General features: G+C 70.1%; 37 protein-coding genes (1 of these 37 cut by a window edge). 26 read left to right on the forward strand and 11 right to left on the reverse strand.

All coding sequences use genetic code 11. The annotated features are described in order from the left end of the window. The 6 genes from infB to OO62_RS23220 all read left to right on the forward strand — a co-directional run. Positions 1-1,138, forward strand: the 3' portion of a protein-coding gene (infB, locus tag OO62_RS38275; protein WP_077193587.1) for a translation initiation factor IF-2. It extends 1,961 nt beyond the left edge of the window; the window shows 1,138 of its 3,099 coding nt (coding positions 1,962-3,099); the start codon falls outside the window, past its left edge; the stop codon is at positions 1,136-1,138. Between the two features lie 159 nt (positions 1,139-1,297). Beyond that, positions 1,298-1,591 (forward strand): DUF503 domain-containing protein, encoded by a 294-nt coding sequence (locus tag OO62_RS23200; protein WP_033269483.1) that lies wholly within the window; start codon positions 1,298-1,300, stop codon positions 1,589-1,591. 66 nt (positions 1,592-1,657) lie between these two features. Beyond that, positions 1,658-2,113 carry a 30S ribosome-binding factor RbfA gene (gene rbfA / locus OO62_RS23205; RefSeq protein WP_033269484.1) on the forward strand — a complete coding sequence of 152 codons (456 nt, stop codon included), beginning with the start codon at positions 1,658-1,660 and terminating at the stop codon, positions 2,111-2,113. After that, positions 2,110-3,039 (forward strand): tRNA pseudouridine(55) synthase TruB, encoded by a 930-nt coding sequence (gene truB, locus OO62_RS23210; RefSeq protein ID WP_033269485.1) that lies wholly within the window; start codon positions 2,110-2,112, stop codon positions 3,037-3,039. The genes rbfA and truB overlap by 4 nt, the downstream gene beginning before the upstream one ends. Before the next feature lie 242 nt (positions 3,040-3,281). Continuing rightward, positions 3,282-7,016: a S1 family serine peptidase gene (locus tag OO62_RS23215; RefSeq protein WP_033269486.1), complete on the forward strand. Its 3,735-nt coding sequence runs from the start codon at positions 3,282-3,284 to the stop codon at positions 7,014-7,016. 165 nt (positions 7,017-7,181) lie between these two features. Continuing rightward, a complete protein-coding gene (locus OO62_RS23220) occupies positions 7,182-8,126 on the forward strand; it encodes a bifunctional riboflavin kinase/FAD synthetase (RefSeq protein ID WP_033269487.1) in 945 nt (314 codons plus the stop codon). A 553-nt stretch (positions 8,127-8,679) separates the two neighbouring features. On the opposite strand, the gene OO62_RS23225 is transcribed toward OO62_RS23220, so the two are convergent. The 3 genes from OO62_RS23225 to eccE form a co-directional block, all read right to left on the reverse strand. Beyond that, the gene (locus OO62_RS23225; RefSeq protein WP_033269488.1) at positions 8,680-11,364 is read right to left on the reverse strand and encodes an SCO5717 family growth-regulating ATPase; all 2,685 of its coding nucleotides are present in this window, start codon (positions 11,362-11,364) and stop codon (positions 8,680-8,682) included. Between the two features lie 332 nt (positions 11,365-11,696). Continuing rightward, positions 11,697-12,548, reverse strand: coding sequence for a hypothetical protein (locus OO62_RS23230; protein WP_033269489.1), 852 nt, complete (start codon positions 12,546-12,548; stop codon positions 11,697-11,699). Next, positions 12,548-13,774: a type VII secretion protein EccE gene (eccE, locus tag OO62_RS23235; RefSeq protein ID WP_033269490.1), complete on the reverse strand. Its 1,227-nt coding sequence runs from the start codon at positions 13,772-13,774 to the stop codon at positions 12,548-12,550. Before eccE ends, OO62_RS23230 begins: the two co-directional genes overlap by 1 nt. Here eccE and OO62_RS39695 point away from each other — a divergent pair. From OO62_RS39695 to OO62_RS23270, 8 genes are all read left to right on the forward strand, one after another. After that, entirely contained in the window at positions 13,768-13,959 is a 192-nt protein-coding gene (locus OO62_RS39695) for a hypothetical protein (RefSeq protein WP_129322874.1), read from the forward strand. The two genes, eccE and OO62_RS39695, sit on opposite strands and share 7 nt — an antisense overlap. Before the next feature lie 161 nt (positions 13,960-14,120). Continuing rightward, positions 14,121-15,758, forward strand: coding sequence for a type VII secretion protein EccB (locus OO62_RS23240; RefSeq protein WP_033269491.1), 1,638 nt, complete (start codon positions 14,121-14,123; stop codon positions 15,756-15,758). Between the two features lie 366 nt (positions 15,759-16,124). Then, positions 16,125-16,448: a WXG100 family type VII secretion target gene (locus OO62_RS23245; RefSeq protein WP_033269492.1), complete on the forward strand. Its 324-nt coding sequence runs from the start codon at positions 16,125-16,127 to the stop codon at positions 16,446-16,448. Positions 16,449-16,564: 116 nt separating this feature from the next. Further along, positions 16,565-16,858 carry a WXG100 family type VII secretion target gene (locus OO62_RS23250; protein WP_030414182.1) on the forward strand — a complete coding sequence of 98 codons (294 nt, stop codon included), beginning with the start codon at positions 16,565-16,567 and terminating at the stop codon, positions 16,856-16,858. Between the two features lie 315 nt (positions 16,859-17,173). Beyond that, positions 17,174-18,289 carry a type VII secretion-associated serine protease mycosin gene (gene mycP / locus OO62_RS23255; protein ID WP_228332545.1) on the forward strand — a complete coding sequence of 372 codons (1,116 nt, stop codon included), beginning with the start codon at positions 17,174-17,176 and terminating at the stop codon, positions 18,287-18,289. Positions 18,290-18,310: 21 nt separating this feature from the next. Continuing rightward, positions 18,311-18,658: a hypothetical protein gene (locus tag OO62_RS23260; RefSeq protein ID WP_033269494.1), complete on the forward strand. Its 348-nt coding sequence runs from the start codon at positions 18,311-18,313 to the stop codon at positions 18,656-18,658. A 40-nt stretch (positions 18,659-18,698) separates the two neighbouring features. Further along, positions 18,699-20,231, forward strand: coding sequence for a hypothetical protein (locus tag OO62_RS23265; RefSeq protein ID WP_051733536.1), 1,533 nt, complete (start codon positions 18,699-18,701; stop codon positions 20,229-20,231). 90 nt (positions 20,232-20,321) lie between these two features. Then, positions 20,322-21,650, forward strand: a complete 1,329-nt coding sequence (locus tag OO62_RS23270; protein ID WP_033269495.1) for a S8 family serine peptidase — start codon at positions 20,322-20,324, stop codon at positions 21,648-21,650. Positions 21,651-21,815: 165 nt separating this feature from the next. Here OO62_RS23270 and OO62_RS23275 read toward each other — a convergent pair whose 3' ends face one another. Both OO62_RS23275 and OO62_RS23280 read right to left on the reverse strand, forming a co-directional pair. Next, positions 21,816-22,844 carry a WXG100-like domain-containing protein gene (locus tag OO62_RS23275; protein ID WP_033269496.1) on the reverse strand — a complete coding sequence of 343 codons (1,029 nt, stop codon included), beginning with the start codon at positions 22,842-22,844 and terminating at the stop codon, positions 21,816-21,818. 134 nt (positions 22,845-22,978) lie between these two features. After that, on the reverse strand, positions 22,979-23,308 hold the full coding sequence (locus OO62_RS23280; RefSeq protein WP_033269497.1) for a WXG100 family type VII secretion target: 330 nt from the start codon (positions 23,306-23,308) through the stop codon (positions 22,979-22,981). Positions 23,309-23,853: 545 nt separating this feature from the next. Between OO62_RS23280 and OO62_RS40845 the strand changes: the two genes are divergently transcribed. Next, on the forward strand, positions 23,854-24,429 hold the full coding sequence (locus OO62_RS40845; RefSeq protein ID WP_228332546.1) for a lysoplasmalogenase: 576 nt from the start codon (positions 23,854-23,856) through the stop codon (positions 24,427-24,429). A 150-nt stretch (positions 24,430-24,579) separates the two neighbouring features. Here OO62_RS40845 and OO62_RS23290 read toward each other — a convergent pair whose 3' ends face one another. The 3 genes from OO62_RS23290 to OO62_RS23300 form a co-directional block, all read right to left on the reverse strand. Continuing rightward, positions 24,580-25,911, reverse strand: a complete 1,332-nt coding sequence (locus OO62_RS23290) for an SUKH-4 family immunity protein (RefSeq protein ID WP_033269498.1) — start codon at positions 25,909-25,911, stop codon at positions 24,580-24,582. Next, the gene (locus OO62_RS23295; protein ID WP_228332547.1) at positions 25,908-28,085 is read right to left on the reverse strand and encodes an ATP-binding protein; all 2,178 of its coding nucleotides are present in this window, start codon (positions 28,083-28,085) and stop codon (positions 25,908-25,910) included. The genes OO62_RS23290 and OO62_RS23295 overlap by 4 nt, the downstream gene beginning before the upstream one ends. 625 nt (positions 28,086-28,710) lie before the next feature. Next, positions 28,711-29,112, reverse strand: coding sequence for a hypothetical protein (locus OO62_RS23300; RefSeq protein WP_033269500.1), 402 nt, complete (start codon positions 29,110-29,112; stop codon positions 28,711-28,713). Positions 29,113-29,350: 238 nt separating this feature from the next. On the opposite strand from OO62_RS23300, the gene OO62_RS23305 reads away from it, so the two are divergent. Together OO62_RS23305 and OO62_RS23310 are read left to right on the forward strand one after the other, a co-directional pair. Next, on the forward strand, positions 29,351-29,659 hold the full coding sequence (locus OO62_RS23305) for a hypothetical protein (protein WP_033269522.1): 309 nt from the start codon (positions 29,351-29,353) through the stop codon (positions 29,657-29,659). After that, on the forward strand, positions 29,656-30,384 hold the full coding sequence (locus OO62_RS23310; protein WP_033269501.1) for a WXG100 family type VII secretion target: 729 nt from the start codon (positions 29,656-29,658) through the stop codon (positions 30,382-30,384). The genes OO62_RS23305 and OO62_RS23310 overlap by 4 nt, the downstream gene beginning before the upstream one ends. A gap of 106 nt (positions 30,385-30,490) precedes the next feature. Here OO62_RS23310 and OO62_RS23315 read toward each other — a convergent pair whose 3' ends face one another. Next, positions 30,491-34,450 (reverse strand): type VII secretion protein EccC, encoded by a 3,960-nt coding sequence (locus OO62_RS23315; RefSeq protein ID WP_033269502.1) that lies wholly within the window; start codon positions 34,448-34,450, stop codon positions 30,491-30,493. Between the two features lie 255 nt (positions 34,451-34,705). Here OO62_RS23315 and eccD point away from each other — a divergent pair, with 255 nt between their 5' ends. The 6 genes from eccD (at position 34,706) to OO62_RS23345 (ending at position 41,769) form a co-directional block, all read left to right on the forward strand. Further along, entirely contained in the window at positions 34,706-36,169 is a 1,464-nt protein-coding gene (gene eccD / locus OO62_RS23320; protein ID WP_051733537.1) for a type VII secretion integral membrane protein EccD, read from the forward strand. A 151-nt stretch (positions 36,170-36,320) separates the two neighbouring features. Beyond that, positions 36,321-36,608 (forward strand): 30S ribosomal protein S15, encoded by a 288-nt coding sequence (gene rpsO / locus OO62_RS23325; RefSeq protein WP_006602744.1) that lies wholly within the window; start codon positions 36,321-36,323, stop codon positions 36,606-36,608. A gap of 292 nt (positions 36,609-36,900) precedes the next feature. After that, a complete protein-coding gene (locus OO62_RS23330) occupies positions 36,901-39,132 on the forward strand; it encodes a polyribonucleotide nucleotidyltransferase (protein WP_033269504.1) in 2,232 nt (743 codons plus the stop codon). Continuing rightward, entirely contained in the window at positions 39,129-40,508 is a 1,380-nt protein-coding gene (locus OO62_RS23335) for a M16 family metallopeptidase (protein WP_033269505.1), read from the forward strand. Before OO62_RS23330 ends, OO62_RS23335 begins: the two co-directional genes overlap by 4 nt. Positions 40,509-40,557: 49 nt before the next feature. Further along, complete coding sequence (gene dapB / locus OO62_RS23340) at positions 40,558-41,310, forward strand: 4-hydroxy-tetrahydrodipicolinate reductase (protein WP_033269506.1); 753 nt, start codon at positions 40,558-40,560, stop codon at positions 41,308-41,310. A 12-nt stretch (positions 41,311-41,322) separates the two neighbouring features. Then, positions 41,323-41,769, forward strand: coding sequence for a tetratricopeptide repeat protein (locus tag OO62_RS23345; RefSeq protein WP_033269507.1), 447 nt, complete (start codon positions 41,323-41,325; stop codon positions 41,767-41,769). 8 nt (positions 41,770-41,777) lie between these two features. On the opposite strand, the gene OO62_RS23350 is transcribed toward OO62_RS23345, so the two are convergent. Both OO62_RS23350 and OO62_RS40850 read right to left on the reverse strand, forming a co-directional pair. After that, positions 41,778-42,368 carry a phage holin family protein gene (locus OO62_RS23350; protein ID WP_033269508.1) on the reverse strand — a complete coding sequence of 197 codons (591 nt, stop codon included), beginning with the start codon at positions 42,366-42,368 and terminating at the stop codon, positions 41,778-41,780. Positions 42,369-42,500: 132 nt separating this feature from the next. Beyond that, the gene (locus OO62_RS40850; protein WP_033269509.1) at positions 42,501-42,740 is read right to left on the reverse strand and encodes a hypothetical protein; all 240 of its coding nucleotides are present in this window, start codon (positions 42,738-42,740) and stop codon (positions 42,501-42,503) included. A 232-nt stretch (positions 42,741-42,972) separates the two neighbouring features. Between OO62_RS40850 and thyX the strand changes: the two genes are divergently transcribed. The 3 genes from thyX to OO62_RS23370 all read left to right on the forward strand — a co-directional run bounded on the left by thyX (position 42,973) and on the right by OO62_RS23370 (position 46,626). Continuing rightward, positions 42,973-43,731: an FAD-dependent thymidylate synthase gene (gene thyX, locus OO62_RS23360; protein WP_033269510.1), complete on the forward strand. Its 759-nt coding sequence runs from the start codon at positions 42,973-42,975 to the stop codon at positions 43,729-43,731. Between the two features lie 196 nt (positions 43,732-43,927). After that, positions 43,928-44,827 carry a 4-hydroxy-tetrahydrodipicolinate synthase gene (gene dapA, locus OO62_RS23365; protein ID WP_033269511.1) on the forward strand — a complete coding sequence of 300 codons (900 nt, stop codon included), beginning with the start codon at positions 43,928-43,930 and terminating at the stop codon, positions 44,825-44,827. Positions 44,828-44,940: 113 nt separating this feature from the next. Further along, on the forward strand, positions 44,941-46,626 hold the full coding sequence (locus tag OO62_RS23370; protein ID WP_033269512.1) for a ribonuclease J: 1,686 nt from the start codon (positions 44,941-44,943) through the stop codon (positions 46,624-46,626). Positions 46,627-47,013: the final 387 nt, after the last annotated feature.

A 47,013-nucleotide genomic window follows, 5' to 3' on the forward strand; every position in this document is an offset into this window, starting at 1 on the left:
GACCGAGTACGGCCTGGTGGCCGAGGAGTACGGCGGCGACACCATGTTCGTCGACATCTCCGCCAAGCAGGGCGAGAACATCGACTCCCTGCTGGAGGCCGTGGTCCTCACCGCGGACGCCTCGCTCGACCTTCGCGCCAACGCGGAGATGGACGCGCAGGGTATTGCGATCGAGGCCCACCTCGACCGCGGTCGCGGCGCCGTCGCCACCGTCCTCGTCCAGCGCGGAACGCTCCGCGTCGGCGACACGATGGTCGCCGGTGACGCCTACGGCCGAGTCCGCGCGATGCTCGACGACAAGGGCAACAACGTCGAGGAAGCGGGTCCGTCGACCCCCGTCCTGGTCCTGGGTCTGACCAACGTCCCGGGTGCCGGCGACAACTTCCTGGTGGTCGACGAGGACCGTACGGCCCGTCAGATCGCCGAGAAGCGCGCGGCCCGCGAGCGCAACGCGGCCTTCGCCAAGCGCACCCGCCGGGTGTCGCTGGAGGACCTCGACAAGGTGCTCAAGGCCGGCCTGGTGCAGGACCTCAACATCATCATCAAGGGCGACGCGTCCGGTTCGGTGGAGGCTCTCGAGTCCTCGCTGCTCCAGCTCGACGTCGGCGAAGAGGTCGAGATCCGCATCCTGCACCGCGGTGTGGGTGCGGTCACCGAGTCGGACATCAACCTGGCGACCGGCTCCGACGCGATCGTCATCGGCTTCAACGTGCGCGCCGAAGGCCGTGCCACGCAGATGGCCGAGCGCGAGGGTGTCGACGTCCGGTACTACTCGGTCATCTACCAGGCGATCGAGGAGATCGAGGCGGCCCTCAAGGGCATGCTGAAGCCGGAGTACGAGGAGGTCGAGCTCGGTACCGCGGAGATCCGCGAGATCTTCCGCTCGTCCAAGCTCGGCAACATCGCCGGTGTGCTCATCCGCTCCGGCGAGGTCAAGCGCAACACCAAGGCGCGCCTCATCCGCGACGGCAAGGTGGTCGCGGAGGACCTCAACATCCAGGGTCTGCGCCGCTTCAAGGACGACGTCACCGAGATCCGCGAAGGCTTCGAGGGCGGTATCAACCTCGGAAACTTCAACGACATCAAGATCGACGACGTCATCGCGACGTACGAGATGCGCGAGAAGCCTCGCGGCTGATCACGCAGCGACGTACCGGGGCCGGTCGGCTGGGCCCCTCCTGCCGCCGCGAAGGCGGCGGCAGGAGGGAGAAACTCCGTCGATCGGCCCCGGCCGTTCCGTGTACGGTTCCCATGACACGGACACCTAAGGCCCCACGGGTGGCTTGACCCGTCTTGCATGTACGTAGGGACGCTGTCCTTCGACCTGCTTCTCGGCGACGTACGGTCGCTCAAGGAGAAGCGCTCCGTCGTCCGCCCGATCGTCGCCGAGCTGCACCGCAAATTCGCGGTGAGCGTCGCGGAGGTCGGGGACCAGGATCTGCACCGCAGGGCCACCATCGGTCTGGCGGTGGTCTCCGGGGACACGGGGCATCTGACCGATGTCATGGACCGTTGCGAGCGCCTGGTCGCCGCACGGCCCGAAGTGGAGCTGCTGTCGGTGCGCCGACGGCTGCACGGCGACGACGACTGACCTGGTCACGGGGCACGGCGCCGCCGGTGGAAGCACAATTGTGGAAGACAAGAAGGAGACGGACCAGTGGCCGACAATGCGCGGGCGAAGAAGCTGGCGGACCTCATCCGGGAGGTGGTCGCCCAGAAGCTGCAGCGCGGAATCAAGGACCCGCGGCTCGGTTCGCACGTGACCATCACGGACACCCGGGTCACCGGCGACCTGCGGGAGGCTACGGTCTTCTACACGGTCTACGGCGATGACGAGGAGCGGGCCAGCGCGGCCGCCGGACTGGAGAGCGCCAAGGGCATCCTGCGCTCCGCGGTCGGCGCCGCGGCCGGCACGAAGTTCACGCCGACCCTGACGTTCGTGGCGGACGCACTGCCGGAGAACGCCAAGACCATCGAGAACCTGCTCGACAAGGCACGGGCCTCGGACGCCAAGGTGCGCGAGGTCTCCTCGGGGGCCCAGTACGCCGGCGAGGCCGATCCGTACCGCAAGCCGGGCGACGACGAGGACGACGAGGGCACCGGCGCAGAATGAAGCGTGAGAGCAACAAGCCGGGCGGCCTGATCATCGTCGACAAGCCGTCCGGCTTCACTTCGCACGACGTGGTGGCGAAGATGCGCGGCATGGCCCGCACCCGCCGGGTCGGCCACGCCGGCACCCTCGACCCGATGGCCACGGGCGTCCTCGTCCTCGGCCTGGAGCGGGCCACCAAGCTCCTCGGCCACCTCGCACTGACCGAGAAGGAGTACGTCGGCACGATCCGGCTCGGGCAGACCACGATCACCGACGACGCCGAGGGCGACATCACCGCGTCCAAGGCGGCGCACGGCATCGCCCGCGAGGACATCGACGCCGGCGTCGCGCAGCTGTCCGGCGCGATCATGCAGGTCCCGTCGAAGGTCAGCGCGATCAAGATCGACGGCAAGCGGTCCTACTCCCGGGTCCGCGACGGCGAGGACGTGGAGATCCCGGCGCGTCCGGTGACCATCTCCTCGTTCGTCGTGCACTCCGCGCACGAGGCCGAGGCGGAGGACGGCACCCCGGTGACCGACCTGCTCGTCTCCGTCGAGTGCTCGTCCGGTACGTACATCCGCGCCCTCGCCCGTGACCTGGGCGCCGGGCTCGGCGTGGGCGGCCACCTGACCGCGCTGCGCCGCACCCGGGTCGGCCCGTACAAGCTGGACCGGGCGCGCACGCTGGAGCAGCTGCAGGCCGCGGTGGACGATCCCGAGGGTGGCGGCCTGCCGGTCATGCCGGTCGGGGAGGCCGCCGAGGCGGCCTTCACCCGCTGGGACGTCACCGAGCCCCAGGCCCGGCTGCTGCTGAACGGCGCGCGGATCGCCATGCCGCACTTCGAGGGCAACGGCCCGGTCGCCGCCTTCGGGCCGGACGGCCGTTTCCTGGCGCTGGTGGAGAACCAGGGCGGCAAGGCGAAGAGCCTGGCGGTCTTCGCCGTCTAGGCAGCAGAGCCAGGGCACGAAGGTGGTGGAACGCGGGCCGTCCGGACCGGCTCGGGAACCGGTCCGCGCTCCACCATCCCCCTCCGCCTGATCTCTCTCCAGCGCGTTACCGGCATTCACTCATTCGGTGAGGCGCTCGGAGTGAATCAAGGTGTGGACGGGGGCGCTTTCCCGCAGCAGCCCACCGCGACGATCACCGCCTGCTTACCGTCGGAGAACGGAACAGGCGGGGAGGATCGGCAATGGCGTTGCTGGATGCCGATGCGGACGTGGCACTGGTGCGCATCCGCGATCTGGCGGGTCGGACACGCGGCACGGGGTTCCTCGCGGACCACGACGGCACGGTCGTGACCAGCCACGAGGCGGTGGACGGGGCGGAGCGCCTCGTGTTGCAACCGATGGTGCAGTCCCCGGATGCGGGTGCCGGCGCCACCGCCTGGACGCGCCCCGTGGAGCCCGGGGCGATCACCCCGCTGCCCGAGACCGGGCTCGCCCTCGTACGGACCGACGCGTTGCGGCCGCACGGCCTGGTGCCGCTGCCGATCGCCGCGGGCCGCCCCGCCGCCGGCACCGCCGCGCGGCTGTGGGCGGGCGGCTGGCTGGACGGCACGGTCGTCGGACCGGGCCGCGACGTGACGTACACCGCGACGGACCGGGTCCACCTCCTCGACGAGACGCTCGAACTGGGCCTGTGCGCGGGCGGCCGGGAAGCGCTGCGGCTGGGCGGGCCGGCGGTCGGCGGGCCGGTGCTGGACGCGGGTACCGGCGTGGTGCTCGGCGTGCTCGGCACCGCCCTGCACAGCGGGCGCCGGTCCGGCGGCCACGCCATCGGGCTGCGCGCGGTCGCCGAGGCCGCGCCCCGGAGCCCGCTCGCCGCGCTGCTGGAACGCAACGCGGCCACTGTCCCCGCCTACGGCAGCGAACTCAACCCGGCCGGCGCGCTGCGGCTGACCCTGCTCACGGCGGAGGCCGCCGGGCGGCTGCCGCGGGACCCCGTACCCGTCGAACGACCCGAACTGACCGCGGAGTTCACCCGCTTCGCGGAGGACGAGGGCACGGCGCCGGTGCTGGGCCTGGTGGGGGACCCCGGGACGGGACGGAGCACGGAGCTGGCGCGGCTGACCGAGCGCCGCGCGACGGGCCCGCACCCGGCGCCGACCGTCCGGCTGTGCGGCGCCGAGCTGCGCGCCGACGACGACGGACTGCGCACCGCGGTCGGGCGGGTGCTGCGCTCGGCGGGCCTGACCCTCGCCGCGTCCGGCCGCACCGCCGGCGATCCCACGGACCTCACCCCCGACGCGGTGGCCCGGCTCGCCGCCGCGGCCGGCCGCCCCCTGCTGGTGCTCCTGGACGCCCCCGAGGAGATGCCGCCGGAGCTGGCCCGGCCGGAGCGGCTGGCCGCCTGGACCGCCGCGACGGGCGACTGGCTGCGGACGGCGGGGGTGCGACTCGTCCTCGCCTGCCGCCCGGAGTACTGGGAGCGGACCGGCGCGCTCTTCCCGTCCGGTCTGCTGCACCGGCCGCAGCGCCCGCTGCCCGGCCTGCCCCCCTGCCTCGGGATCGGGGACCTCGCCCCGGAGGCGGCGGAGCGCGCCCGCGGACGCTACGGGCTCCCGCCCCGCGCGACCGCCCCCCAGGACGCCGGCCACCCGCTGGCGCTGCGGCTGCTCGCGGAGGTCCGGGAGGCGCTCGGCCAGGGCGACGCGGGCGGGCACGGCCCCCACGGGCCGGCCGCGGCCCCCGACCGCCACCAGATCTTCGACGCCTACCTGAGCCTGGCCTGTCTGCGCATCGCCCGGCGGATCGCGGACGGGCACCGGCCCGCGCCGCGCGGCACCGCCGTGCGCCGCCTGGCCGCCCAGGTCGCCGGCCAGGTGCACGAGGCGGCCCGCCGCTGTCTGGGGACCGGCCCGGGCACGCTGGACCGCACCTCCTTCGAGGAGGTCTTCCCGCCCGGCGCCGGCTGGGCCGCCGCGGTGCTCGCCGAGGGGCTGCTGGTGCCGGCCGGCCCCGGATACCGCTTCGCGCACGAGGAGTTGGCGGAGTGGCTGCAGGGCGCACACGTCGACCTCGAGCTGCTGCCCGTCCCCGGAGGCCACCGCATCGGGCCGGCCGTCCAGGGGCTGCTGCTGCTCGCCCGGCGCGAGGGGAAGGTGCAACTGACCTTCCGGCTGGCCGAGTTGGTGCCGATGGTCACCGCGCCCGCCGCCGGGCCGCCGGTCGCGCAGGCCGAGGACGGCCGCCGGTGGGCCGCCCAGCTGCTGGCCGGTGTGCTGCTGCGGGTCCCCGACGCCGCGCCGTACACCGGCGTGCTGCGGCTGCTCGCCGACCGGATCACCGAACGGTCACTGCGGGCGGGTGGCTTCGCGCACACCGGGCTGGAGATGTTCGGGCCGTGGTTCTGGGAGCGGCTGGCGCTGGCCGACGAGGACCGGATGGACCTGTTGCGCCGCCTGCTGCCGTCCGACGGCCCGCCCGCCGCGGCGCGGCAGCCGGACCGCGCCGCACCGCCCCCCGGCCACCGCACCTTCGCCCAGCCGCCCCGGGTCCGCGTCCACCCGGCCCCGGGGGAGGGCACCCACGCGGCGGACCCCCACGACGAGCCCACCGGGGAGGAGCCCGCCCACGGAGGAACCCCGGCCCGCCGCGACGGCACCGCGCCGCCCCCGGAACGCTTCCTGGACACCGCGGCCGGGCTGCTGCGGGCGGCTCCCGAGCGGATCCAGCCGCTGCTGTGCTCCTGGTTCGACGACATCCGTCCGCTGCAACGCCCCGCCGCCCCGACCACTGATCCCGACCGGGCGGTACCTGCCGCTCCCCGTGAACTCACCGTCGCGTCCGCCGCACAGGCGCTGCTGCACACCCACCGCCGGCGGGCCCCCGACGCCCTCCTCGACGCCCTGGTGGCCGCCGTCCACCCCAAGGGCGACGAACTGCTGGAGGCCCTCGCGGAGGACGAGCCGGCGGCGGTCTGCCGCGCCGTCGACCGCTGGGCGCACGACGAGGACCCCCGTCGCCGCCTCGCCGCCGTCTCCTACGGGCTGCGGGTGGCCCCGTACGCCACCGGAGCGACCGACCGCGCGCTGGTGCGCCAAGCGGCCCTGCGTCTGCTCTCCCGGGCCGAGGACGAGGCCCACCACGGCTCCGCGCTCGCCCTGCTGATCGGCGATCCGGCCGCCCGTCCGCGCTTCCTGGACCGGGCGCTGGCACGCTTCGTCGCCGGAGACCCGCAGCTGCCGCCGACGGCCTTCGAGGGTGCCCTCACCGACGACCCGGGCCGGGTGCTGGCCGCCTTCCGCGCCCGGCTCGTCGGCGACGAGGGGCCGCCCGTGGCGGGCCCGCTGCTGCGGATGCTCGCCCGCCTGGACGCGCCGGAGATCGCCGCCCGCACCGCCGGGCTCGTCCGTGCCTACGCCGGCCACTGCCCTGACCGCGCCGCGCACCCGGTGGCCGCGTTCGTCGGCCACCGCCTGGAGCGCGGGCCGGCCGCCCGCGCCGCGCTCCGCCCGCTCGCGCTGGAGCTGCTGACGGGCTACCCCGTGCCGGTGCGGTGCGCCCTCGCCGCCGTACTCGCCGAGCCGGGCTCCGGCGACTCGGCCCCGCTGCGCCGCGAACTGCTGGAGGTGCTGCTCGCACGGGAGGCGTGGTACGCGGAGACGGCGACGCACGGCGCGTACACGGACCCGGGCACCGGCCGGGACACGCGCGTCCTGGAGGCACTGCTGCGGGTCGCCGCCGAGGGCGCCGGAGGGCGGCCCGAGGAGCGCACCCGGGAGCTGGTGCACCGGGCCGGGACGCTGCTGGCCCGCACCCCTGAGGGCGCGGCCTGCTTCGACCGGCAGCTGGCGGAGCTGGGACGCCGGGTGCCCGGCTTCGCCCGGCGCGTCCAGGGCTGGGTCGCGGCCGAGCCGGGGGAGTGGGCGGCGGTGGTGGGGCCCGGCGCCCGAGCCACGCTCGCCGGCTGCCCGGGAGGCTGAGGAACGGCCGGGCACCGGGCCCCGGCCACGGCCGGCGGCGGTCCACCGGAGGCCCCCCGGGGCCCCCTTCGCACAAAGCACCACCCGGGGCATGGCAGTCTTAGACCTGCGCCATGCCGACGTGGCGCAGTGGACTGACGAGAGTTCGGGCGAGGAGCGGGCACAGTGCAGCGCTGGCGTGGCTTGGAGGACATCCCCGAGGGTTGGGGACGCAGCGTCGTCACCATCGGCTCGTACGACGGAGTGCACCGCGGCCACCAATTGATCATCGGGAAGGCCGTCGAGCGCGCCCGGGAGCAGGGTCTCCCGGTGGTCGTCGTCACCTTCGACCCGCACCCGAGCGAGGTCGTACGCCCGGGCACTCACCCGCCGCTGCTGGCGCCGCACCACCGGCGTGCGGAGCTGATGGCCGAGCTGGGCGTGGACGCGGTGCTGGTCCTGCCGTTCACCAAGGAGTTCTCGAAGCTGTCGCCGGCCGACTTCGTGGTCAAGGTGCTGGTCGACAAGCTGCACGCGCAGGTCGTCGTGGAGGGCCCCAACTTCCGCTTCGGGCACAAGGCGACCGGCAACGTCGACACCCTCGCCGAGCTGGGCAAGACCTACGACTACACCGTGGAGGTCATCGACCTCTACGAGCGCGGCGAGGCGGGCGGCGGCGAGCCGTTCTCCTCCACGCTCGCCCGGCGGCTGATCGCCGAGGGCGACGTGGCCGGTGCGAAGGAGGTCCTGGGGCGGCCGCACCGCGTCGAGGGCGTCGTCGTACGGGGTGCCCAGCGCGGCCGTGAACTGGGCTTCCCGACGGCCAACGTGGAGACCCTGCCGCACACCGCGATCCCGGCCGACGGGGTCTACGCGGGCCTGCTGCACGTCGAGGGCGAGGCGATGCCGGCGGCCGTCTCGGTCGGCACCAACCCGCAGTTCGACGGCAAGGTGCGCACGGTCGAGGCGTACGCGATCGACCGCGTCGGGCTGGACCTGTACGGCCTGCACGTCGGGGTGGACTTCCTCGCGTACATCCGCGGCCAGGAGAAGTTCGACACCCTCGACGCGCTGCTGGAGCGGATGGCGGTCGACGTGAAGCTGGCCCGGGGGCTGATCGCGGCGGGCTGAGGTGCCGGCTGGGCGGTTGGCCTTTTCGGCCGGCCTGTTTTCCGGCCGACGAGGCTGCTGTTGTTTTTTTCTGCGCCGCTTGGTTTTCCCGGCTGCTTGGTCTTTCCCGGCCGCTCGGGCTTTTTCCCCACTGCTTGGTTTTCCCACCGCTTGGTTTTTCCCCGCCGCCCACCCCCCTTCGGGGGGTGGGCGGGTGTAGTGGTGCGGTTCGCGTGCGCAAGTGGTGCGGTGCGCTGATGTGTTGCGGCGGTTTGTGAGCCGGAGTGCCGCGGTTCGCGGGTGTGGTGGTGCACTCAGGTGGCGCGGTGCGCGAGCTGGAGTGCTGCGTTTTTCTGGCGGGCTCCGGTGCCGTGATCGCGTGGTTGCGACGCCGCTCGCCGTTCCGCCTCGGGCGCCTCAACTCGGCTTGTTCCAGGGGTGGTTCGGCCGGGAGTCGTTCACTCGTCCGGGGTACGCAGTGCTTTGGCGGCAGGCAAAAGGCGGGGCCCGGCACTGATCAGTGCCGGGCCCCGCCTCTGTTGCGCCGTGCGACGCGTCGTGCGCGCCGCGTGCCTCACTGCGGAGGCGGTTGCTGCTGCCAGCCCGGTGCGAGACCCGGCTGCTCCTGCTGCGGTGCGTCCGGAGCGGGCTGCTGCTGCCAGTGAGCCGGCGGCTGGGCGGGCTGCTGGGTCCAGCCCCCCTGCTGCGGCGGGTAACCGGCCGGCGGCTGCCCCTGCTGCGGCTGCTGCTGCCCCTGCTGGGGGTGGCCGCCCTGCTGGGGGTGCCCCTGCTGCGGCTGGCCCTGCTGGGCGTACTGCTGCTGGGCGTACGGGTCGCCGCCCATCTGCTGCTGCGGATACATCCCCTGCGCCTGCTGGGCGCGCGCGAAGTCCTCGGCCACCAGGGCGGAGAGGTTGAAGTACGCCTCGCGGGTCTTGGGGCGCATCATGTCGAGGTCGACCTCGGCGCCGGCGGCGAGATGCTCGTCGAAGGGCACCACGACGACACCGCGGCAGCGGGTCTCGAAGTGCGACACGATGTCCTCGATCTTGATCATCTTGCCGGTCTCGCGGACACCCGAGATGACCGTGATGCCGCGCTGCACCAGGTCGGCGTAGCCGTGCGCGGACAGCCAGTCCAGCGTGGTGCTGGCGCTGCTCGCACCGTCCACGGACGGCGTGGAGATGATGATCAACTGGTCGGCGAGGTCGAGCACTCCGCGCATCGCGCTGTAGAGCAGACCGGTGCCCGAGTCGGTGAGGATGATCGGGTACTGCCGACCGAGGATGTCGATCGCCCGCCGGTAGTCGTCGTCGTTGAAGGTCGTCGAGACGGCCGGGTCGACGTCGTTGGCGAGGATCTCCAGACCCGAGGGGGCCTGCGAGGTGAACCGCCGGATGTCCATGTAGCTGTGCAGGTGCGGGATGGCCTGCACCAGGTCACGGATGGTCGCACCGGTCTCGCGGCGCACCCGTCGGCCGAGCGTGCCGGCGTCCGGGTTGGCGTCGATCGCCAGGATCTTGTCCTGCCGCTCGGACGCGAGCGTGGCACCCAGTGCGGTGGTCGTCGTGGTCTTGCCGACACCGCCCTTGAGGCTGATCACCGCGATCCGGTAGCAGGACATCACCGGCGTACGGATCAGCTCCAGCTTGCGCTGCCGCTCGGCCTCCTCCTTCTTCGCGCCCAGCTTGAACTTGGACGGCTGGGCGTTGGCGCCCGGCTTCCGCTTCTTGGGCTGGTTGCGCAGCAGTCGGTCGGAGGTCAGCTCGACGGCTGCGCTGTAGCCGAGCGGAGCTCCCGGCGCGGCCCGCTGGGGCTGCTGGCCGGGCTGCGAGTACGAGGCGTAGTTCGCCGCCGCGTTGGGGTCGGCGGCCTGCTGCCCCGGGAGCGGCTGGTACTGCTGCGCCTGCTGGGCCTGCTGCGCCTGCTGGGCCTGCTGGGCCTGCTGCGCCTGCTGGGCCTGTGCTGCCGCCGCCTGTTGGGCCGCCTGCTGGTCGTACCCGGGCTGCGCCTGCTGGCCGCCCTGCTGCGGGTAGTGCTGGGCCGCCGTCTGCGGGTAGCCGTACGCGGGTTGCTGAGCGGCCGCGTTGGGGTTCTGCGGCTGCTGCTGGGCCTGCTGGGGGTAGCCGTACCCGGACTGCGGATAGCCGTACGCCGGCTGCTGCTGCGCGGGCGCACCCTGCTGCTGTTGCGGATAGCCGGCCTGCTGCGGGTGCTGGGCCTGCGGGTAGCCGGCCTGCGGCTGGGCCTGCTGAGGGTGCGGCTGCTGGGCCGGAACCTGCTGCTGAGCGGCCTGGTGGTGCTGTGCCTGCGCCGCCTGCTGCGCCTGAGCGGCCTGCTGAGCCTGCGCCATCCGCGGGTCGGCGGGCTGGAACTCCGGCGGCAGCGGCGGCAGTCCGCCCTGGCCCGGGACGCCCTGCGGCTGACCGTCCGCGGGCGCGCCCCACGGAGCGCCCTGCTGCGGGTAACCCTGCTGCGGGACGGCCTGTTGGGGCGCCGCCTGCTGCGGAAGAGGCTGCTGCGGGACGGCCTGCTGCGGCTGTGGCTGGCCCTGAGCGGTCTGAACGGGCTGCCCGGGCTGTGCGCCGTGCTGAGCGGCCTCGGGGGCCGGCTGGACGGGCGCAGCGGCCTCAGGGGCCGGAGCGGCGCCCTCGGCAGGCGCGTCGGACACGACGGCCTCCGGCTGCGGTGCCGACAGCGGTGCCGAAGCCTCCGTAGCCGTCGGTGCGGCCTCCGGCTCCGAGGCCGTTGCCGTCGCCGGCTCCGCGTCGTCCTCGTCGTCGTCCCAGAGGGAGGCCGACGGGTCGACACCCGTACCGGAGCGCTGATTGCCGGAACCGGCAGCGCTGTTCGCGGCCGGAGCGGTCGCCTCCGCGGCAGCCTCCGGCGTGGCCGGTGCGGCACCGGTGTCCTGGGGGCGCAGCGTCGGGAAACCGGGCGGTGCGGCCTCGACCGGAGACGGCGCCGTCGGCGCGCCCGACTGCGGAACGCCGGGCACCTGCGCGCCCTGAGAAGAGCCGGTCACCGGCTGGCCCATGGGCGGCCCGGGGGGCTGCGCCACGGCCGGCGGAGTGGTGGGCGAAGTCGCAGGAGGAGCCGCAGGAGTGGCTGCGGCACCCGCGCCGCCACCACTGGTGTCGGTGCTCGCGTACCAGGCCGGCGCGGCAAAATCGATCTTGAACTCGCCGGTCAGGTCGAACTCCGACTGGTCGTCGTCAGGATCGTTTCCGTCCGGACGGAAAGCCTCCTGCTCGTTCACTGTGCCTCCTGGTGTACTGCAACGCACCTGAACGGCAGGACCGGATACAGGCGGATTGTTCGGGTGTAGCGGAAGTCGGAACACACCACCCGGGGTTGCGCCAACACTAACTGTCTCCATCCCCGTGTCGACTGCCGTAGTGCCGTGCTCCCGCGGCTCTCCCACACAGCCTAATCAAGAGTCGGCCCATAACGGCAGTCGATGTCATGTCGTCTTCAAGCCCTTCGGCACGCCTACGGGCGCACCCGAGGATGCGCCCGTGGGGGGTGTGCCGGCGGCCGGTTGCCCACGAGAGCGGTCGCACTCCGCGAACAACTGGCCGCAGTACCAGGTCAGTCCATACGACGCGGCCCACCGAGCAGGTTGGTCTCCGCCTCCGTGGGCTGGGTCATGACGAACTGGTGGCCGCCGTCACGACGGCACCACAGCATGGCGTTGTCGCTGAGCGTCGGCAGCACCGCGCCGACCTGCTCGGGCAGCCGCATGATTCGCGTCACAACCTCCGCCTCCTCGGGCGAAAGCCGCTGCAGTCCGACGAGGTCGGCCCGGCTGAGCATCTGCGGCGACCGCGGCCCGAGGAACGGCAGCACGGTCAGCACCGACTGCCAGGGGCTCGGGGCGAGCTGATTGCGCGGCGGCCGCGCGCCCATGTCCCGTACGACCAGCACCGGGCTGGAAACCGACGGTCCCTGGGGCGCGATCTGGCGCACCTCGTGCACCGACACGCACTGCTGCCCGCCGCCCGCGTTCTGCGCCATCTGGGCCCAGGCCGGCGGACGGGCGGTCTCGACCGCCACCCGGGCACCGGTGGCGACCGTACGCAGCGCCAGCACCTGCGCCATCCACATGCTGCCGACCAGCGCGATCTCCAGCGGAGCGGGCCGCAGCACGCTCAGCACAGCGGGCTTGTTCTGCGGATCGATCCCGATGATCACGCCGTCGTCGCCGACCGGCAGGGTCAGCGAGGCGAGCGACTCGGCCGTCAGCACGTGCGGGCTGCGCCGCGGGCCGCGCAGGCCGAAACCGGGCCTGGGCCTGGGACCGGTCGGGCCCGACTGCTCCTGCTCCGGGCGCGGCTGGTGCGAGAGCCGGCGCCCGCCGCCACCGCCGGGGGTGGCCAGCGGGGGGTTGCGCCAGCCGTCGCCGCTGGTGTTGACGCGGGGCTGATAGGTGGGAGAGGCCATCAGCGGGTACCTCCGAGGGGAAGCGTGGCCAGCAGGCCGGGCAGCTGTTCGCGGTCGAGCCGTACGAGGCCGACCTTCACCGAACCGGAACGGCGCTCCAACTCGCTCTGGGCGGAGGAGAGTTCGTTCTCGCTGCGGGTGGAGAGACGGACGTAGCCCGTGATGGCCGGGGCGCGGCCGCCGCCGTGCGTGGCGGTCAGCGCGAAGGTGCTGGCCATCGCCCTGGTGCTGGTCAGCAGCTGGGTGACGGCCGCCAACGGCGCACCGCCCTGGCCCAGTTGGGGCCACCGGCCGATCCAGTAGGTGGAATGCCAGCGGTCGTCGCAACGCATCGCCCGGGTGGTCTCCTGGGTGCGCCGGGCCGCCCGGCCGTCGCGCCCCATCGCGCCGTTGGCGGCCCGCGGGCTGACGCAGACCGCGGTGCCGATGGCGGCCACGACCTCGCGCTCGGCGAGCACCCTGGCCCGTACGCCGTGTGCGGTCAGCCGGCTGACGAGCTGATCGGCGGCGCGCAGCAGGGAGCGCTGGGCACCGTCCATGCCGCCGCCGCGGGCCTCGATGGCCTCCGAGCACAGCTCCGGATCGAGCTTGAGCGCGATCCAGGTCAGCTGGATGGCCGGCGTCTGCTCCTGGGCCTGCAGCGGCGCGTACGAGCGGGCCGCGACGGCCTGTTCGGGCAGGTGCGGCGCCGGCGCGGGCTGGGTGTACTGCACGAACTGGACCGACTCGAGGTGGATGTCCTCGATGTCGAGGGCGGTGTGCAGCACGTCGAGGGGCAGCATGTGGCTGCCGCGCTGCGGTCGCAGCGGTTCGTCGCGGGCGTCCACCTGAACAATGGCCGTCAGGAACGTGCCGTCGCCGACAAAGCCAATGGCACGCTGATCTGATTCGGTGGTGTATTCGTAAGTCCGCAGTGCCGGCTCGCACTCCACGACGGGCGCGAAGGCCGGGTCGACACCCTGCGTGGCGGCGAGTGCGGTGGTGCTGTCCTTGCCGCGGCGCTTCATCGCGCGCACGGTCGTGATCCATTCCGGAAGCGGAATCCGGCGCCGGCGACCGAGTGCGAAGACGACCAGCACGGCCGCCACGACGATCGCCGCGGTCAATGCGGCGGGGTGGATGGACCAGCCCACCAGCACCAGCGCGGCGGCGAGTTCGATGATGGCCAGCTGCTGGACGCGCACCCCGCCGATCGTTCCCGCCTGTTGGCGCAGCCGCGGTGCCACCGGACCGGCCGGACGACCCGAAGAACTCCGGCCGCCATTTCCTCTATTGCCCGGAGCTGTACCGTTTTGGTCAGCGTTTCCCGCATATTGCGGTGCAGCAGAAGGCTGTTGCTGCTGTTGCCGCCCATTGCGGCGTCGAGCCCTGGTGGCGCTGGACATCCCCCGGCCTGCTCCTCTACTGGTGATGTGGGCCTCTAGGCGTATCGGCCGCCGCTGAGACTGGTGCGTTGGAAGGTGGCACCCGTACCGTACGGGTCGATCGACACACGGCATAGTAGAGGGCGCTACGGCGTGAGTGCCGGGGGCGGTTCGATGTGGATCCAACAGGCGGGGAGAGAAAGCAACAATGGCATCACGTCGGGACGAGCTGAATGCGTATTCGTTCGCTCGAAAGCGTACGAATGCGGCATTTCTGAAGCCGCTGCCGAACGGTTCGATCGAGAGCGCCCCCAAGCCGCTCAAGGCGGTGGTGCCGAGCATCGTCGTGGGCGTGCTGATCCTCGTCGGATTCGGCGCCTGCGGCATTATCAAGCCCGTTGCGCCGCAGGGGTGGGACACGGTCGGGGCGAATGTTCTCGTCGGCGATGAATCCACCACGCGTTATGTCGTTCTGCCCAACACCGACTCGGACGGCCACAAGCAAAAGCTGCTGCACCCCGTCCTGAATCTCGCCTCGGCCCGGCTCCTCCTCGACCCGGACAAGTTCAACGTCCTCAAGGTCAAGGAATCCGAACTGGACGGAAAGCTTCCGCACGGCCCGGCCGTCGGCATTCCGTACGCGCCCGACCGGCTGCCCAACGCGAAGACCGCGGACAAGCCCAAGGTCTGGGCGGTCTGCAACCGCCCCGGCAGCGGCACCAACAGCAAGCCCCAGCAGTCCGTGTTCGTCCTGGACGGCAAGGACAAGCAGCTCGTCAACGACACCACCAAGGGCAAGCTCGACTTCCACCACGCGCTGTACGTCGAGGACGAGCAGGGCAAGCGGTGGCTGGTCGACCACAACGGCATGGCCTTCGCCTTCGACTCCTCGTTCGGTGGCTGGAAGTCGTCACAGGGCAAGCAGACCGGCGACGACACACTGCGGCGCATCATCTTCGGCTCGGCCGAGCCGCAGAAGGTGACCGACCAGTTCATGAACACCCTCATCAAGAGCCCCGTCCCGCTCACCATGCCGGTGGTGCCCGGCGTCGGCTCCACGACCACGAGCACCGAGGTCCCGGACGCGGCAAAGAAGGTCGGCTCGCTGCTCCAGGACAGCGACGGCCAGAAGTACGTCGTGATGAAGGACGGCGTCGAGCAGGTCTCCAACTTCGTCGCCAACCTGCTCGCCCAGGGCCCGCCCAACGCGGGAGTGCTGCAGCCCGACGGCAAGGAACTGAAGCCCGAGATGATCGCCACGGGCCGGGTCCACCCCAAGCCGGACGAGGCCAACCACCCGATCACGTTCTGGGGGAAGTTCCAGGGCATCGACCTGCCCTGGCCCACCGAGGACATCAGCGCCTCGAACGACTTCAAGAGCGGCTCCCAGACCGGCGGGCTGACCACCCCCACGGACAACGGCGTCTCCTGCAGCGTCTACAACGGCACCAGCACCAAGTACCCGGGCGCCGACAAGCTCGGCTTCCCGAACGGCGTGCCGGACATGGGCACCTGGGTCGGCAAGGACTACCCGGCCAAGATCGCCCCGGGTGCGACCGCGTACGTCACCCCCGGCAGCGGTCTGCTCTACCGGCAGGTGAGCACGCCCTCCGCGACCTCCGGCAGCCTCTTCCTGGTCACCGACACCGGTCTGCGCTACTCGATCCCCGAGAACAACGACGGTGCCGACAAGGCGGGCAAGGCGGACCAGGACCAGGGGCAGTCGCAGCTGCGTCTCGGCTACAAGGGCGCGCACCCGCCCCTGGTGCTGAAGGCATGGTCCGAACTGCTCTCCGCGGGGCCCTCGCTGGACGCCCAGAGCGCCAAGAAGCCGCAGGCTTCCTGAGCCGACGGGGCCGCGCCGGCAGCCTTTGAGCGACGAGGCCGCGCCGATCGTCTCCGGGACGATCGGCGCGGCCTCCTGCGCTATCCCGCCGGTGATCTCGCGGCTGATCGCGGAGGCATATTCACGACGCGGTCACTTTTCTAATTCTGACCGATAGCGCCACATCTGCCCGAATTCCCTGAACGACGTTTCCCCAACGGGGAGTTGACAATGTTGTGATCCCGTCACAACAGTCCACCCCCTGTTGGGAACAGGCGTGTGGAGTGGTTAAAGTGGGCGAAGGCGTCAGCAGGAGATGCCGACCACGCAAGCCGGCTAGCCGGCGCAGCGCGGGACAACGTACAAGTCTCATGGGGGACGTTGACTATGGCTGGTCAGCAGTACACAACCACCGAGGAGGAGATGGTCGCGTTCAGCGGCAAGATCTCCTCGGTCAACCAGTCGATCCAGGGTGAGATCTCCCGCCTGAACACGGTCGTCGACACCATCACCTCCGGGTGGAAGGGTGCTGCGGCCTCCTCGTACAACCAGCTGCAGTCGCAGGTGAACGAGGACGCCAACCGTCTCAACCAGCTCCTGGGTGAGATCAAGGAAGCGATCGACGAGACCACGAAGAACTACTCCGCCTCCGAAGAGGAGCAGGCGCAGTCGATCTCGCACATCTCCGCCTCGGCTTCCCCGTTCGGATGATGGGGCCGCGTCGCTGACCGCGACGCACGGCCATTCGCCGCACGAGAGCCGGCCCTCTGCGCCGGCCCGTCGCGGTATGCGATTCGACCAGCAGCATCAACTCCTGAGGAGACACCATGTCAGGCCAGATCCTCGTTAATTTTGCGACGATCCAGCAGGCCAGCTCCGACGTGCGCGGTACGGCCAACAACATCCGCCAGCAGCTCGACGACCTCGAGGCCGGCGTGAAGAAGATCGCCGCCAGCTGGGAAGGTGCGGCGCAGGAGGGCTACCAGGCCCGCCAGCGCGAGTGGGACCAGCGCGCCGCCTCCCTGCACTCCACGCTGGAGGCCATCGCCAAGGCTCTGGACACCGCCGCTCAGAACTACCAGTCCACCGAGCACAAGAACGCCGGTATCTGGGGCGGCTGACCAGCCTCAGTACAGCACGGATGGCGATCGGCTGAGCAGCCCCCACGGCTCGCACAGTGGTCAATGAGGGCGAGCGCGCTGCATCAGTGCGCTCGCCCTTCTGCCGTCCGCACCCCCTCAGACCTGAACCCCCTGGACTTCTCACCCCTCGCTTCGTCCCTTCCGCCACACATGGAGAGCAGACAACCCGTGGGATCTCGCGCCATTGGTCTTCGAACCGGGCACCGTCGCCGAGCGGCGGGCGCGCTGGTTACGACGGCGTGCATTGTCGGCCTGTCGGGCGTCGCGGCCGCACCGGCGGTCGCGGACGAGAACGTGCCGCTCCAGAGCGGCGAGTGCAAATTCGGCACCGACAACATCAAAGAGACCCCCTGGTCGCTGCAGCGCCTCCTGACCAGTCAGCTCTGGGCCAACAAGAAGATGGGCCAGGGCATCAAGGTCGCCGTCATCGACACCGGTATCGACGCGGGCAACAAGCAGCTCACGGACGCGATCGGCAGCGGGGGCGCCACCCTCGTCAAGGACGGAAAGGCCACCGACGACAAGGTCGGCCACGGCACCAAAGTGGCGGGCATCATCGCCGCGCGGCCGATAGCCGGCTCGGGTTTCTACGGACTCGCGCCCAAGGCCACGGTCATTCCGTTCCAGCAGACCTCGCAGGAAAAGGCCGGCGATTCCAAGACGCTGGCGACGGCGATCAACAAGGCCGTTTCCCTGGGCGTCGACATCATCAACATCTCCCAGGGCACGGCCGCCCCCCGAGCTCTTCTCGGCCCCCTCGAAGCAGCGATCCAGAACGCCGAGCACAGGAACGTCCTCATCGTCGCCTCCGCCGGCAACGGCGGCGCCGACGGCGGCGAGAAGAACATGTTCCCCGCCGCGTATTCCGAGGACTACCCCAACGTCCTGGCGGTGGCGGCCTCGGACCGCAACAACGAGCGCGCACCCTTCTCGCAGTCCGGCAAGTTCGTGAACATCGCCGCCCCCGGCGTCGAGATGGTCTCCACGGTCCCCGACGGCGGCAACTGCGTCGACCAGGGCACCAGCTTCGCCGCGCCGTACGCGGCCGGCGCCGCGGCCCTCCTGAAGGCCAAGCACCCGAACTGGAAGCCGCAGCAGCTGATCTGGCACCTGGAGCAGACGGCGGAACGCGTGAAGCGCGGCCGGGACGACTTCATCGGCTGGGGCGTCGTCGACCCGGTGGCCGCCCTCAACGACGACACCACGCCCACCGGCCCGCCCAAGCCGGACCGGCCCTCGAGCGTGGCCGACGGCTCCAACATCCACCCGGTCGCCGTCAGTTTCGGTGAAAGCGCCGAGGACCGACGTGCCCGGATCTCCATCTACATCGTCGCCGGCGGCCTTCTCGCCGTCGGCACGGTAGTCGGCTGTTCCGTCGCACTCCGTGACTGGCGACGGAAGAACGCATAGCAAAACACGGGGAGACCAACCATGGCTAACGATTCCTACCGCGTCGATCTCGACAGACTCGACGAGGTCGTCAAGAAGCTCAACAACGTCCTCAAGGACATGCAGAGCGCTTCCGGCAAGGCCAAGAGCGGGACGCACCTGCCGGAGGGGGCCTTGGGGAAGGGCTTCGAGGAAGAGGGCGAACTCCGGAAGACTCATGATGAGTTGAAGGGCTTCATCGAGCAGAAGGTGCTCAACAAGCTTGAGCGTCTGATCGATGATCTGCAGAAGAAGACTTCGAAGACTCATGGCGCCTATCAGGACCAGGAGCAGAACACGAGCAATGCGATGAACAAGGGCCACACTTCGTCGCAGAACAAGTACTCCTGAACGACGGTCATGAGCTCGCAGAGGAAGAGGGGGCAGGGGCGTGGGTAGCTACGCGGACAATAAGTACGCACCACAGGACAAGTGCTATGCCATCGAGAACACCACGAAGTTCTACAAGATCGACTTCACGTCGCTGAAGGCCATGGTGGCCGATGCGAAGCCGGAGACGGTCGCCGGCGTTGCCCACGCCTGGGAACAGGTGCACAACTCGATGGTGGTCGACAACGGCGGTGGCATCCGCGCGTATTTCGACAAGGCCATCGACGAGGTCTTGCAGCACTGGGAGGGCGACGCAGCGAAGGCATTTCGCGAGCGCGCCAAGAAGATCAGCGAGAGTATTGGGAACGGAGCTCTCTACGCCAAGCACGTGAGCGAAGGCATGGGCCGCGCGCACGAGGCCCTGAGCGCTTACAAGCAGCACCTCGACGGCATGGAGATGCCTGACTGGGGCGACCGTGCCTGGGACTGGGCCACGGACCACATCGACCGCCAGGACAAAAACGCTGACGCCCAGCTTGCCAGCGGCAAGAGTGCGACGCAGGTCGTCGAGGACAACGAAGACGACCTGTCAGCGCAGAAGGAGACGCAGCTGAAGGCTGCGGCCACCATGGAGTACCTGGGGGCTGCCTACCGGACGAACGCGGCCGCTATTGGTCAGCTGAAAACCAGTGGTGTTGACGACCCGAATGAAGTCTCGCCGCCGGACACTCCGAGTATCCCGCCGGTTCACTACCCTCTGCCGGCAAGCGTCACCAGGCCCAAGGGGACGTCGAAGGGCTCGCTGAAGCCCATGGGCCAGGGGCCGGGCTTCTCGAACGACGGCCTCAAGACTCCGGGGATCAGCGGCGGCATCGGCAACACGATGCCGGGCAAGGCGGGGCCCTTCTCGCCCAGCGTGGGTACGGGGCTTGACAGCTTCACCCCGCCGCAGGGTGTTGGTGGCGGCGGTGGCACCGGCGGCGGTGTCGGTGTCCCTGGCGGCATCGGTGGCGGCGGCGGTGGCGGCGGCTTGAGCGGCGGCGGTGGCGGCGGTCTCGGCGGTGGCGTCGGCGTGCCGGGCGGCATCGGAACCGGTGGTATGTCCGGTGGCCGCGGCGGCGGGTCTGTTGGTGGTCGAGCCGGTGGGGCCGTTGGCGGTCGCGCTGGTGGTACCACTGCTGGTGCCGGTGCTGGTGCAGCCGGTCGTGGTGCCGGCCGGCCTGGCATGCCCGGTATGGGTGGTGCCGGTGCGGCTGGCGCCAAGGGCGGAGCCAAGGGCGCGGGCGGTGCAGCGGGTCGCGGTGGTGCCCTCGCTCGCCAGAAAGGTGGCGTCATCGGTGGCGCTGCCGGAGGCAAGGGAGCCGGTGGCTCACAAGGCGGATCGGGTCTGCATCGGAGCCGTGGTGGCGCTCAGTCGGGTGCCGCGGCGTCCGGGAACAGCCGTCGTCCGGCTGGGATGCCCGGTGCGCACGGTGCACACGGCGCCAAGGCCAAGGACAACAAGGGCCAGAACGGCGAGCGGCCGGACTACCTCGTTGAGGACGAGGAGACCTGGACTCCTGAGCGCAATGTGGCCCCGAAGGTGATTGAGTAGCTAGCCTGCGGGTGTGACAGCGGCGGAAACGAGTTGGGCCCGCAGCCTTCGGGCTGCGGGCCGCAACCTGTTGAGGAGAGGTCTTACAGCATGAGCTTCACGCGGACGCTGCGTGCGGTAGGTGGCGTAGCGGTGGCAGGAGCGCTGCTCTTCACCGCCGCGCCGACTGCTTCGGCGGACTACATCAGGGACGGACAGTGGGCGCTTGACGCGTTCAATCCGCAAAAGGTGTGGAAAGAATCGACCGGTAAAAACGTCACCGTGGCGGTCATCGACTCTGGTGTCAACGGGCAGCACGTAGACCTTAAGGGCAATGTGCTCCCGGGCAAGAATTTCGATACCGGCGGCGGCACGGCAGATCACGAATCCGGTGACGATCATGGTACCGCCATGGCGGCCTTGATCGCTGCTCATGGGCATGGACCCAACCATGCGGACGGGATTATGGGCTTGGCCCCCGACGCGAAGATCCTCCCGATCAAGCTCAGCAATGTAGTCGGTGGGACAGAGAACGGTTTCGGCGACCCCATCCGATATGCCGTTGATCATGGCGCAAAGGTCATCAACATGTCTTTTGTGCGTTCTTCGATGAGTGATCAGGAGAAGGAGGCCATCAACTATGCAGTCAAGAAGGACGTGCTGCTCGTTGGTGGCTCCGGCAACGACGGCAGTGACCAGCCTGAATACCCGGCTGCAGCGCCCGGCGTATTGGCGGTCGGAGCAGTCGCTGAGAATGGCAAGGTCCTAGGGGAGTCGAACTACGGACCGCACATTCGCCTGATTGCGCCCGGCGAGAAGATCTACTCTGCCGGTACCTCCATGAAGTACCGGCAGGCCACCGGCACTTCCGACGCCACCGCCTACGTCTCCGCGGCCGCGGCCCTCGTGCGTTCGAAGTTTCCGAACCTCACCGCCGGTCAGGTCGCGAACCGTCTGACGAAGACCGCGATCACCCCGGACGGCAAGACGGGCATCAAGTCTCCCGACCCCAAGTACGGTTACGGCGTGATTCGTCCGTACCGGGCCCTGTCGGAGAACATTCCCGCCGGCCCGAAGAACGGTCCGCTCACCATGCCGAAGGATTCCGAGCCTTCGGCCGGTGCGGGCGCGAATGCGCCGGGGGAGAACCCTTCGGCGAGCAGCGGGGATGAGAAGAGTGGTCTGAGCCCGCTGATGATTGCCGGTATTGGTCTCGGCGTGATCGTCGTGCTGGGGATCGTCATCGCTGTGATTGTTGCCAGCAAGAAGCGCCGTAACGGTCCGCCTCCGGGAGGTCCTGGCTACGGCGGTGGTCCTGGCTACGGTGGCCCGGGTGGCGGCGGTGCGGTTCCCGCGCAGCAGCAGTTCGGCACCTACCCGCAGTCGGGGGGACCGGGCGCGTACCCGCCGGCTCCGCCCACTCAGCCTCCGGGGCGCTGAGGACTTCTCAGTCGTCAGCGAGGCGCGGGGTCACAGTTCATGACTGTGGCCCCGCGCTTTGTTCTTGTCGCCATGGGGCCCCAAAACAGCCCTATGCCCTTGGTCTTCGTGGAAGTCGTCCACGAAGACCAAGGGCATCACGGGGTGCGGGCGTACGAGGCCGGGTCAGCCGAAGACCGAGCGGACCTCGTCGGTGACGTCCTGGTGGCGGGTGGCGGCGCCGCCGGTGCGGCGGTCGACGTGGCGTTGGGCTGCGTCGAGGCCGCGGTTCTTGAGGTCGTCCTTGGCATGGTCGACGTAGGTGCTGGGGTCGGCGAGGCTGGTGACGCCGTCCTTGTAGTCCTGGGCGCCTTCCTTGATGCCGTCCACGTATTCGCCGGCCTTGTCCTTGGCGATGTCGGCGGTTTCGCCCCAGTCAATTCCGTCGCGGGCGCCGAAGTGGCTTTCGATGCCCTGCTGGGCGACGTTCTGGCCCATCTCCGTGGCGGCCTCTTTGGCCTTGTTCTTGCCCTCTTCGATGATCTTGTCTTTGGCGATTTCCTTCGCCTGGTCGACGACCTTGTCCTTGACGGTTTCCTTCACCGTCTTCTTGACGTAGTCGGCGGCCAGCTTGCGGGCTTCCTTGGAAACGGCCTTCTTCGCCATCTTCTTGATGGCGTCCATGGTGGCGTGCTCCATGGCCTTGGTGGCCGCCTCCATGACCTCGCGTTTGATCTTGTCGAGGATCTGGCGGACGAGCAGACGGGTCGCCTGCGTGGCCCCGGCGGCGCCGAGTTCGGAGAGGCCCAGGGTGAACGGCGCGGCGGCCTGTGCGGCGATGAGTTCTGCGGCCAGCATCACGAGCTGGACGATGACCGCGATCTTGCCGGCAAGAACGGCGATGGCGGCTGCGTCGAATGCGACGGCGATGACTTCGGCCGCGGCCGCGGCGTCGCGGAGGTAGTTGTCCCCGCTGTCCCCGCCGCCGGAGAAAGTACCCCACTCATTCGTGAAGCCCTCGATCGCTTCGCCGGAGTTGGCGGAGACAACTTCATTGGCTGCCGAGGAGCCGGAGGACGACGCCTGATTCACCGACTCGGCGAAATTCCGCCAGACCTGGGCACATTCGTGGAGCTTGTCCTCGTCGGCGTCCGGCCAGTTGTAGCCGAGCAGGTCGAGGACCCAGGCTACCTCGCTTGGCAGCGTCAATGACACAGTGATCGTCCCCCGTGCAGTTGTAGCCGAATGCTGAGTGAAATGGAGAGGTGCGGGCCAGAATCCGGGCGCAGAATGCGGCGGGGTGGGGCTCAGGCCACCGGGCCGGCGGGGAGGGGCAGCGGGCCGCGGCGTCAGATGACCGGACGGCCGACCGCGCTGATGGTGTGAATGCCCTGCTCATCCGAGTCGGCGTACGTGCTGGCCATGGTCTGGAGCTTGTCGCCAATGCCTTCGAGACGCTCGCCCAGGGAGTCCATCGACTCGAACATTCCATCCCTGATGGGCGTGTAGATCGTTTCGAAGATGTCGCCGAAGTCGCAGTTTTCCCAGGGGCTGCCGAGACCTTCGAGGTCGTCCTTCAGCTTCTTCGAAGCCTTGGAGAAATCGCTGCCGATGTGGACGAACGCGTTGCCCTGCGTGCGCAGCACATCCGGATCGACGTCAAATGCCTTGCCTGCCACCGTTGCCCCCGTTTTCAGCCGTGCCGCGTTGATTCCTGGCGCGATTCTAACGGTCCCAGGTTAGGCGATCTGAACACAGGCATGTCAAGGAGAGTGTGTGGAGGATACGTGGGTATCCGGGGGCTTCAATGCCGTTGCGGTTCTGGGGAATTGACCAGCCTGTGGCTTTGGCGGCATTGGTGAAACTTGTGGCGGACGGGGTGGATCCCTGAGCGGTGTCGACACCCTCGGCTGCTTCCGAAAGTGCAGGTTAAATATTGGTTCGCTGCAGGTCAATGAATGGGTGCGGGGGCGGAGCCGGGTGTGGGGTGGGGGCAGGGCTTTGGGGCGGCGTTTCGGTGGTTGGCGGTCTGCGCTCGGTGGGGGCGGCGTCAACCTGGACGTTGCCGGAAAAGGTCGTACGGGTGGGCGTGATCTGTTGACGGGGGAGGGAAGTGCGGTGGGCAAGGGGGGAATTGCCGCTGGTGAGCCCGGTGGGCGGGTTTACGTCTCCGGGAGGGAAGCCGGGCGCGTGGACGATCATCCGTCCCGTAGCATTCGCGCTCATGGGTGAACCCGGCAATGAAGAGCGTGACCTGCACGAGGATCGTGACGTGCACGAGGATCGTGAAGAGCGCGACGATCGCGCACCGCACGATGAGCAGGACGAGCGTGACGAGCACGGCGAGCGTGCGGCACACAAAGAGCGCGGCGAGCGCGCAGAGCACGACGGACGTGAAGGCCACAACGAACCCGTGGAACGCGACGAACCCGTGAAGCACGACGAACGCGTGGAGCGCGATGGTCGTGTGGGGGCCGAAGAGGACGATGCGTCAGGCGAGTTCGAGGAGCTTGACGAGTCCGAGGAGGAATCTGCGAACCGGGTGGGGCTGACTCCTCGCCAGGCCCGGCGGATACGCATCGTCCTGGCCTCGGTTCTGATGGCCGCGATGGCGGTGGTGCTGGTGGTGCGCCTGGCGTCGCGTACGTCGGTGCTGGTGGTCGGGGTGTACGGGGCGGCGCTGGTGCTCTGTGGTGTGGTGATCGAACTCAGCCGGCACGGGCGCACCCGGCTCGGCACCTGGTTGCTCGGCATCGGTCTCGTGGCCGCGCTGGCCTCGGACTGGCTGCTGTTGCCCTGAGGCCCGGGGCCCGCCCTCAAAAAACGGGCCAGGCCCCCCAAGCCCCGAAAGCTCAAGTCCCCAGGCCCTGAAGGCCCAGGCCCCGAATGCACACGCCCCCGAGCGGCCCTCTCCTCCGACGAGGGCCGCCCGCGGCACGCGGCAGAACAATCAGAACAAGCCGTGCCACATCTGCTCGATCACCAGGGACCACCAGTTGCCGGGGTCGTCCAGTGCCCAGGAGTCGATCGCGGCGATCTCTTCCTGGAAGGCGGCGACCGCGGTTCCGGCGGCGTACGGGTCCATGCCCTCCATCTGCCGGCGCGTGGTGACCAGCAGGACGAGCGAGCGCAGGTAGGCGGACACGGTGCGGTTGACGAAGCGGCCGCCGCCCGAGGAGGGCTGCACCGCCCAGACGGTGCCGACCAGGTTCTGGTTGTTCTCCGGCGCGGTGCACTGGACGGCGATGGCATAGAGGCCGTCCGTGCCCAGGCGGACGTAGCCGGCGAGGGTCTCCAGGGTCTGCTCCTGGGCCCGGGTGCCGGTCTCGCGCAGATGGGTCGCCATGTCCGTGAACAGCCCCCCGGGCGGCGGGCTGTCGGGACCGTCCGAGGTGAAGAAATACGGGACGGTGGCCGGCAGTCCGCCCCAGACCAGGGTGTTCCTGGTGGCCTCGGGCAGCTGGGTGGCGGCCAGGTCGTCGGCGTCGGGACGGCGTACGCCCTGCGGGCCGAAGACCTCGACGAGGTGCTTGCCGAGCGCCACGTCGCGCATCTGCGGCGCGGCCTCGACGCGGTCCGGCACCGGCAGCCGGTGCGGCTGCGGCGGCGGCTGCTGACCCGCCATCCGGTGCATCATCTCGACGTGCCGCAGCAGCCCGGCGATGCCCTCGGCGCGCTCCTCGGGCCGCATGCCGTAACCCTCGGTGCAGGAGAAGGCGGCGTTGGGGAACGCGCGGAGGACGAAGTCGCCGGGGTAGCCGCCGGGCAGCAGGGACGGCCGCAGGTCGGTGTGGAACGCGCGGACGGCCGCCGGGTCGACACCCAGCCGCCGCAGCTCGTCGAGGAGTTGGAACTCGACGGGCGGAAGGCCGGGGGCGGAGACCTTGACGAGGTTGGTCTCCTCACCGGTCGCCGGGTCGTCGTAGGTCGCCACGGCCGTGTTGCCGGGGCCGGTGACCGGCGGCAGGGAGGGCTCAGCCGGAGCCGCGGGCGCCCCGCCGCCGTGCTTCTGCTGGTACATCCGCACGACCTCGTCGACGGGTACGGACGGCCAGACCGTCAGTTCGCCCGAGGCCCGGTCGACGACACCGCACGCGGTGCCGATCTCGGCGGGCGGGCGGCGCTGCCCGGTCTCCGGGTCGACCTCCGGGGGCGGCGGTACGGCCCACACCACCCAGCCGAGGTCGAACTCCTGCATGGCCACCTCACGCGGCGGGCCCTGATGCCCTTCCGGGTTGAGCCAGCGGGCGGCGGTGGCGTGTGCCTGCGCCTGGGTGATCACGAGTGGTCTCCTTCGAGGCCGTGGGAAGCGTCGGCGTCAGTGGTGCCGGTGCGCTGGGCCGGCACGGAGGGGGCGGCGGGGGGCGCGGCCACCAGGATCTGGCGGGCGGTCACACCGCGTTCGGTGGCGACGACCAGCACCCCGTCCGGCGAGAGATCGGCGTCGGTGACCGGGGAGTCGGAGACCAGCGCAGCCACCATCCTCCGGTCGGCGCGCGCCCAGACCCGCAGATAGTCGGCGCCGCGGCTGAAGCCGAGCGGCGCCGCCGCCCGGTCCTCCTCCGACGGCTGCACGACCTGGGAGGGGTCGGCGTCCACGTACTCGGGGGCGCGCAGGTCGTGGAGGAGGAGGGCCGTACGGCCGCCCGCGGCCGCCGCGCCGTCCCCGCTCACGGCACCGACATCCTCCCCGGCGGCCGTCCCGTCCGCGGCGCCGGTCCCGTCCTGCGGCGCCACCGCGCCGTCCGCGGCGTCCGGCAGCGTACGGGAACCAGGAGTGCCCTCCGGGACGAGGAGCGCGGCGACGGAACGGGACACGGCCGTGCCGTCCTCGCCGGCTGCGGCCACCGATCCCGTCGTCACCGCGCGGACACCGGCCAGCGGCACGCTCCACAGCGTCCGCCAGGGAAGGCGGAAGCCGCGCGTGTGCAGCGCCTCCGCGTACGGCGCCAGCCCGTCCTCGACGAACGCGGACTCCAGGAACGCCGCCCGCAGGGTGGCCGATGCCTGGGAACGGGTGAGCAGGGGAGCGGTGCGCAGATAGGTACGGGCCGGTGCGCCCAGCTGCTCCAGGGGTACGGCCTCGATCGCGGCCCGCAGCGTCACCGGGTCGGCATGGGCGAACAGGCCCGGATCGGTGAGGAGTTGGGGCAGCAGACCGGCTTCGAGGGTGTGTGCCGCGAGGTGGTCGCGGATGTAGGGATCGGCCTGCGCCCAGTCCTGCTGGGGCACCTCCTCCAGCAGCGCCATGGCGATCCTGGTCTGGGTGTCCCGGACGTCGGGCAGGCCGGAACGGATCTCCTCGGCGAGGGCGGGGTGCATCAGGCGCAGCAGCGTACGGCCGGCACCGGCACCGGCCTCCGCGTCCTCCCCGGTCCCGTCCTCCCTGGTCCCCTCCTCGTCGTCCTCGGACGAGGGCTCCACCGGCTGGATGAACGGCGCCGCCAGCAGCATGCCGTCGGCGAGGTCCTGGCTCATGTCGCGCCCGGCGACGGCGTTCGCCAGCGTCCCCAGCAGCTGGACCGGCAGCCCGTCGCCCTCGGCGAACGCGAGCGGTGCCAGCATCAGGCGGAGGGTCTGCGGATCGGCGCCCAGCCGGCGGGCGTGCAGGTCGAGTGCCTCGCCGACGCTCGTGGGCAGCTGTGAGGCGTCCGCCGGGTCGAAGCCCTCGGGCTGCATGAGCAGCGACTGCACGGCGAGTTGGACGGTCAGCCGGCTGCCCGCGGCGCGCGCGGCCAATGCCTCGGCGAGCGCCCGGCGGGCCGCCGGATCGGTGGTGTACGGGAGCTCCGGCGCCCCGGAGCCGGCGTCGAGCGCGGTCTCGGCGTGCAGCACCAGGCCCTTGGGGTCGGCCCACTCGGGCGCGTCCAGATCGATGACCTGGACCTGGCTGGCGGGCAGCGCCCCGGCCAGTTCCGTGGCCAGCTCGCGCGGCACGTCGGCGAGCAGCTGAACCGTTTCGGTGGCCGCGAGCGGCGTGAGCACCTCCCGTACGACGCGGGTTGCCTCCTCGGCGGCGCGTACCGGACCGGCCTGGTCGACGTCGGGCACCACGATCGTCACCGGCTCATCACGAGCGGCGAGTTCGGCGAAGACGTCCTCGGTGCGGCCGGCCGCCAGCTCGAAGTGATCGGCGAGGAGCCACAGCACCTGCGCCGCGGTCCGCCCGGCCGCGCTCGGCACCGCGGGTGCCGGCAGATCCGGGGGCACGGTCGCCGGGTCCAGGTCGTCGATCGGCAGCTGCTTGCGGTACTCGGGATCGCACATCATCAGGAAGCCGGTGAGCAGGCGCGAGCGTCCGCTGCCCGGGTTTCCGGTGAGCACGATGACCCGCGGGGCACCCGGCCACCGCATGCGCCAGGCCGCCAGTGCGCGCAGTGCGGCGGTGCGGCCGCCGACGTACGGATGCGGTGTGTATCCGGCCGCTCGGGCGTTTCCTTCAGTTGAGGCGCTCATGGCTTCCTCGTCCCCCATCAATCCCGCCCTCCACCTTCGTGGATTCCTGCGTGTACCGGCTCGATCCTATGATCCGGGCCGCATGCCGGAGACGGCACGGGGTCGGCTGTACCGGAACTGGAACACGCAGGCCGGGGCGGGTGTGGGGGTGGAGCGCCGGTGTCTCGTGGGACGAGCGTGGCGCCGGTGGTCCCGGTGCGTGCTGCTGTTGTGCCTGTTCCTGTGGCCCGTTGTGGAGAAATCGAGATCACTTGTGTGGAAAGGAAGCGGATGTGTCCGCATTCTCCGAATGCCGGACTGCTCTTCTTCCTTATCGACCGAATTGACCCTCACTCGTATCGACTGCGTGATCGTATCGCCCCTGTGGTCCGTATCGATCTCCGGCAGGTGCCGTTCGATCTCCGGCAGGTGCCGTGCGGCTGACGGCTACGGGAGCCGGCAGCCGCACGGGGGCCGCCGGCGGACGTCAGGAGAAATCCGCGGAAGCCGAGTGGCCCGGAAAATCAAGCAACCCCGAGCAACCCGATATATCCGGGGAAACCGGGGAAACCGGAAAACCACGGCACGCCGAAGAGCGGTGCGCGACGCGGAAGGGCAGTGGGGCGGCAGAGGTGCGAAGGGCGGGTCAGCCGCGGTGTCCGCGACCGCCGCGGCGCGGCGCGGTGACGATGTTGCCGGTCGGGCCGTCGCGCTCGGCGCGCTCCTCGTCCTCCTTGGCCTCCTGCTCCTTCTGCCAGGCCGCGAACTTCGCGCGGGACTCCTCGCGCTCGGCCATGGTCTGGTCCTCGGCGGCCCGCCGCATCTCGTTGAGCCGGTCGCCCATGGCGTCCATGTAGCCGGGCGTCTGGATGGCGTCCTTCATGCCGATGCGGCCGGAGAGCACCTCCTGGGCCATCTCCTGGAGCTTGCCGCCGACCTTGGGGTTGTCCGCCAGGACCTTCAGCGCCTTGCGCAGCCGGTGCGCCTGCTCCGGATCCTGGGCGACGTCCATCAGGTCCTCGTCCTGGATCTCTCGCTCGTTGCTCATCCCTGCCCCCTAGAACGTCATGGCACAGCAACCGCGTGTGCGGCACCGGCGTCCTGAGTGTAATGACGGGTGTGAACGGGTCGTCAAGGCGGGGGTTGTCGGTAATGCCGCAAATTGCTCCGTATGCATTCCGTGCTCCGTCCGCCGGCCGCTCGACGGAGGGCATCGGGCCTATTGCGGGTGTGCTAGACCTGAGGCGATGTTGGCAGGTAGCTGTCATTCAATTCGGGGAGAAATGATGTCCGACGAAGTCCGGCTCAGTACGGAGGAGTTGCACAAGCTCGGTGCGACCTTCGAGATACGCGCGGAAGAACTGAGCCGGCAGCTGGCCGCATTCAGACGGCGGGCGGATGCCGAGGCGCTGCGGGACGGTTTCGGCAGCCAGGAGGCCGCCCGGCCGTTCCGTGAGCTGTACGAGCAGGCCGAGCACGCCCTCGTCCAGCTGCAGCAGCGGCTCGCCGAGGTCGGCAGCGGCCTGAAGGAGACCGCCGGCACCACGCAGGCGGCCGAGGACGAGCTGGTCGAGATGATGCGGAGCGTCAAGTGAGCGAGCGACGCAACCCCGAGGCACTGCACGAAGCGGCGGCCGGCTGGCGGGAGATGGGCAAGCACCTGGACGGCATGGTCCGCGATCTGGACCGGCACGTCGGTACCGCCGCGGCGGCCAACTGGCAGGGCCCGGCGGGCGAGGCGTTCGCCGCGGACTGGCACCGCCTCAAGCGGTCCGTCGACGACTCGCTGCCCGCGTTCGAACTGGCCGCCGCGGATCTGGAGACCGCCGCGGCCGCACCCCCCGACGACCACAAGGACGAGGACCACGGTGCCCCGCCGGTGAACAACTCGGCGAACGGCGGGCAGTCGTCCGGCGCCGAGGCCGCCTACGGCTTCATGGCGCTCGGTCAGCTCGCCAACGGCCTGGGCGGCGCGTTCGGCAAGCGCGGCGGGCGGGGCGGCGGCCAGAGCTCCGTGCCGGTCGTGCGGCACACGTGGGAGACCTCGACGGCCGCGCAGGGTCCGGACCCCTTCGGGCCGGGGCAGAGCGGCGCCGCCGCGACGCGCGGCGGGGAGGGCCTCGCCAAGGGCGTACGGACCCAGCCGGCCGGTCCGGACGCGGGACCGGGCGACGAGCGGGCCCCGAAGGCCGCGGCGGAGAAGCCCGCGAAGGCGGGGAAGCGGGAAGAGGCGGGGAAGCCGGAAGAGCCGGCGAAGCCGGAGGAGAAGGCCACGGACGCGGCCACCCCCGACACCCGCCGGCACGGCGCCTTCGGCTGACCGGCTGACCGGCCGGCCGCGCCGCCGGCCCCGATGCCCACGGCGAAACGGCGGTGGGGCGCCCCTCCTGAGAGGGACGCCCCACCGCCGTTTCCTGTGTGGCCCGTTACTGGCCGTGCGCCGGCAGCCAGCCCGTCTGGACCAGCTGCGCACCGCGCTTGCGGGTGATGAACGTGGCCCGGCCGGGCGTGAGGGGCTGTCCCTTGATGTTGCCCATCAGCGGGCCCTCCGCCGGGTCGGCGGAGAGGATCAGACCCTGGGCGCCGAGCTCCTTCGTACGCTGCATCACGGGCTCGAAGGACGACCGTCCGGCGCCCGAGGAGCTGCGCGCGATGATCAGGCGCAGACCCAGGTCACGGGCGAACGGCAGGTACTCCAGCAGCGGCTGCAGCGGGTTGCCGCTGCTGGTCGCCACCAGGTCGTAGTCGTCCACGATCACGAACGCGTCCGGCAGGTCGTACCAGCTGCGGTTGCGCAGCTGCTCCGGCGTGACGTCCGGCCCGGGCATCCGGCGGCCCAGCGAACCGGCCAGCCCGCTGATGACCTCCTGCAGCTGCGGCCCCGCGGCGCAGTACTTGTACAGATGGCTCTCCGGGACCTCGCCGAGCAGCGCGCGACGGTAGTCGGAGACCACCATCAGCGCCTTGTCGGACGGGTACCGCTCGGCGATCTGCTTGGTCAGCAGGCGCAGCAGCGACGACTTGCCCGACTCGCTCTCGCCGTAGATGACCAGCAGCGGGTCGGTCTCGAAGTCGATGAACGCCGGGGACAGCGTGGTCTCGTCGACACCGATCGCGATGCCGTGCTCCGGGTAGTCGTTGCCCTTGGGCAGCTCGTTGACGTGCAGCATCGTCGGCAGCATCCGCACCTTGGGGGCGGGCTCGCCCTGCCAGTGCTCCTTGACCGTCGACACCAGGTTCGCGATGCCGTCGCTGATCGTCTCCGGGTCGCTCATCCCGTCCAGGCGCGGCAGCGCCGAGAGGAAGTCGAGCTTGTCGGGGGACAGACCACGGCCCGGCTTGCCCATCGGGACGTTCTCCGCGCGCTTGCGGTCGAACTCCGACTCCATCGGGTCACCCAGGCGCAGCTCGACGCGGTTGAGGAGCTGGTCGCGCAGCGCGGGCCGGACCTCGGTGTAGCGGGCCGCACCGAGGATCAGGTGGACACCGAAACCGAGACCCCGCGCGGCGATGTCCAGGATCACCGGGTCGAGCTGCTCGTAGTCGGTCTTGAAGGTTCCCCAGCCATCGATGATCAGGAAGACGTCGCCCCACTTCTCGTCGGGGAAGGCGCCCGCGGCCCGCCGCTGGCGGTAGGTCGCGATCGAGTCGATGCTGTTGGCCCGGAAGAACTCCTCGCGCTGGTTGAGGATGCCGACGACCTCGGCGACCGTACGGCGGACCTTCTCCGCGTCCAGACGCGAGGCGACACCGCCGACGTGCGGCAGGTCCTCCATCGTCAGCATGCCGCCGCCGCCGAAGTCGAGGCAGTAGAACTGCACCTCGGCCGGGGTGTGGGTGAGCGAGAACGCCGCGATGGCGGAGCGGATCAGGGTGGACTTGCCGGACTGCGGACCACCGACGACCAGGCCGTGACCGGCACCGGCGGAGAAGTCCAGGTACATCACGTCACGCCGCTGCTCGAACGGCTTGTCCACCAGCGCGACCGGCACCACGAGCTTGCCGAGTGCGGTGTACTCCGGCGCGTGCACGCCCCGCTCGGGCGTGACCGCCAGCGTCGGCAGCAGCTGGTTGACGGTCGGCGCCTCCTCCAGCGGGGGCAGCCACACCTGGTGGGCCGGCGGGCCCTGGCCCTGCATGCGCTGGACCATCACGTCCAGCACGGTGTCGGCGAGCGCGTCGTCGACCTCGGGCTCGGTCGCCTCGACGGCGACCGGCTCCTCGATGATCTGCTCGACGACCGGGGCCGCGGTGAACGGCACCGGCATCCGCATCGACCGGCCGCCGCTGCCGCCCCGGCCGCCGCCGCCCGGACCGCGATAGGTACCGGACACGTACGCGGCCTTGAACTGCACCATCGTCTCGGTGTCGTACTTGAGGATGCCGGAACCGGGAACGTTCGGCAGGTGGTAGGCGTCCGGCACACCGATCGCCGTGCGCGACTCGGCCGCCGAGAACGTCCGCAGACCGAGCCGGTAGGACAGGAAGGTGTCCAGACCGCGCAGCTTGCCCTCTTCCAGACGCTGCGAGGCGAGCAGCATGTGCACACCCATCGAACGGCCGATGCGGCCGATCTGGATGAACATCTCGATGAAGTCGGGCTTGGCGGCGAGCAGCTCGGAGAACTCGTCGATGATCATCACCAGCGACGGCAGCGGGTCCAGCGGGGCACCCGCGGCACGCGCCTTCTCGTAGTCGGTGATGTTCGCGTAGTTGCCCGCGGAGCGCAGCAGCTCCTGACGGCGCTGGAGCTCACCGGTGATCGAGTCGCGCATGCGGTCGATCAGCGTGACGTCCTCACCGAGGTTGGTGATGACCGCCGCGACGTGCGGCATCTCCGACATGCCGGTGAAGGTGGCGCCACCCTTGAAGTCCGCGAGGATGAAGTTGAGCGTCTCGGAGGAGTGGGTGACCGCGAGCGCGAGGACCAGGGTGCGCAGCACCTCGGACTTACCGGAACCGGTCGCACCCACGCACAGGCCGTGCGGACCCATGCCCTGCTGCGAGGCTTCCTTGATGTCCAGCATGACGGGCTGGCCGTCGCGGTCGACGCCGATCGGGACGCGCAGCCGCTCGGACAGCGTCCGGGGCCGCCAGGTGCGGGCCACGTCCAGGGCACCGGCGTCGCCGATGTTGAGCAGGTCGGTGAAGTCCAGGGCGGACAGCAGCGGTTCCTCGCCGTCCGCGCCGGTGCCCGCGCGCAGCGGAGCGAGCTGACGGGCCAGCGACTCCGACTCGGCGATCGACAGGGTGTCGCACACACCGTGGTAGACCGCGCCGTTGGCCGACTCCAGCACCAGCTTGCCCGGCCACACCTGGACGGCGAGACCGCCGCGGATCTCGTCCAGATCGCCCGGTACGACCTCCAGGATGGTGACGCCCTGCAGGCCCTCGGCCCCGGCGATCACCGAGTCCATCGGTACCTCGCCGCCGTCGAGCACGATCACCACGTGCGGGGCGTCGGTCACCGGGGTGCCCTGCGGGTTGAACCGCCCGCGACCGTCCAGGTCGTCGGCCAGCAGTTCCTCGACCTCGCCGAGGTCACCGACGACCAGCCGGCGGCTGCCCGCGCCGTCCGTCGTCTTGTCCTGCACGTGCGGCAGCCACTTCGTCCACTCCCACTCCGCCTGCGCGCCCGGCGCGGCGACGACCGCCACGACCAGGTCCTCGGGGGAGTGCAGGGTGCACAGCTGGGCCAGGATGGCGCGCGAGGCGCCGTAGACGGTGTCCGGGTCACCGGAGACGGTCAGGTGGTAGAAGGCGCGCAGCGACACCGCGAGCGGCAGGTTGTCCAACTGGCCGTGCTTGTCGAGGAATTCCTTCATCGCATGCGCGGTGAGCGGCTCCAGCTCGTCGACCGGAGCGGTCTCCGGGGCCCGCAGCGGGGTGGCCAGCTGCTGCGGCCCGAGCCCGAGACGCACCTGCCCGAAGTCGGGGTCGGACGCCCGGCGTTCCCATACGCGTTTGCCCTCGGCCACGATCGACCACAACTGGCTCGGATCGGGGTGGGTGTAAAGCTGGGCATCGCGCTGTTTCCGTGCGGTGCGCCGTACCTCTTTTCGCTTCTGCGTAAGGTACTTGAGGTAATCCTGGCGCTCCTGAACCATTTGTCCGGAAGGGCCTTGGCGCGCCTTGACGATCTGCACGATCGCCATTGCCAGGGTGGACGCCACCATAAAGCCGCCCATGATTTTCATGAACGGCTGATTGCCCATGAACAGGAATCCGGCAGAAGACGCCATACCCATCATGGGCATCAGCGTCATCAGCATGTTCTCTGATTCGCCTTCACGCGGCAGCTCCGGCGGTGCCTCGAGTGTCACCTCCTCCGAGGGAACTTCGGGTGGCAGCGCGCGGGGCGGGCGCTTGACGATGACAACGCTCACCGAGGCATCAGTCCTTCATGCATCTCGCAGTCTCGGACCGCCCCCGTTGGATTCGACGGTCCCCCCGAGCCAAGTCCTTGGCCCGAACCAGGCGTTGATCCTACTGTTAAGCGTCAAGTCTCGGGGTGGGTGGGGCCGTCGCTGAATTGGACGGTACGCTGACGCCTCGCGAGCGTGCCGTGGCCCCGCAGAGACGGCTCTATATATACGGCGCGCGACGCGACAAAACGCCCAACGGATAGGGGGAACCGCCAGGTGAGCACGAGCACTGGCACCGGCTTTTGCCGGGTCACAGTCGCCGCGCCGGACGCACGGATCGACGTGGCTCTGCCGGAGGACGTCGCGCTGGTCGACATTTACCCGGAGATCCTGCGGCTCTCCGGGCAGTCCCAGGCGGAGGGCGCACCGACCGGCTATCACCTCGTACGCCGCGACGGCACGGTTCTCGACGCCGGACAGTCACTCGCCCAGCAGCAGATCCTCGACGGCGACCTGCTTCTGCTGAAGCCGTTCGCCGAGTCGCTGCCGCTCCCGGTCTTCGACGACGTCTCCGACGCCGTCGCCTCCGCGGTCAAGCGCAACCGCAGCCGCTGGAGCGACGACCTCATGCATCTCGTCGGCCTCACCGCCGGTGTGCTGCTGCTCGTCATGATGGCGTTCGCCCTGTGGTTCTCGAACCCCGTCAACCGCGACATGCACCGCCTGCCCGGCATCATCGCCGGCGTCGTCGGCATCGTCCTGGTCGCGCTGGCCGGCGTCCGCGCCCGGGTCTACGACGACCACGGCTCCTCCATCGCGCTGGGCCTGGCCGCGCTGCCGCACCTGCTGATCGCCGGCTCCGGCATCTTCCCGGTCGACCCCGGCGCCGGCCCCGGACGGCTGCACCTCCTCGTCGGCTGCGTGACCGTACTGATCGCCTCGGTCCTCCTGGTGGTGCTGCTGCCGCGCGGTGACGCCCCCTTCGTCGCGGCCGCCTTCCTCTCCGCCATCGGCACCCTCGCGGTCTTCGCCGCGATCCTCACCGACGCCGCGCCCCGCGAGGTCGCCGCCGTCACCGCCGTCGTCGCCATCGCCATGGTCGCCTGGCTGCCCGGCCTCTCCGCCCGCTTCGCCCGCCTGCCCATCGGCTACAAGTCGCCCGACCAGATCGCCAAGGGCTCCTTCGAGGGCGGCGGCGAGACCGAGTCCGTCGACTTCGTCAAGATCGGCAACCAGGCCAAGCGCGGTCACGAGCTGCTGCTCGGCCTCGTCGCCGGCTGCTCCGCCCTGGTCGTCGGCTCGGCCGGTGTCGTCCTCGGCTTCTCCGACAACATGTGGGCCCAGCTGCTCGCGCTGACCGCCGGCATCACGATCATGCTCCGCGCCCGGCTTTTCGACTACACCGCGCAGGTCGCCTGCCTGACCATCGCCGGCATCCTGACGATCGTCCTGCTGATCCTGGGTATCACGCTGCACCCGCCGACGGACATCTTCGTCGACCTCATGCAGTACCAGGACTCCGGCCCGCTCAACATCCGCACCGTCTGGTTCTCCAGCAGCATCGCGGTGGGCGCCGCCCTCCTGGTCGGCGTCGGCCTGATCGTCCCGCGCAAGGGCGTCACCCCCTTCTGGGGCCGGATCTTCGACATCTTCGACGGACTGGTCCTGCTGTCCCTGGTGCCGCTGTGCCTGGCGGTCCTGGACATCTACAACAAGGTGCGCGGCCTCACCGGCAGCTAGCGCACCCGCGGCCCCGGCTGCGGCCCCCCGACCACCCGGTCGGGGGGCCGTTTTCAACTGGTACGCTGTGTGACGGCCCGGACGAGTCATCCAAGATTCCCTGTGATGTCAACCAGGGACGCTCACCGGCCGGAACCCTGAGGAGTACCGCGTGTCGCTCGACGCCGCTACGAAGAAGCAGATCATGGCCGAGTTCGCCACCAAGGAAGGTGACACCGGCTCCCCCGAGGTCCAGGTCGCGATGCTCTCCCGCCGCATCTCGGACCTGACCGAGCACCTCAAGACCCACAAGCACGACCACCACTCCCGCCGTGGTCTGCTGCTGCTGGTCGGCCAGCGCCGCCGCCTGCTGCAGTACCTGGCGAAGAAGGACATCACGCGCTTCCGCGCGCTGGTCGAGCGCCTGGGCATCCGCCGCGGCGCGGCGGGCGCCAAGTAAGACGCCGTAAAGGGAGCGGTTCCCACCGGGGGCCGCTCCCTTTGCCGTACGCACCGGACACCCACGCCACCTCATGGTGGACGGAACCTTTGTAGTCTGGTGCCATATCGCAAAACTGAACGCGGTAGGAGCGCCTCCTGGCCGCCGGTCCTCGGTAGTGGCCCCCGGACGATCCATGCACGGCATGTCGCATCACTCCGGGTGCTTCGATCGAAGACCGGCCCGCACCGGCGCTCCACCGAGAAGGTCTGCTGCCACACGGGCAGCAGACGCAGACGAGGAGATATTCCTGGTGGAGAACGAGACCCACTACGCCGAAGCCGTGATCGACAACGGCTCCTTCGGCACCCGCACCATCCGCTTCGAGACGGGCCGCCTGGCCAAGCAGGCCGCCGGCTCCGCCGTGGCGTACCTGGACGACGACACCATGGTGCTGTCGGCCACCACCGCCTCCAAGAACCCGAAGGACCAGCTGGACTTCTTCCCGCTGACCGTCGACGTCGAGGAGCGGATGTACGCAGCCGGAAAGATTCCCGGCTCCTTCTTCCGCCGTGAGGGCCGTCCCTCCGAGGACGCCGTCCTCACCTGCCGTCTCATCGACCGCCCGCTGCGCCCGTCCTTCAAGAAGGGCCTGCGCAACGAGATCCAGGTCGTCGAGACGGTCATGGCGCTCAACCCCGACCACCTCTACGACGTGGTCGCCATCAACGCCGCCTCCTGCTCCACGCAGCTCGCCGGCCTGCCCTTCTCGGGTCCCATCGGCGGTACCCGCGTCGCCCTGATCAAGGGCCAGTGGGTCGCCTTCCCGACGCACACCGAGCTCGAGGACGCGGTCTTCGACATGGTCGTGGCCGGCCGGGTGCTCCCCGACGGTGATGTCGCGATCATGATGGTCGAGGCCGAGGCCACCGAGAAGACCATCCAGCTCGTCAAGGACGGCGCGGAGGCCCCGACCGAGGAGGTCGTCGCCGCCGGTCTCGAGGCCGCGAAGCCCTTCATCAAGGTCCTGTGCAAGGCGCAGTCGGACCTCGCCGCCAAGGCCGCCAAGCCGGTCGGTGAGTTCCCGCTCTTCCTCGACCACGAGGACGACGTCCTGGAGGCCCTGACCAAGGCCGTCAAGGACGAGCTCTCCCAGGCGCTGACCATCGCCGGCAAGCAGGAGCGCGAGGCCGAGCTGGACCGCGTCAAGGGTCTGGCCGCCGAGAAGCTGCTGCCGGACTTCGAGGGCCGCGAGAAGGAGATCTCCGCCGCGTACCGCACGCTGACCAAGTCCCTGGTCCGCGAGCGCGTCATCAAGGAGAAGAAGCGCATCGACGGCCGCGGCGTCACGGACATCCGTACGCTCGCCGCCGAGGTCGAGGCCATCCCGCGGGTGCACGGCTCCGCCCTGTTCGAGCGTGGCGAGACCCAGATCCTGGGCGTCACCACCCTCAACATGCTCCGCATGGAGCAGCAGCTGGACACCCTCTCCCCGGTGACCCGCAAGCGCTACATGCACAACTACAACTTCCCGCCGTACTCCGTCGGCGAGACCGGCCGCGTCGGCTCCCCGAAGCGCCGCGAGATCGGCCACGGCGCCCTCGCCGAGCGCGCCATCGTGCCCGTCCTGCCGACGCGCGAGGAGTTCCCCTACGCGATCCGTCAGGTGTCCGAGGCCCTCGGCTCCAACGGCTCGACGTCCATGGGCTCGGTCTGCGCCTCCACCATGTCGCTGCTGAACGCCGGTGTGCCGCTGAAGGCCCCGGTCGCCGGTATCGCCATGGGCCTGATCTCCCAGGAGATCAACGGCGAGACGCACTACGTCGCCCTCACCGACATCCTCGGTGCGGAGGACGCCTTCGGCGACATGGACTTCAAGGTCGCCGGTACCAAGGAGTTCGTCACCGCCCTCCAGCTCGACACCAAGCTGGACGGCATCCCGGCCTCCGTCCTGGCCGCGGCCCTGAAGCAGGCCCGTGACGCCCGCCTCCACATCCTCGACGTGATGATGGAAGCGATCGACACGCCGGACGAGATGTCCCCGAACGCCCCGCGGATCATCACCGTCAAGATCCCCGTGGACAAGATCGGTGAGGTCATCGGCCCCAAGGGCAAGATGATCAACCAGATCCAGGAGGACACCGGCGCCGAGATCACGATCGAGGACGACGGCACCATCTACATCGGTGCCGCCGACGGCCCGGCCGCCGAGGCCGCCCGCGCCACGATCAACGGCATCGCCAACCCGACCATGCCGGAGGTCGGCGAGCGCTACCTGGGCACGGTCGTCAAGACCACCACCTTCGGTGCGTTCATCTCCCTGCTCCCGGGCAAGGACGGCCTGCTGCACATCTCGCAGATCCGCAAGCTCGCCGGTGGCAAGCGCGTGGAGAACGTCGAGGACGTGCTCGGCGTGGGCCACAAGGTCCAGGTCGAGATCGCCGAGATCGACCAGCGCGGCAAGCTCTCCCTGATCCCCGTGATCGAGGAAGAAGACGCCGACAAGGGCGCCGAGGCCGACAAGAAGGACGACGCCGACAAGTGACGTCCCGTACGCACAGGACGACGGCCCGCACCTCTTCGGAGGGGCGGGCCGTCGCCCGTACCCAAACGCTTCTCAAGGGCGCCGCGGGCGCCGGCACGGTCCGCCGGACCACCCTCCCCGGCGGTCTGCGGATCGTCACCGAGACGCTGCCGACGGTCCGCTCCGTCACCTTCGGGATCTGGGCGCACGTCGGCTCCCGCGACGAGACCCCCTCCCTCAACGGCGCCACCCACTACCTGGAGCACCTGCTCTTCAAGGGCACCGAGCGGCGCAGCGCGCTGGACATCTCCGCGGCCGTCGACGCGGTCGGCGGTGAGATGAACGCCTTCACCGCGAAGGAGTACACCTGCTACTACGCGCGGGTGCTCGACACCGACCTGCCGCTCGCCATCGACGTGGTGTGCGACATGCTCACCGGCTCGCTGATCGAGGCCGAGGACGTGGACGCCGAGCGCGGCGTCATCCTCGAAGAGATCGCGATGACCGAGGACGACCCGGGCGACTGCGTGCACGACCTGTTCGCGCACACCATGCTCGGCGACACCCCCCTCGGCCGCCCGGTCCTGGGCACCGTCGACACCGTCAACGCCCTCACCGCCGAGCGGGTCCGCCGCTTCTACAAGAAGCACTACGACCCCACCCACCTGGTCGTCACGGCCGCCGGCAACGTCGACCACGCCAAGGTCGTCCGCCAGGTCCGGCGCGCCTTCGAGCAGGCCGGCGCCCTCGACCGTACGGACGCCACCCCGGTCGCCCCGCGCTCGGGCAGCCGCGCCCTGCGCACCGCGGGCCGCGTGGGGCTGCTCAACCGCAAGACCGAGCAGGCCCATGTGATCCTCGGGATGCCCGGCATGGCGCGCACCGACGACCGGCGCTGGGCGATGGGCGTGCTGAACACCGCGCTCGGCGGCGGGATGAGCTCCCGGCTCTTCCAGGAGGTCCGGGAGAAGCGCGGACTGGCCTACAGCGTGTACTCGTACACCTCGGGCTTCGCCGACTGCGGGCTCTTCGGCGTCTACGCGGGCTGCCGCCCCAACCAGGTGCAGGACGTGCTCAAGATCTGCCGCGACGAGCTCGACCAGGTGGCGGCGCACGGCCTGAGCGACGACGAGATCCACCGCGCCATCGGCCAGCTGCGCGGCTCCACCGTCCTCGGCCTGGAGGACACCGGCGCGCTGATGCACCGCCTGGGCAAGAGCGAGCTGTGCTGGGGCGAGCAGATGTCGGTCGACGAGATGCTCAGCCGGATCGCGGCGGTCACCCCCGACGAGGTGCGCGAGGTGGCCCGCGACGTACTGGGCCAGCGTCCCTCGCTCTCCGTCATCGGACCGCTGAAGGACCGGCAGGCGGCCCGGCTGGACGACGTCGTCGCGTAGGACAGCAGGGCGGGCCCATGCCGTACCACCGAGAGAAAGACTGGAAACGATGAGCAAGCTGCGCGTGGCCGTACTCGGAGCACAGGGGCGGATCGGCTCCGAGGCCGTACGGGCCGTCGAGGCGGCCGAGGACCTGGAGCTGGTCGCCGGGCTCGGCCGGGGGGACAAGCTGGAGACCCTGGTCGACGCCGGCGCCGAGGTCGTGGTCGAGCTGACCAACCCCGGCGCGGTGATGGGCAACCTCGACTTCTGCGTGCGTCACGGCATCCACGCGGTGGTCGGGACCACCGGCTGGACCGACGAGCGCCTCGCGCAGCTGCGCACCTCGCTCGCCGCCTCACCCGAGGTCGGTGTGCTTATCGCCCCGAACTTCTCCATCGGCGCGGTGCTCACCATGCAGTTCGCCCAGCAGGCGGCCCGTTTCTTCGAGTCCGTCGAGGTCATCGAGCTGCACCACCCGAACAAGGCGGACGCCCCCTCCGGCACCGCGGCCCGCACCGCCCAGCTGATCGCCACGGCACGCGAGGAGGCCGGCTGCGCCCCGCAGCCGGACGCCACCACCACCGCGCTGGACGGCGCCCGTGGCGCGGACGTGGACGGCATCCCGGTGCACTCCGTACGCCTGCGCGGGCTGCTGGCCCACCAGGAGGTGCTCTTCGGCGGCGAGGGCGAGACGCTCACCATCCGCCACGATTCCCTGCACCACAGCAGCTTCATGCCGGGCATCCTGCTCGGTGTGCGGCGTGTGGTGTCCGCTCCGGGCCTGACCGTGGGCCTGGAAAACTTCCTCGACCTGGGCTGAGGCCGGCACCCCATGGGCGGAAAGATCACGTACTTCTTCCTCGCCACCGTGCTGGTGCTCGTCTTCGGCGTGGTGGCTCTGGAAGGCGTACTGCTCCTCCTGACCGGTGAGCCGGCGGCGATGGGCATGGGCGCGGTGGCCTTCGTGCTGCCGTGCATCGGCGGCTGGTTCCTCTGGCACAACACCCGCTTCGCGCGGGACGCCCACCGGCTGGCGCACGCGCTGGAGGCCGAGGGCGGGCTGCCCGTCGACGAACTGAAGCGGACGCCGGGCGGCCGGATCGACCGGGACGCCGCCGACGCGGTCTTCGCCCGGCGGCAGGCCGAGACGGAGGACGCGCCGGGCGACTGGCGTACGTGGTTCCGGCTCGCGGTCGCCTACCACGACGCCCGGGACACCCCGCGCGCCCGCAAGGCGATGCAGCGCGCCATCGCACTGCACAACGGCGGCGCGACCTGAGTCCGCTCCTAGCGCCGGTCCGAGCCTGATCCGCCGGGCCGGCCCTGGGGGACGCCGTGCTCCGCGGCCCATGCCTCCAGCACGTCCGTGGCCTGCTCGAAGGAGTCCGGGCGGGCCAGGAAGTCGCCGTTGTGGTCGGTGACCAGGGGCCGCAGCGGCCCGCCCTGCGTGCGCTCGACGATCAGCGCCTGCCCCTGCACGGTCCGCGGCAGCCCCAGCCAGCGCACCGGCTGCTGGAGCGTGCGCACCGAGGCGAGGGCGCTCCACGGTGTGGTCGTGGTGCGCAGCAGGTTCACCTGCCGCAGACCTCGGGCACTGACCCAGACACCGACCCGCACCAGCCGGACGGCCAGCACGGTCAGCAGGACGCCGATCAGTGCGCAGGCCGCGGCGCCGGGCAGTGACCCGGCCATCGCGATGATCATCGCGGAGAGCAGCACGAACGAGGCGAGCAGCAAAAACACCGCCGCCGCCCCTACGCGCCACGGTCCGGGGCGGTAGGGACGGCGCCAGTGGTCGGGCTCGTCATGGGGTAGCGCGGTGGTTTCCGCGGCACGGTCGTCGAGGTCGCGGTCGGCCGTCAGAAAGGGCAGGGGCACGGCTGATCCTCACTCATGGCTGGGCCGGCACGCACAGAGGTGCCGACGGAAGCTGTGATCGGTGAGGTTAGCGGGAGCGGCGGAGCGGAACCACTCGGTGGTCCCGCTCCGCCGACGTGTGCCCCGGCCTGCTCAGCGGTGAGCGGCTTCGGACTGGTGCACCCGGTCCGAGGTGGAACTGTCCTGCTGCAGTGCGGGTACACCGAACAGCAGGGCGCCGGCCAGGCCACCCACTACTGTGAGAGTGACCAGTGACTGACTGAGAATCTGCGCGCGGGACGCACGCTGGCGCGGCGGGGGAGTGACATTGCTGCGGAACCGGTCTGCCTCGGCAACGAAGGCGAACGGGACGGGCTCTCGCCGGCGGAACATGAGCGGGCTCTCCTAGGAACCTCGTAGTGGGCACTGTCACAGGGTTAGACGTCTGGGGCGCCCGATTGGTGCCCGTTTTCCAAGACTTCTGTGAAAAATATCAACTGCCGCTCGGCACACTGCTATAGAGCGTCCGTTTTGCGGCTAACGCTGCATCATGTCGCATTTCCTCGGCTGTCAGTGGCGGGCCGTAGGCTGGTCGCGCACGAGGATCGAACGGAAGGAACCGCCGGTGTCCCACACCCCCGCCGAGAGCACTGAGAGCCCTGACAGTGCAGCCGTCAGCTTCCGGAGCGAGGTGACGGTCGAGCTGGTCAAGCACAGCGCCGCGGACAGCGACGTGCTGTGGGCGGCCCGGGTCTCCACGGCCGGCGAGCAGTCCCTGGAAGAGCTCCAGAAGGACCCGGAGCGCTCCAAGGGCCTGATCAACTACCTCATGCGGGACCGGCACGGCAGCCCGTTCGAGCACAACTCGATGACCTTCTTCATCAGTGCGCCGATCTTCGTCTTCCGCGAGTTCATGCGGCACCGCGTCGGCTGGTCGTACAACGAGGAGTCCGGTCGCTACCGCCAGCTGGACCCGGTCTTCTACGTCCCCGGTGAGTCCCGCAAGCTCGTCCAGCAGGGCCGCCCCGGCAAGTACGAATTCGTCGACGGCACCGCCGCGCAGCACGAGCTCACCAGCCGGGTCATGGAGGACACCTACCGCGAGGCGTACGCGGCGTACCAGGAGATGCTGGCTGCCGGCGTGGCCCGCGAGGTCGCCCGCGCGGTGCTCCCGGTCGGCCTGTTCTCCTCCATGTACGCCACCTGCAACGCCCGCTCGCTGATGCACTTCCTCGGACTGCGCACCCAGCACGAGCAGGCGAAGGTGCCCTCCTTCCCGCAGCGGGAGATCGAAATGGTCGGCGAGCAGATGGAGGCCCACTGGGCCAAGCTCATGCCGCTCACGTACGGCGCATTCAATGCGAACGGCCGGATCGCGCCGTAATGCCCAGGCCGCGGGCCGGATACAGGGGCGTCGGGACAGAAGTGCGAAGTGTCCGGATTGCGGCATTTTGAGAAGTTCATCTACGCTGAACAGACGGACCCGGCACTGCTTGAACCCCCGAGCAGGCAGTGCCGGAGTCCACATCCCTGCTCCCCAGAGGCGCATCCCGCGGTGAGCTACGAGTAGCGTGGGACCCATGGCTCCGACTTCCACACCGCAGACCCCCTTCGGGCGGGTGCTGACCGCCATGGTCACGCCGTTCACGGCGGATGGCGCTCTCGACCTCGACGGCGCGCAGCGGCTCGCCGCCCATCTGGTGGACGCCGGCAACGACGGCCTCGTCGTCAACGGCACCACCGGAGAGTCCCCGACCACCAGCGATGCGGAGAAAGCCCAGCTGGTCCGCGCCGTGGTCGACGCGGTGGGAGACCGCGCCTTTGTCGTTGCCGGAGCCGGTACCAACGACACCCACCACAGCCTCGAGCTCGCCCGCGCCGCCCAGGACGCCGGCGCCCACGGTCTGCTCGCGGTCACGCCGTACTACAGCAAGCCCCCGCAGGAGGGCCTGCTGCGTCACTTCACGGCCATCGCGGACGCCACCGATCTGCCCGTGATGCTCTACGACATCCCCGGCCGCAGCGGCGTCCCGATCAACACCGAGACGATCGTCCGGCTCGCCGAGCACCCCCGGATCGTCGCCAACAAGGACGCCAAGGGCGACCTCGGCCGCGCCAGCTGGGCCATCGCCCGCTCCGGCCTCGCCTGGTACAGCGGCGACGACATGCTGAACCTCCCGCTGCTCTCGGTCGGTGCCATCGGCTTCGTCTCCGTGGTCGGCCACGTCGTCACCCCCGAGCTGCGCGCCCTCCTGGACGCCCACCTCAACGGCGACGTCACCAAGGCCACCGAGATCCACCAGAAGCTGCTGCCCGTCTTCACCGGCATGTTCCGCACCCAGGGCGTCATCACCACCAAGGCCGCCCTCGGTCTCCAGGGCCTGCCCGCGGGACCGCTGCGCCTGCCGCTCGTTGAGCTCTCCCCCGAGGAGACCGAGCAGCTCAAGCGCGATCTCGCCGCCGGCGGGGTACAGCTCTGATCACAGACTTCACAACTGAATACCGACCAACAACCGCCATATAGCAAGTGCACGAATGTCATGCGCGCCACGTGCCTCGACGGCAGCGTGGCGCGTGTGGTGAGGAGAGTCTTTTGAGTCATCCGCATCCTGAGCTCGGCGCCCCGCCGAAGCTTCCCAAGGGCGGCCTGCGCGTCACCCCCCTCGGTGGCCTGGGCGAAATCGGCCGCAACATGACGGTCTTCGAATACGGCGGCCGGCTGCTGATCGTCGACTGCGGAGTGCTCTTCCCGGAGGAGGAGCAGCCCGGAATCGACTTGATCCTTCCGGACTTCTCGTCCATCAGGGATCGCCTCGACGACGTGGACGGCATCGTGCTCACCCACGGCCACGAGGACCACATCGGCGCTGTCCCCTACCTCCTGCGCGAGAAGCCGGACATCCCGCTCATCGGCTCGAAGCTGACCCTCGCGCTGATCGAGGCCAAGCTCCAGGAGCACCGCATCCGCCCGTACACGCTGGAGGTCGCCGAGGGCGACCGCGAGCGTCTGGGCCCCTTCGAGTGCGAATTCGTCGCGGTCAACCACTCCATCCCCGACGCCCTGGCCGTCGCCATCCGCACCCCCGCGGGCATGGTCGTGCACACCGGCGACTTCAAGATGGACCAGCTCCCGATGGACGGCCGGCTGACCGACCTCCCGGCCTTCGCCAAGCTCGGCGAGGAAGGCATCGACCTCCTCCTCGTCGACTCGACGAACGCCGAGGTCCCCGGCTTCGTACCGCCCGAGCGCGACATCTCGAACGTCATCCGCCAGGTCTTCGCGGGTGCCCAGAAGCGCATCATCGTGGCCAGCTTCGCCAGCCATGTGCACCGCATCCAGCAGGTCCTCGACGCGGCCCACGAGTACGGTCGCCGGGTCGCCTTCGTCGGCCGCTCGATGGTCCGCAACATGGGCATCGCCCGCGAGCTGGGCTACCTCAAGGTCCCGGCCGGCCTGGTCGTCGACGTCAAGACGCTCGACGACCTCCCCGACGACGAGGTCGTGCTGGTCTGCACGGGCTCCCAGGGCGAGCCGATGGCGGCTCTCTCCCGGATGGCCAACCGCGACCACCAGATCCGCATCGTCCAGGGCGACACGGTGATCCTGGCGTCGTCCCTCATCCCGGGCAACGAGAACGCGGTCTACCGCGTGATCAACGGCCTCACCCGCTGGGGCGCGAACGTCGTCCACAAGGGCAACGCCAAGGTCCACGTCTCGGGCCACGCCTCGGCCGGCGAGCTGCTGTACTTCTACAACATCTGCAAGCCGAAGAACCTGATGCCGGTGCACGGCGAATGGCGCCACCTGCGCGCCAACGCCGAGCTGGGCGCTCTGACCGGCGTACCGAAGGACCGGATTGTCATCGCCGAGGACGGTGTCGTGGTCGACCTGGTCGGCGGCGTCGCCAAGATCGTCGGCAAGGTCCAGGCCGGCTACGTCTACGTCGACGGCCTCTCGGTCGGCGACGTCACGGAGACCTCCCTCAAGGACCGCCGCATCCTCGGCGACGAGGGCATCATCTCCGTCTTCCTGGTCGTGGACTCCAGCACCGGAAAGATCGTCGGTGGACCGGATCTCCATGCCCGCGGCTCCGGCATCGACGACGTGTCCCTGGCGGGGGTGTCTCCCAAGATCGACGAGGCGCTGGCCAAGGCCGCCCAGGACGGCGTCGCTGAACCCCACCAGCTCCAGCAGCTGGTCCGCCGCACGGTCGGCAAGTGGGTCTCCGACAACTACCGCCGCCGCCCGATGATCCTCCCCGTGGTCGTCGAGGTCTGACCCAGCGTCGGTACGAACGTCCTCAAGTACGAGCGGGGCGCCTGGATTTGCATCCGGGCGCCCCGCTCCAGTACGTTTACGGCTCCGCCTGAACGGGAAGCACCGCACGCTTGCGTGCACGGAGCCTCTCCCCGGAACGGGCGGAATTCCGACCAGAGCAATCTGATAAAGTCGGATCAGCCGAAAGGCAAAATCCCTCCGACGGGAAATCGGACCGAATACGAGCCGGAAACGGCAAGGAATCGGATCTGATAGAGTCGGAACCGCGAAGAAGCCGAAAGGCCGAACCGCACCGGCGAAAATCAGAACCGCAAGGATCTGATAGAGTCGGAAACGCAACACCGAAGGGAAGCGCCCGGAGAGCCTGGTGAAACAGGCACAAAGGAA

The sequence above is a fragment of the Streptomyces lydicus genome, assembly GCF_000717345.1.
Lineage (GTDB): Bacteria > Actinomycetota > Actinomycetes > Streptomycetales > Streptomycetaceae > Streptomyces > Streptomyces lydicus.

Excerpts from the sequence above, each read along its gene's own strand:
- truB (WP_033269485.1), top strand. The coding sequence starts at position 2,110 with ATGAAGCGTGAGAGCAACAAGCCGGGCGGCCTGATCATCGTCGACAAG.
- OO62_RS23240 (WP_033269491.1), top strand. The coding sequence starts at position 14,121 with ATGGCATCACGTCGGGACGAGCTGAATGCGTATTCGTTCGCTCGAAAG.
- OO62_RS23230 (WP_033269489.1), bottom strand. The coding sequence starts at position 12,548 with ATGGCCTCTCCCACCTATCAGCCCCGCGTCAACACCAGCGGCGACGGC.
- OO62_RS40850 (WP_033269509.1), bottom strand. The coding sequence starts at position 42,740 with ATGTTCCGCCGGCGAGAGCCCGTCCCGTTCGCCTTCGTTGCCGAGGCA.
- OO62_RS23250 (WP_030414182.1), top strand. The coding sequence starts at position 16,565 with ATGTCAGGCCAGATCCTCGTTAATTTTGCGACGATCCAGCAGGCCAGC.
- dapB (WP_033269506.1), top strand. The coding sequence starts at position 40,558 with ATGAGCAAGCTGCGCGTGGCCGTACTCGGAGCACAGGGGCGGATCGGC.
- OO62_RS23260 (WP_033269494.1), top strand. The coding sequence starts at position 18,311 with ATGGCTAACGATTCCTACCGCGTCGATCTCGACAGACTCGACGAGGTC.
- OO62_RS23200 (WP_033269483.1), top strand. The coding sequence starts at position 1,298 with ATGTACGTAGGGACGCTGTCCTTCGACCTGCTTCTCGGCGACGTACGG.
- OO62_RS23270 (WP_033269495.1), top strand. The coding sequence starts at position 20,322 with ATGAGCTTCACGCGGACGCTGCGTGCGGTAGGTGGCGTAGCGGTGGCA.
- OO62_RS23215 (WP_033269486.1), top strand. The coding sequence starts at position 3,282 with ATGGCGTTGCTGGATGCCGATGCGGACGTGGCACTGGTGCGCATCCGC.
- OO62_RS23245 (WP_033269492.1), top strand. The coding sequence starts at position 16,125 with ATGGCTGGTCAGCAGTACACAACCACCGAGGAGGAGATGGTCGCGTTC.
- OO62_RS23300 (WP_033269500.1), bottom strand. The coding sequence starts at position 29,112 with ATGAGCAACGAGCGAGAGATCCAGGACGAGGACCTGATGGACGTCGCC.
- OO62_RS23345 (WP_033269507.1), top strand. The coding sequence starts at position 41,323 with ATGGGCGGAAAGATCACGTACTTCTTCCTCGCCACCGTGCTGGTGCTC.
- OO62_RS23305 (WP_033269522.1), top strand. The coding sequence starts at position 29,351 with ATGTCCGACGAAGTCCGGCTCAGTACGGAGGAGTTGCACAAGCTCGGT.
- OO62_RS23295 (WP_228332547.1), bottom strand. The coding sequence starts at position 28,085 with ATGAGCGCCTCAACTGAAGGAAACGCCCGAGCGGCCGGATACACACCG.
- OO62_RS40845 (WP_228332546.1), top strand. The coding sequence starts at position 23,854 with ATGGGTGAACCCGGCAATGAAGAGCGTGACCTGCACGAGGATCGTGAC.
- dapA (WP_033269511.1), top strand. The coding sequence starts at position 43,928 with ATGGCTCCGACTTCCACACCGCAGACCCCCTTCGGGCGGGTGCTGACC.